The organism is Bacillus sp. 01N45 (genome assembly GCF_056399205.1).
In genome coordinates this window covers 229,177-286,847 of sequence record NZ_JBFTQW010000004.1, presented here as the reverse complement: position 1 = coordinate 286,847, position 57,671 = coordinate 229,177, and the positions used below count along the sequence as shown (strand labels likewise).

General features: G+C 33.1%; 51 protein-coding genes and 3 pseudogenes (1 of these 54 running past the window's edge). 37 read left to right on the top strand and 17 right to left on the bottom strand.

Translation table 11 applies throughout. The annotated features are described in order from the left end of the window. The first annotated feature begins 584 nt into the window (after positions 1-584). Positions 585-1,022: a hypothetical protein gene (locus AC1DMU_RS11975; RefSeq protein ID WP_088064139.1), complete on the top strand. Its 438-nt coding sequence runs from the start codon at positions 585-587 to the stop codon at positions 1,020-1,022. 303 nt (positions 1,023-1,325) lie between these two features. Here AC1DMU_RS11975 and AC1DMU_RS11970 read toward each other — a convergent pair whose 3' ends face one another. Continuing rightward, positions 1,326-1,700: a hypothetical protein gene (locus AC1DMU_RS11970; RefSeq protein ID WP_088064138.1), complete on the bottom strand. Its 375-nt coding sequence runs from the start codon at positions 1,698-1,700 to the stop codon at positions 1,326-1,328. Positions 1,701-2,417: 717 nt separating this feature from the next. On the opposite strand from AC1DMU_RS11970, the gene AC1DMU_RS11965 reads away from it, so the two are divergent. The 4 genes from AC1DMU_RS11965 to hlyIIR all read left to right on the top strand — a co-directional run bounded on the left by AC1DMU_RS11965 (position 2,418) and on the right by hlyIIR (position 6,934). Next, positions 2,418-2,711 carry an ArsR/SmtB family transcription factor gene (locus AC1DMU_RS11965; protein WP_046954619.1) on the top strand — a complete coding sequence of 98 codons (294 nt, stop codon included), beginning with the start codon at positions 2,418-2,420 and terminating at the stop codon, positions 2,709-2,711. A gap of 441 nt (positions 2,712-3,152) precedes the next feature. Continuing rightward, the gene (locus AC1DMU_RS11960) at positions 3,153-4,388 is read left to right on the top strand and encodes an N-acetylmuramoyl-L-alanine amidase (RefSeq protein WP_476941506.1); all 1,236 of its coding nucleotides are present in this window, start codon (positions 3,153-3,155) and stop codon (positions 4,386-4,388) included. Between the two features lie 302 nt (positions 4,389-4,690). After that, positions 4,691-5,929 (top strand): hemolysin II HlyII, encoded by a 1,239-nt coding sequence (gene hlyII, locus AC1DMU_RS11955; RefSeq protein ID WP_060487861.1) that lies wholly within the window; start codon positions 4,691-4,693, stop codon positions 5,927-5,929. 399 nt (positions 5,930-6,328) lie between these two features. After that, positions 6,329-6,934, top strand: a complete 606-nt coding sequence (hlyIIR, locus tag AC1DMU_RS11950; protein ID WP_000520491.1) for a hemolysin II regulator HlyIIR — start codon at positions 6,329-6,331, stop codon at positions 6,932-6,934. Between the two features lie 142 nt (positions 6,935-7,076). Here the strand turns inward: hlyIIR and AC1DMU_RS11945 are convergent, their stop codons facing one another. Both AC1DMU_RS11945 and AC1DMU_RS11940 read right to left on the bottom strand, forming a co-directional pair. Continuing rightward, on the bottom strand, positions 7,077-8,555 hold the full coding sequence (locus AC1DMU_RS11945; protein ID WP_046954623.1) for an Lsa family ABC-F type ribosomal protection protein: 1,479 nt from the start codon (positions 8,553-8,555) through the stop codon (positions 7,077-7,079). A 388-nt stretch (positions 8,556-8,943) separates the two neighbouring features. Further along, positions 8,944-9,087 carry a hypothetical protein gene (locus AC1DMU_RS11940; protein WP_179865905.1) on the bottom strand — a complete coding sequence of 48 codons (144 nt, stop codon included), beginning with the start codon at positions 9,085-9,087 and terminating at the stop codon, positions 8,944-8,946. Between the two features lie 495 nt (positions 9,088-9,582). Between AC1DMU_RS11940 and AC1DMU_RS11935 the strand changes: the two genes are divergently transcribed. Further along, positions 9,583-12,303, top strand: coding sequence for a sensor domain-containing protein (locus tag AC1DMU_RS11935; RefSeq protein ID WP_141543191.1), 2,721 nt, complete (start codon positions 9,583-9,585; stop codon positions 12,301-12,303). A gap of 598 nt (positions 12,304-12,901) precedes the next feature. Here the strand turns inward: AC1DMU_RS11935 and AC1DMU_RS11930 are convergent. Continuing rightward, positions 12,902-13,405 carry a GNAT family N-acetyltransferase gene (locus AC1DMU_RS11930; RefSeq protein ID WP_087984039.1) on the bottom strand — a complete coding sequence of 168 codons (504 nt, stop codon included), beginning with the start codon at positions 13,403-13,405 and terminating at the stop codon, positions 12,902-12,904. Between the two features lie 255 nt (positions 13,406-13,660). Between AC1DMU_RS11930 and AC1DMU_RS11925 the strand changes: the two genes are divergently transcribed. The 6 genes and pseudogenes from AC1DMU_RS11925 to AC1DMU_RS11900 all read left to right on the top strand — a co-directional run bounded on the left by AC1DMU_RS11925 (position 13,661) and on the right by AC1DMU_RS11900 (position 18,385). Next, entirely contained in the window at positions 13,661-14,059 is a 399-nt protein-coding gene (locus AC1DMU_RS11925) for a DUF2871 family protein (RefSeq protein ID WP_088064137.1), read from the top strand. A gap of 168 nt (positions 14,060-14,227) precedes the next feature. After that, entirely contained in the window at positions 14,228-15,619 is a 1,392-nt protein-coding gene (locus AC1DMU_RS11920) for an FAD-binding oxidoreductase (RefSeq protein ID WP_088064136.1), read from the top strand. Between the two features lie 4 nt (positions 15,620-15,623). Further along, entirely contained in the window at positions 15,624-16,592 is a 969-nt protein-coding gene (locus tag AC1DMU_RS11915) for a bile acid:sodium symporter family protein (protein ID WP_088064135.1), read from the top strand. 12 nt (positions 16,593-16,604) lie between these two features. Further along, positions 16,605-16,952 (top strand): annotated as a pseudogene (locus tag AC1DMU_RS11910) (DUF4260 domain-containing protein). A gap of 138 nt (positions 16,953-17,090) precedes the next feature. Beyond that, positions 17,091-18,185, top strand: coding sequence for a response regulator aspartate phosphatase (locus tag AC1DMU_RS11905; protein ID WP_001025513.1), 1,095 nt, complete (start codon positions 17,091-17,093; stop codon positions 18,183-18,185). After that, the gene (locus AC1DMU_RS11900; RefSeq protein WP_001226066.1) at positions 18,185-18,385 is read left to right on the top strand and encodes a hypothetical protein; all 201 of its coding nucleotides are present in this window, start codon (positions 18,185-18,187) and stop codon (positions 18,383-18,385) included. Before AC1DMU_RS11905 ends, AC1DMU_RS11900 begins: the two co-directional genes overlap by 1 nt. 159 nt (positions 18,386-18,544) lie before the next feature. Here AC1DMU_RS11900 and AC1DMU_RS11895 read toward each other — a convergent pair whose 3' ends face one another. The 3 genes from AC1DMU_RS11895 to AC1DMU_RS11885 form a co-directional block, all read right to left on the bottom strand. Then, positions 18,545-20,011, bottom strand: a complete 1,467-nt coding sequence (locus AC1DMU_RS11895) for a protein adenylyltransferase SelO (protein ID WP_215558942.1) — start codon at positions 20,009-20,011, stop codon at positions 18,545-18,547. A gap of 176 nt (positions 20,012-20,187) precedes the next feature. Continuing rightward, positions 20,188-21,186 carry an NADP-dependent oxidoreductase gene (locus AC1DMU_RS11890; protein WP_088064133.1) on the bottom strand — a complete coding sequence of 333 codons (999 nt, stop codon included), beginning with the start codon at positions 21,184-21,186 and terminating at the stop codon, positions 20,188-20,190. Positions 21,187-21,296: 110 nt separating this feature from the next. After that, the gene (locus AC1DMU_RS11885) at positions 21,297-21,701 is read right to left on the bottom strand and encodes an ArsR/SmtB family transcription factor (RefSeq protein WP_088064132.1); all 405 of its coding nucleotides are present in this window, start codon (positions 21,699-21,701) and stop codon (positions 21,297-21,299) included. A gap of 463 nt (positions 21,702-22,164) precedes the next feature. Between AC1DMU_RS11885 and AC1DMU_RS11880 the strand changes: the two genes are divergently transcribed. From AC1DMU_RS11880 to AC1DMU_RS11850, 7 genes are all read left to right on the top strand, one after another. Further along, entirely contained in the window at positions 22,165-23,787 is a 1,623-nt protein-coding gene (locus tag AC1DMU_RS11880; protein WP_088064131.1) for an FAD-dependent oxidoreductase, read from the top strand. Between the two features lie 240 nt (positions 23,788-24,027). Further along, a complete protein-coding gene (locus AC1DMU_RS11875) occupies positions 24,028-24,831 on the top strand; it encodes a hypothetical protein (RefSeq protein ID WP_088064130.1) in 804 nt (267 codons plus the stop codon). Beyond that, the gene (locus AC1DMU_RS11870) at positions 24,828-25,823 is read left to right on the top strand and encodes a WXG100 family type VII secretion target (RefSeq protein ID WP_088064129.1); all 996 of its coding nucleotides are present in this window, start codon (positions 24,828-24,830) and stop codon (positions 25,821-25,823) included. Before AC1DMU_RS11875 ends, AC1DMU_RS11870 begins: the two co-directional genes overlap by 4 nt. Before the next feature lie 16 nt (positions 25,824-25,839). After that, positions 25,840-26,490, top strand: coding sequence for a hypothetical protein (locus AC1DMU_RS11865; protein WP_215558941.1), 651 nt, complete (start codon positions 25,840-25,842; stop codon positions 26,488-26,490). A 27-nt stretch (positions 26,491-26,517) separates the two neighbouring features. Then, positions 26,518-26,784 (top strand): DUF4176 domain-containing protein, encoded by a 267-nt coding sequence (locus AC1DMU_RS11860; protein ID WP_061686097.1) that lies wholly within the window; start codon positions 26,518-26,520, stop codon positions 26,782-26,784. 229 nt (positions 26,785-27,013) lie between these two features. Further along, entirely contained in the window at positions 27,014-27,793 is a 780-nt protein-coding gene (locus AC1DMU_RS11855; RefSeq protein WP_142291793.1) for a hypothetical protein, read from the top strand. Positions 27,794-28,321: 528 nt separating this feature from the next. Next, positions 28,322-29,266 (top strand): glycerophosphodiester phosphodiesterase, encoded by a 945-nt coding sequence (locus AC1DMU_RS11850; RefSeq protein ID WP_088064127.1) that lies wholly within the window; start codon positions 28,322-28,324, stop codon positions 29,264-29,266. A gap of 48 nt (positions 29,267-29,314) precedes the next feature. Here the strand turns inward: AC1DMU_RS11850 and AC1DMU_RS11845 are convergent, their stop codons facing one another. Continuing rightward, entirely contained in the window at positions 29,315-29,992 is a 678-nt protein-coding gene (locus AC1DMU_RS11845; RefSeq protein WP_088064126.1) for a YdcF family protein, read from the bottom strand. A gap of 142 nt (positions 29,993-30,134) precedes the next feature. Beyond that, on the bottom strand, positions 30,135-30,977 hold the full coding sequence (locus AC1DMU_RS11840) for a LysR family transcriptional regulator (RefSeq protein ID WP_476941505.1): 843 nt from the start codon (positions 30,975-30,977) through the stop codon (positions 30,135-30,137). A 102-nt stretch (positions 30,978-31,079) separates the two neighbouring features. On the opposite strand from AC1DMU_RS11840, the gene AC1DMU_RS11835 reads away from it, so the two are divergent. Then, on the top strand, positions 31,080-32,294 hold the full coding sequence (locus AC1DMU_RS11835; protein WP_142291792.1) for an MFS transporter: 1,215 nt from the start codon (positions 31,080-31,082) through the stop codon (positions 32,292-32,294). 109 nt (positions 32,295-32,403) lie between these two features. Here AC1DMU_RS11835 and AC1DMU_RS11830 read toward each other — a convergent pair. Next, positions 32,404-32,639 (bottom strand): annotated as a pseudogene (locus AC1DMU_RS11830) (hypothetical protein). 262 nt (positions 32,640-32,901) lie between these two features. Between AC1DMU_RS11830 and AC1DMU_RS11825 the strand changes: the two are divergent. The 6 genes from AC1DMU_RS11825 to AC1DMU_RS11800 all read left to right on the top strand — a co-directional run bounded on the left by AC1DMU_RS11825 (position 32,902) and on the right by AC1DMU_RS11800 (position 40,609). Beyond that, the gene (locus AC1DMU_RS11825) at positions 32,902-34,029 is read left to right on the top strand and encodes a serine hydrolase domain-containing protein (protein ID WP_088064124.1); all 1,128 of its coding nucleotides are present in this window, start codon (positions 32,902-32,904) and stop codon (positions 34,027-34,029) included. Between the two features lie 238 nt (positions 34,030-34,267). Next, complete coding sequence (locus AC1DMU_RS11820; RefSeq protein ID WP_142291791.1) at positions 34,268-35,425, top strand: agmatine deiminase family protein; 1,158 nt, start codon at positions 34,268-34,270, stop codon at positions 35,423-35,425. 377 nt (positions 35,426-35,802) lie between these two features. Next, on the top strand, positions 35,803-36,780 hold the full coding sequence (locus tag AC1DMU_RS11815; RefSeq protein ID WP_088064489.1) for an agmatine deiminase family protein: 978 nt from the start codon (positions 35,803-35,805) through the stop codon (positions 36,778-36,780). Positions 36,781-36,818: 38 nt separating this feature from the next. Further along, positions 36,819-37,640, top strand: coding sequence for a MerR family transcriptional regulator (locus AC1DMU_RS11810; RefSeq protein ID WP_088064123.1), 822 nt, complete (start codon positions 36,819-36,821; stop codon positions 37,638-37,640). A gap of 81 nt (positions 37,641-37,721) precedes the next feature. Continuing rightward, positions 37,722-39,464, top strand: coding sequence for an amidohydrolase (locus AC1DMU_RS11805; protein ID WP_088064122.1), 1,743 nt, complete (start codon positions 37,722-37,724; stop codon positions 39,462-39,464). A 107-nt stretch (positions 39,465-39,571) separates the two neighbouring features. Then, a complete protein-coding gene (locus AC1DMU_RS11800) occupies positions 39,572-40,609 on the top strand; it encodes an agmatine deiminase family protein (protein WP_088064121.1) in 1,038 nt (345 codons plus the stop codon). 48 nt (positions 40,610-40,657) lie between these two features. Here the strand turns inward: AC1DMU_RS11800 and pepF are convergent, their stop codons facing one another. Beyond that, positions 40,658-42,445 carry an oligoendopeptidase F gene (gene pepF / locus AC1DMU_RS11795; RefSeq protein WP_088064120.1) on the bottom strand — a complete coding sequence of 596 codons (1,788 nt, stop codon included), beginning with the start codon at positions 42,443-42,445 and terminating at the stop codon, positions 40,658-40,660. 117 nt (positions 42,446-42,562) lie between these two features. Next, the gene (locus AC1DMU_RS11790) at positions 42,563-43,354 is read right to left on the bottom strand and encodes an arylamine N-acetyltransferase family protein (protein ID WP_088064119.1); all 792 of its coding nucleotides are present in this window, start codon (positions 43,352-43,354) and stop codon (positions 42,563-42,565) included. A 216-nt stretch (positions 43,355-43,570) separates the two neighbouring features. Between AC1DMU_RS11790 and amyS the strand changes: the two genes are divergently transcribed. Continuing rightward, positions 43,571-45,112, top strand: coding sequence for an alpha-amylase (amyS, locus tag AC1DMU_RS11785; RefSeq protein ID WP_088064118.1), 1,542 nt, complete (start codon positions 43,571-43,573; stop codon positions 45,110-45,112). A 94-nt stretch (positions 45,113-45,206) separates the two neighbouring features. On the opposite strand, the pseudogene AC1DMU_RS11780 reads toward amyS, so the two are convergent. Next, positions 45,207-45,293, bottom strand: a pseudogene (locus tag AC1DMU_RS11780) (exosporium leader peptide); the annotation flags it as partial. Positions 45,294-45,528: 235 nt separating this feature from the next. Between AC1DMU_RS11780 and AC1DMU_RS11775 the strand changes: the two are divergent. The 5 genes from AC1DMU_RS11775 to AC1DMU_RS11755 all read left to right on the top strand — a co-directional run bounded on the left by AC1DMU_RS11775 (position 45,529) and on the right by AC1DMU_RS11755 (position 50,586). Continuing rightward, complete coding sequence (locus AC1DMU_RS11775; protein ID WP_088064117.1) at positions 45,529-46,248, top strand: hypothetical protein; 720 nt, start codon at positions 45,529-45,531, stop codon at positions 46,246-46,248. 454 nt (positions 46,249-46,702) lie between these two features. Beyond that, the gene (locus AC1DMU_RS11770; RefSeq protein WP_088064116.1) at positions 46,703-48,604 is read left to right on the top strand and encodes an endonuclease MutS2; all 1,902 of its coding nucleotides are present in this window, start codon (positions 46,703-46,705) and stop codon (positions 48,602-48,604) included. A 6-nt stretch (positions 48,605-48,610) separates the two neighbouring features. Continuing rightward, complete coding sequence (locus tag AC1DMU_RS11765) at positions 48,611-49,135, top strand: GNAT family N-acetyltransferase (RefSeq protein WP_088064115.1); 525 nt, start codon at positions 48,611-48,613, stop codon at positions 49,133-49,135. A gap of 160 nt (positions 49,136-49,295) precedes the next feature. Then, a complete protein-coding gene (locus tag AC1DMU_RS11760; protein ID WP_088064114.1) occupies positions 49,296-50,006 on the top strand; it encodes a histidine phosphatase family protein in 711 nt (236 codons plus the stop codon). A 322-nt stretch (positions 50,007-50,328) separates the two neighbouring features. Then, a complete protein-coding gene (locus tag AC1DMU_RS11755) occupies positions 50,329-50,586 on the top strand; it encodes a hypothetical protein (RefSeq protein WP_088064113.1) in 258 nt (85 codons plus the stop codon). Positions 50,587-50,697: 111 nt separating this feature from the next. Here the strand turns inward: AC1DMU_RS11755 and AC1DMU_RS11750 are convergent, their stop codons facing one another. After that, positions 50,698-51,663, bottom strand: a complete 966-nt coding sequence (locus AC1DMU_RS11750; RefSeq protein ID WP_088064112.1) for a quinone oxidoreductase family protein — start codon at positions 51,661-51,663, stop codon at positions 50,698-50,700. Between the two features lie 123 nt (positions 51,664-51,786). Here AC1DMU_RS11750 and AC1DMU_RS11745 point away from each other — a divergent pair, with 123 nt between their 5' ends. From AC1DMU_RS11745 to AC1DMU_RS11735, 3 genes are all read left to right on the top strand, one after another. After that, positions 51,787-52,680 (top strand): LysR family transcriptional regulator, encoded by an 894-nt coding sequence (locus tag AC1DMU_RS11745; protein WP_088064111.1) that lies wholly within the window; start codon positions 51,787-51,789, stop codon positions 52,678-52,680. 300 nt (positions 52,681-52,980) lie between these two features. Beyond that, the gene (locus tag AC1DMU_RS11740; RefSeq protein ID WP_088064110.1) at positions 52,981-53,493 is read left to right on the top strand and encodes a DUF2690 domain-containing protein; all 513 of its coding nucleotides are present in this window, start codon (positions 52,981-52,983) and stop codon (positions 53,491-53,493) included. Positions 53,494-53,509: 16 nt separating this feature from the next. Then, complete coding sequence (locus AC1DMU_RS11735; protein WP_476941504.1) at positions 53,510-53,986, top strand: DUF2690 domain-containing protein; 477 nt, start codon at positions 53,510-53,512, stop codon at positions 53,984-53,986. 108 nt (positions 53,987-54,094) lie between these two features. Here AC1DMU_RS11735 and AC1DMU_RS11730 read toward each other — a convergent pair whose 3' ends face one another. Both AC1DMU_RS11730 and AC1DMU_RS11725 read right to left on the bottom strand, forming a co-directional pair. Then, a complete protein-coding gene (locus AC1DMU_RS11730; protein WP_060487833.1) occupies positions 54,095-54,631 on the bottom strand; it encodes a GNAT family N-acetyltransferase in 537 nt (178 codons plus the stop codon). 204 nt (positions 54,632-54,835) lie between these two features. Then, on the bottom strand, positions 54,836-55,324 hold the full coding sequence (locus AC1DMU_RS11725) for a DinB family protein (RefSeq protein ID WP_060487832.1): 489 nt from the start codon (positions 55,322-55,324) through the stop codon (positions 54,836-54,838). Positions 55,325-55,508: 184 nt separating this feature from the next. On the opposite strand from AC1DMU_RS11725, the gene AC1DMU_RS11720 reads away from it, so the two are divergent. Continuing rightward, positions 55,509-55,985, top strand: a complete 477-nt coding sequence (locus AC1DMU_RS11720) for a DinB family protein (protein ID WP_002009359.1) — start codon at positions 55,509-55,511, stop codon at positions 55,983-55,985. Between the two features lie 218 nt (positions 55,986-56,203). Then, the gene (locus tag AC1DMU_RS11715; RefSeq protein WP_142291790.1) at positions 56,204-57,241 is read left to right on the top strand and encodes a DUF4003 domain-containing protein; all 1,038 of its coding nucleotides are present in this window, start codon (positions 56,204-56,206) and stop codon (positions 57,239-57,241) included. Between the two features lie 84 nt (positions 57,242-57,325). Here the strand turns inward: AC1DMU_RS11715 and AC1DMU_RS11710 are convergent, their stop codons facing one another. Next, positions 57,326-57,671, bottom strand: the final stretch of a protein-coding gene (locus AC1DMU_RS11710) for a DUF817 domain-containing protein (RefSeq protein WP_088064108.1). Its footprint extends 419 nt past the window's final position; the window shows 346 of its 765 coding nt (coding positions 420-765); its start codon lies beyond the right edge, outside the window; it ends in the stop codon at positions 57,326-57,328.

The following is a 57,671-nucleotide window of genomic DNA, read 5'->3' as shown; positions in this document are numbered from 1 at the left end:
CTGCCTGTAAAAGCCCGATTGGTTCAACTAATAATCAGTGGGGGATGAACAAAACCCCACTGATTAAAGTTTCGCTTTATTAGAATTGATAAGGACGTTAGGAAAAATAATAGATAAAAAAATCTACTTAGATATTTATACATATGAAACTAGAAATTGACTTTTGTATAAGGAAAACTAGGATTGAGTTACTAATAAAATAATAGGATTTTAAGTATGAATATTCTATGAAAAAATATATTTTGTGGATTCTATTTGTAGCCTTCGTTATATTAACATGGAATATACCAAATTATAAAGTGTAAATTTCAAAATTTTTCATTAGTATATTTTATCTAAAATGGAAACGCTATTTATTTGAGTGCTTGGTACTTAATTGTATGAATTCTCGTTAAAAAGATTTTGAAATTTACATGTTTTTTATGAATCATAATACTGTAGCTTTATCAATGTGAGTTTTTCAGTAACTATTAAGGTGTAAAGTTAAAATATATAGGTTTAAAGATATGAATTATTACATAAAAACGCACCTGAAAAAGAATGTATGATGGTAATAGATTACAAACATCAAGGGGGAACTTAAAATGAAGTTAAATAAACTAGTGCTTAGTTGTGGAGTAATTTCAGCATTAACACTTGGTGTGTTAGGAAATAATACTTATGCTGAAGAAATACACAAAACGAATGATACAATTCATATAGTCGAACATGTTCCTGTAGACTTATTATTAACTCAAACAATGGATTATAGTGGAGAGGCTGTAACTTCTTTTGTATATAATGGGAGTGGAAATTTAAGCTTCTTTATGAAAAATAATGGCCAAAATACAATGGGATATAGTGTGAAAGGTCCAAATATGGAGCTAATTGTTGGTGGTTATATAAAACCTGGAGAACAAAAAATTAATGTTACAAATGTACGGAATGCTTTATCTCCATTACCAATTGGAACATATAAAATTTACGTTTCAAATGATGGTTCTAAGGGACAATTCCAAGTTGCAGTAAGATCTATGAATTAAATTTAAAACGCTTTGTTTATAAGTTAATTTAGTTTTTACTTACTAGAAAGTAACTATATTAAATCGAGAATTACACATAAAAATAAAAACGAGCACCTTATGTAATTACGAGAGGGTGCTCGCTTTTTACTATTAAACAGAAGAGAATTGTTTTCAACAATTTATAAATACATTTTGATATTTTTATAGCTAAATTACATAGGAAGCTAGAAAAAACCCCTTATATAAGTGGTTTTTTCTAGCTTTAGGCTATACATTTAAAATTAGGCTAAGTTAAAGTAATAAGCATTTTATTTGTTTTGATTATTTTGGTTCTGGATAATGATTGTAGTACGAAATTCTAATAAATTCTTGGTATACATTTGTTAATTTAGCAGCTCTAAGGGCATCATTGAATTTTTGCATACGGACACTACCTTGAGCATAGCCTCCACCAGGAACATAAGGGTTTCTAGCTTCAAAGTCATCCATAAAGTCTTTTAATTTTTTATAGTCCTGAGATTGATAAAAAGCAGCAGCTTCTTCGGGAGTGACATCAAAGTAAGAAGCTGATGTTGAGTTATAAGAAGCTGATGTTGAGTTATAAGAAGCTGCTTGAGCAGTAGGTGTTTCTAGCATAGTTGCAGCCCCACCCAACATAGTAAGCGCCATAGAAGATACAATAATTTTTTTAAACATAATAAAACCTCCACGTAGAGTATTTGGATTAATAGTAATCCTGTAACCATTATAGTTACAACGAAAACGATTATCAAATGCAATATTGCATAATTCATTATTTGAACGAGAAGTCTCCTTTATCTCTACATGGAGAAGTCTAGTAGGAGATTAATAGATTAAAAGAAGTTTACATAGCATTGAGGTTAAACAGAAAATGAAATAAAAAGGATATTTTAATTGAGGAAAGTTAAAAGGATCTGTTATTAAAGACAGTGATTTTTTAAAAAGGTATGACAGTTACCAGCTAGAGAGACCATTATAGGGGAGCTAGCTACGTTTATTGGTGTTGAGAAATACATAATATATGCTGTCTGTATAAGATAAAATGAAGAAACATTTCTTTTGGATTTTACAATATGTGTAAGGGGAATCAAGATTTTGATTTGTACTTAAACAAGGGAGAAAAGTATTACTATTTAAGTAACAAAGAATGTTAAGTCTCATTCAAAATCATGTAATAGACTATAAAATAATCCTTTTAAAACAAAATATAGTTTGGCTAAAAATTAGAGGGCATCAATTCATTGGAACAGTAAAAGCTGTTTATTGGATTGGTGTCTTTTTTTGTTTAAGAACGAGAATACATTTTCTCAACAGGACAAATGGTAAATATCTATAAGTACTACTTATAAGGATAATTGGAAAATAGAAATTAATAATAAAGGGGAATGCGAAATGACAACATTAATATCTAATAGAGATCTAGCTAAAATCCGAGAGGAAGATGTAGATGTATTAAAGGTAATGGCACATCCCGTTCGATTAAAAATTGTAAATGAATTAATGCACCATAAACTGTGTAATGTTACACAGTTGACAGAAATATTAGGACTCCCACAATCCACTGTTTCACAGCATCTATCAAAATTAAGGGGAACTGTGCTCCGTGTAGAAAGACGAGGATTAGAGATGCATTATTATATTGATAATGTTAAGGCTCGCCGGATTGTAGGAATTCTAGGTTTGTAGCTTCATAATTCTTAAAAAGAGCACTTTTCAAAAGTGCTCTTTTTAAGATGGACATTAGGAATTGAAAGAGGCATCAATGATAATTTAGAAGGAGTGTGCTTTTTCTTAAAATAAAAGATAATTATTTACATTGTTTAATAATTACTTGATATATTATTAATTTGGTTACCTTACAAAAATGTAAGATTGTTTTAATTGACACTCATATATATAAGTAACTATACTAGTTACACAATGTTGGTGAATATATGTAATAGTCTCAATCTATAAGTGTATGCCGAAGGGTTCTTTTCGGAATGATAATTCTATACTAGATTCTTTATCTTATAATAGTGATGACGCCAACTTAATCTATACTTTATTCGAATTCATATTATTTAAAGATTAACTATATTTTACATAATTTACCGACTTGTAATAATTTTTTAGAGGTGCTAAATTTTGAAGAACAAATTAATTGCTACAGGAATTCTTGCTGGAAGTTTACTATCTTATTCTACTATTATTTTTGCAGATACTCACAAATTTCCAGATGTTCCTGCATGGGCTGACAAATCCGTTAATTATTTAGTTGATAAACAAGTATTGAGTGGTTATCCAGATGGAACTTTTGGTTCAAGTGATACACTAGATAGAGCTTCTGCAGCAACCATTATGACAAGGGCTCTTGGTATACACATTGATTTAAATGCAAAACCATCTTTTAAAGATTCACAAAACCACTGGGGAACCCCTTATATCGCCGCAGCTGAAAAGGCAGGAATAATTAAAGGTGAAGGAAATGGAATATTTAATCCTTCTGGAAAAGTTACTCGTGCTGCTATGGCTACTATGCTAGTGAATGCATATAAACTACAAAATAAAAACACTAGCAATGGACAAAGTAAATTTGAAGATTTAAAGGGACATTGGGGTGAAAAGTTCGCAAATACTTTAATTGATTTGAAAATTTCAGTTGGTACAGATAATGGTTGGCAACCAAATAGGTTCATAACACGCGCTGAAGCTGCACAACTAACCGCAAAAACAGATATGCTTCAATATAGTCAAAGTAATCCTTTAGAAAATAAGACAATAATTATTGATCCCGGACATGGTGGCGCAGATCCTGGAAAAGACACAAAGGGATTACCTGAAAGTAAGATTGTACTTGACACTTCTTTACGTCTACAACAATTGCTTGAAAAACATACACCATTTACAGTTTTACTAACTCGTGAATCTGATACTAGACCTGGACATGATCAAAAAAGCTCTTTACAGGAACGTGTTAAATTTGCTAAACAAAATCAGGGGGATATCTTTATAAGTGTTCATGCAAATGCTTATAATGGTAATGCAAAAGGGACAGAAACATACTACTATAAATCTTCTAAATCTGAAAAAACAAATCCTCATGTGGAAGAAAGTCGTGTTTTAGCTGAAAAAATTCAAACCCGATTAGTAGACGCTCTTCAAACACGTGATAGAGGCGTTAAACATGGAGATCTTCATGTTATAAGAGAAAATGAAATGCCAGCTGTGTTAACGGAACTTGCTTTTATAGATAATGGTATTGATTACAGTAAGTTATCTACAGAAAACGGAAGGCAGGTTGCAGCAGAAGCCATTTATGAGGGGATTTTAGATTATTATGAATGGAAAGGGAATAATGTATCTGAATATAGGTTGCAATAAGTAAATGAAAATATAGTAATTCTCGAAATAAAGAATTCTATAATTTTTTTACATTTTTTTAAACAACAATTTTAAATGTGTATTTAAAATTGTTGTTTAAATCGTTATTATGTGTTTTAATAATATTGATAATGGTTATCAGTAAAAAAAGAGATGGAAATTAGAAAAACAAGTGTTGATAGTTATTGTCATAAAGATTAATAAATTTCTACATTGTAAAGTTATGAACCTATCTCTAGTATTGAGAGCTAAAAGTAATATGTTTATACCTTTTAAATGTTTAAGAAGGAGTGGATGTCTGTATGAAAAAAGCAAAAGGAATAGCTAAAAGTGTTGCGGTAGCGTCCGTTATTATGTCTGGATCACTTGGTGCACAAGCAACATCTGCATTTGCAGATTCTAAAGGAACTGTAGAAAATCTTCAAAATGGTGGAAAAGTCTATAATAGTTTTAAAACTACTTATGACATGAAGCAGAATATCAAAAATTCAATAAAGGTTTCTTTTATTGAGGATCCTTATGCAGATAAAAAAATCGCAATTGTTACAACAGATGGTAGTAATATAGATGCTAAATATACAATTAATGGCGGATTCTATAACGCAGGTTTAAAATGGCCATCGGCTTATCATACTGAAGCAGAAATAACAAGTGGTGATAGCGCTCAATTCCATAAAGCTGCCCCAGTTAATACAATGACTTCAGCAAAGGTTACTTCTGAAGTAGGGTATACACTTGGCGGAAGTGTTAAAGTTGGGGTAAATGATAAAGGCCCAAATGCTGATGCAAGTATTACAGGTAGCTTTGCTTGGAAAGAAAGTGTATCTTATGATCAAGTAGACTATAAAACGGTATTAGAGACTCACACAGATAAAAAATTAAATTGGAAAGTAGGATTCCAATCATTTAATTACCCGGAGTGGGGAATTTATAATCGTGATTCATTTAATACTTTCTACGGTAATCAACTATTTATGAAATCACGTAGTTATAATGAAGGAACGAATAATTTTGTTTCAAAAGATACAGTACCAGCTTTAACAGGATATGGTTTTTCTCCTAATGTAGTAGCAGTTATTACTGCAGATAAAACAGAATCTACATCTGATTTAAAAATAACAAATCGTAGAATATCAGATCAGTACAATATCGAATGGGTAAGTTCGAAATGGTGGGGAACAAATAATAAAGATACATATAATGAGTTCTTTACAAACAACTATAAGTTAGACTGGAAAAACCATCAAGTTACTCTTGATAACCAAAAAGCCCTTGAAGAACAAATGAGTAGTATCAACAATGTGAATAACCAACTTAACAAAGGCAAAGGGAAATTATCTTTTTCAATGAATGGAAATCAGCTCAAAGCGACATCTAGCAATGCTGGTTATGGTATTAGTTACGAGGATAAAAATTGGGGTATCTTTGTGAATGGTGAAAAGATCTATACGTTTAATGAAAAAACAACTGTAGGTAATATTTCGAATGACATTAACAAATTAAACATCAAAGGACCTTATATTGAGATTAAACAAATCTAATCAGTAAATGAATTGCAAATGAAAGGGCCAGAGTTTATCTGTAAAGATAGATAAACTCTGGCCCTTATTATTTTTTTCATTCTTATACGCAATTAGAAAAGAACGTGAGGTATTTGAAAGCTATTCATGCCACGCAGGGAGATATTGTTTTAAGTAGGGTGTTTATTTTTATTTCATTTTTAAATGAATTCTTTGTATGATGACATAGGGTAGGCGATGTTCAGGAGATGTTTCTTTTTAAGGAGTATGTTGTGTGGCGAATAGTTTAAAGTAAGCAAGTCTTCATCGGTTGTTAAGTTATTACTTTAAATATATAATTAAACTTCATTAAAAAGATACTCTATTCAAAGTCCTTAGTGGATTTTTGAAGTGAAATATATATTATTTGAGGTGTGTGAAATGGGGAAATCTCGAGAGCAGACGATGGAAAATATTTTGAAGGCTGCTAAGAAAAAATTTGGAGAGCGTGGTTATGAAGGTACGAGCATACAAGAAATTGCAAAAGAAGCGAAAGTGAATGTTGCTATGGCTTCTTACTATTTTAATGGGAAAGAAAACCTATATTATGAGGTGTTTAAGAAATATGGTCTTGCTAATGAGTTACCTAATTTTCTTGAGAAGAATCAATTTAATCCTATTAATGCTCTAAGAGAATATTTAACAGTCTTTATTACACATATAAAAGAAAATCCTGAAATTGGCACATTGGCATATGAGGAGATTATTAAGGAAAGTGCAAGATTAGAAAAGATTAAACCGTATTTTGTAGGTAGTTTTGAACAGTTAAAAGAAATATTGCAGGAGGGGGAGAAACAAGGAGTATTTCATTTCTTCTCTATAAATCATACGATACATTGGATCACTTCTATTGTTTTATTTCCAAAGTTTAAAAAGTTCATTGATTCTTTAGGACCAAATGAATCGAATGATACAAATTATGAATGGATGCCAGAAGATTTGGTGAGCAGAATTATTTCTGCTTTAACAGATAAGCCTAATATGTAAATTACTCATTGTTTATGAATCCTAATTTTTCTGTTAAAAAGCCTAATTTCTCAATGGATTGTAGAGAAATTAGGCTTTTTTGGACACTTCATTCAAATACTTTATAGACTAATGGCTTGATTTATTAATGATTCGAGTGGAGTTACATAGATATAGTTTTCGTTGCAACGGTTTGTTGAAATGCCTTATCATGCTCAACAATAATCATTGTGGGATTAAATTGTTGAATCAGCTCTTCAATTTGCATACGTGAATAAATATCTATAAAGTTTAATGGTTCATCCCATATATACATATGGGCTTTTTCACATAAACTTTTAGCGATAAGCAGTTTTTTCTTTTGTCCACCAGAATAATGAAATATATCTTTCTCAAATTGAATTCGGTCAAAATCCATCTTTCGTAGGATGGATTTAAATAATGTCTCATCAATCTTGTGCTCTTCAATAAAATTTGAAAGCGATCCTTTCAAATGAGAAGTATCTTGTTGGACATAGGAGATGGTGAGTCCTGTACCTAAAGTAACTGAACCTGTATGCTGTATCGGATACCCTAGAATTAGTTTTAGGATACTGCTTTTCCCGCTCCCATTTTTGCCATCAAGCACAATTCGGTCACCTTGTTCAACTACGAAGTTAATTGGCTCATTCACGACTTGTTCATCGTACGTAACAGACACGTCAGCCAAAGTAACTAATTCATTTGACTTGAACTTTAATGCTTCTAATTTTAATGACTCAGTTTTCTCCACATTTTTTAGTAATTTTGACTTTTCTTCAATAGCTTTTTGTTGCCTTGATTCTAGGTTTTTTGCCCTTTTCATCATCTTGGCTGCTTTATGTCCTACAAATCCCTTATCCAACTTAGAACCTGAATTCCTTGTTCCATTTTTTGAAGCTTCTACATCATGAGACCAACTTGCTGAACGCTTGGAAGACTGTTTTAATCTTCCTATGTCTTTTTGTAGACGATCATTTGTAGCCTCTTCGTGCTCTTGCTGTCTATCGAAATTTAATTTCCAAGAAGAATAGTTCCCGCTTTGAACTTCAATATTTGCTCTATTTATAGATAAGATATGGTCAACGCATCCATCTAAAAAGACTCTGTCATGTGAAATTAAAATAAACCCTTTTTTCTTCCTTAGATAATCAGAGACTATTTTTCGTGCATCCGTGTCTAGGTGGTTTGTTGGTTCGTCAATTAATAGGAATTGGCCCTCATTTAAAAACAGTGCAGCAAGCAACACCTTTGTTTGTTCTCCATTTGATAAAGTTTTAAACGGTCTGTACATGACCTCGGCATCAACATTTAAATAGGATATTTCACGTAGAAATTCCCAATCTTCTGCTTGGGGACAAATTTCTTCAAGGATTTCATGAGTGAATTTGTTCTTATCTGCAACAGTGTAGGGGAAGTAATTGAATTCTACCGAAGCAAGGATTTTTCCACTATACTCGTAATTTCCTAATAATAAATTAAAGAATGTCGTTTTACCTCGTCCGTTTCTACCGATAAATCCTAGTTTCCAATCCGTATCTATTTGAAAGTTTACATCTTCAAAAATATTATCAAAGCTACCTGGGTATGAAAAAGTTAAGTCTTGAACTTTTATCATTGACATAATAATTCCTCCTTTATATATCGAAACGTTTCATATAAAGTCGGAACATCCATCCATTTTTTAATTTCTCTATATAAGTTTGATGGATATTAACGACTTATATAGAGCATTACATGTGTAACAATAGTATCTGAATTAGCCATTTTTTTCGCTCCTTTATTTGTTAGGTAAATTTAGCGATTAATAAATTTTAACTTACATAAAAGGGAATAAAAAAATCCCCCGATTTTTAATCGGAAGGATTAGTCTGTCGCTTAAGTAAGTACTTATTAATCATTTGAATCATGACAAATAAAGTATGAAATGAATTATAAAAATGGATAGACTAACCCTATATTTTGTAGTTTGAAGTTATAAAATTCAACTTAAAATATAAATTAGTTAATCATTATTCATCCATCATTCCTTTCATCATTCTATTTTTAGAGTAACATTCTTTTTTGGGAGATGCAATATCATCTTCACTTAATGCAATATCATCTTCACTTAATGCTAGATCATTTATATTTCTTTGGTTAGGTCGATATAACATTACATCTTTCTTATAAACATCTTATTTTTGTTCAAAATGTCACGTCTTTTGTCCATTAAAAGGGGAGGTATTTGAAATTGACAGCACCCTTCACTGTAACTATAATAGTTACAGTGAGTTAGGTCATTTAATTCGAATTTCTAAATTAATGATAGTATATTACCCTTCTTTCTAAGTGTGACAATAAGCGAATAACTATGTTGCTATGGAAGTTTAGATTCTATCTTATATTCAAAGAACAGCTAAGTTGTATTATTCAAATTTACGATGAGTAAATACCGAAAAATAACATTTTCCATCGTATTCTTTTTGGAATGCTTAGTTAAAAAAGAAGAAATATCTGCAGAAAGTAAATCAGGCTGTGGTATGTAGAAAGAAATCCTATAAAAAGTTCATAATATGGAATAATAAGTAAGTTCATTTTGATGAATACGAGCAGTGCAGCATCAGGTCATTTTTAATAAAAATCTAGAAAAAATTAAGAAGGTGAGTCCGTTGCGTAAACATTCACATGTGCAATTTTATGTATTGATATTAGCTCTACTAGCTTATTTAAGCTTTTGTTTTATATTTTTATTTGTTTTTCCGAATCATTATTTTGTATCAGATTTTAATATACGACTATCATCCTTAGTTGTTGAAACTACTGTATTTATCTCATTACTTTACTCTATGGTATCAAGAAAAATTAAACTAGGAGTCTTTTGGGTTTGTATTACTATTGCAATAGGGTGTTTCTTGATAGGGAATTTTATATCTGCTTTTCAAGTACTTAATGTAGAATTACCAATAGAAAATTTTAATATCTCTGATGTATTTTTGTTGTTTTTCTTATTCTTCTTTCTCCTTGCGTTCTTTTATAAAATCATTATGGAATGTAACAAGTGGGAAAAAGCGTATTTAATTTGTGATTTATGTATTGTTGTTACTGCTATTTTTACCTTAGAATGGTACCTATTTAATAAACCTTCTGCAAATATCTTATTCTTATCAATTGGAGATGTTTTTCTTTCATTTATTTTCCCAATTATAGATCTATTGCTTCTATTACTAGGAGTTAGCCTTATTTTTCGACCAGCAATTTTTAATGCGAAAAGTAAATTATTTATTTTTATCTTAGTATTAACTGGCTTGTCTATTACGGACTATTTATATTTCTATTTACAAGATGATTTATCACATCGTTCACTTATATTATTAAGGTGTTTGTATAGAGTTTTTCTATTATTTATTGCCATTGCTGCTACTATTCCAAGGAGTACATCTTCTAGAAGAGATTACTTTATTATTAATCCGACATTTGGAAAGAAACTTCTTGTCATATTTCCTTATCTTTCAGTTGCAATTTTAATTGGTTTTACTTTCAAAGAGCAAACTTCTTCCTCTACACTGATTACGGGAAATTGTATTGCCTTTGTATTTGTACTGATTCGTCATACAATTGTACGAATGCAAAACAAAGATTTAACCGAAACATTAAAAGTGTTTAATAATCAATTAGAGCAAAAAGTATCTAAAAGAACAGCAGATTTAATAAAAAAATCTAATGATTTGGTGAAAAATCAAGAGAGGTTTAAGTCTTTATATGAGTACCATCCAGATCCTATATTAACAATTGATTCAAATGGTACCGTATTAAATATAAACCAGTCTGGAAGTATGTTATTAGGAAAAGACAGTGCAGCATTAATAGGAAAAGAGTGCTTTTCTATTTTTTTAGATGAAGATAAACCTGAATTGGAAGTAGCTCTAAAGATGGGGAAACGATGTAGTTCGTCTGCGTTACAGTTACGTGTGAAAAATAATAATGAGAAGGATATACATTTTTGGTACGTTACTATTGTTCCTATCATGATAGAAGGACAAACTTTTGGGAGTTATATAATGGTAAAAGACATAACGAGGATGAAGCAACAACAGGATGAGATAAACTATCTAGCATTTCATGATACAGTGACGGGGATTGGAAATCGAATATTCTTCCAACAAGAATTAGACAGATCTATTGAGCGTGTACAAAAAACACAGGATAAGTTTGGACTTCTGTATATAGATTTAAACCGCTTTAAGACCATTAATGATACACTGGGGCATGCAATTGGTGACAGTGTTTTAAAAGAAGTTGCCAAACGTTTTAGGACATGTCTGTCACCAGCTATTCCTTTAGCAAGAATAGGGGGAGATGAGTTTGCAATCATTGTCCATAACAAAACAGAGCAACAGCTATTAGATTTGTGCGAAATATTATTTCGTATAACTGAAGAACCATTTGTAATAAATCAACACAGCTTTTATTTATCCCTTAGTATAGGAATAGCGTTGTATCCATTTGGAGGAACAAATGCCACAACACTTTTACAACATGCTGATATTGCTATGTATAGTGCAAAGGAAGAAGGTAGCAATGCTGTTTGTATATACGACGAGACATTATCTCTAAAAATAACAAGACGATTACAATTAGAGCAAGATTTACCGAATGCAATTGAAAATAATGAGTTGTTTTTATTGTACCAACCACAAGTTGATAGTAAGGCAGGAAAGGTTATTGGTGCAGAGGCATTAATACGTTGGCAACATCCAGAGCTGGGGCTAATTTCACCTTTTGAGTTTATACCTATCGCGGAAGAAACATCACAGATTATTACAATTGGGAAATGGACGCTACAGCAAGCGTGTTCACAACTGAAAGAATGGCATTCTGCAGGTTATACAAATCTAAAAATGGGGATAAATTTATCAGCTATAGAGTTTGAACAGAAAGATTTTGTTCAAACGATTATATCTACCATAGAAGAAATAAGAGTACCAGCTAATTTGATTGATTTGGAATTAACAGAGCGAATTGCCATGGTAGATGAAAAAGAAACTTTATTGAAGTTAAAAGCATTAAAATCATATGGTGTACATTTATCAATTGATGATTTTGGTACAGGATATTCTTCATTAGCATATCTACCTTTATATCCAATTGATACTTTGAAAATTCCAAGAGAATTTGTGAATAGGATTGGAACTTCGAATGATGGAGATGAAATTATACAAACTATTATTTCGCTAGCTCATACTTTAAATATGAAAGTGATTGCGGAAGGAGTAGAAACGAAGAAACAATTAACAGTGTTACAACAAAATGCATGCTATTTAATTCAAGGCTATTATTACAGTAAACCTGTAAATGAAGATGAGTTTCTCAAGTTTTTAAGCAGGGAATAAGTGAGAACTATGTACTTGTGAAGTAAAGGGAAAAGAAGTTCTACCTATATTAAGTAGAACTTCTTTTTTAGTTAACTAGCAGTTAGGTTTCCAAAATATTTTGCATTAAGATGTATCATTACTCAAGCTGTTATCTTGTTCTTAAGTGATTCCTTTTTCATGACTTGTCTTCTCGTCAAGAAATTTGAAGGGATCGTATTAAAGGTGCAGGTCATACTGTCTAAAGTTATTTTATTATTTATCGTTTATTACATTTGAAATGACTTTTAATGTGTATATAAGCATGTGATAAGTAAATTAAATAAACAAAAGGCCCTGTAAAAAATACAGGGCCGGATACAGGGTTAAGGGAACGCATAGTTTCTTATTAATATATTAGCATAAACTTTTCATGTAGCTACATAAGAGTTTTGACAACTTTAAGAACAAAATAGAGTGTTTGTAAGAATAAATACACTAATTTAAATTAGAATTGTGATTTAAATTAGTGTGGTTATAATGTGAAAAAACAGATGAGTATTTTAATCATAATAACTTTTAGGAATGTATATGTAAGAAATATTTTTTGATTAGATTAAAAGTGAACTCTGACTAGTTATTATATGTTATACCCAAATAACTTTAAGTTTTCTCCAGAGTCTGAAATTATCTCTTCGAACTGAAATCCTACTTTTTCTAAAAGATTTCCTGAATTGATGTTATCAATAGTAGTAATTGCTACAATTCGTTTCAGCGCGAGCTTTTGTACACCGTAGTCGATTACAGCAGAAGCTGATTCAAAGCCATACCCCTTCGAACGGAATTTCTCTAAAAAGGCAAAACCGATATCGACATCTTCTAATGAATCTCTTTTAATAAGTCCGCACATACCAAGTGGAGTGAAATCTTCTTTTCGTTCAACTAAGTAAAGACCAAATCCCATTTTATTATACATATCAACTGGTCCGTTTAAGATGTATTTTTTTGCATCTTCTAAGTTTTTAATCCTTTTATCACCAATAAACTGAATCCAGGCAGGATCGTTTACTAATTCAAGAATAAATGGAGCGTCTTTTATATGAAACCAGCGAAGAACGAGTCGTTCAGTTTCAAGAACTATCAAGCTATTGCACCACCTTTAACATTTATAATAATTAGTATGGAGTGTGTAATACGAAATCGCAACATATTTTAAAATAGTCCTGCTTGTTCACATAAAGTTCGTTTGTTTTGTATAAAGGGATATCCTATAATTGAAATTGATTGTAAAGAGTGAGATGCTTATACAATGACTCCTAGGTGACTAGGAGTTTTTACTATATAACTATCATTATTACTAAATATGACACACTACACATTCTACTCAAGGAGGTACATAATGAAGAAATTATATAATGCATCGTTTACGTATTTGATTATCGGTTTATTATCAGGAATTTTCGCCAGGGAGTATGGAAAGTATAAGGGGATTTTAGGTTCTACTTTGTTAAATTTATTGCATACACATACACTTGTACTTGGCTTTTTCTTCTTTTTAATTGCTTTAGGATTAGCAAAAGTATTCGCGTTTCATGAAGCGAGAAGTTTTAATAAGTGGTTTGTTGTACATAATATCGCATTAATTTTAATGTTAGGTTCATTGGCCGCAAGAGGGCTTCTTCAGTTAAATGGAGCGGACTTTAAAGGATTAACTTATATTGTTGGGTTTTCTCATTCGCTGATGGCAGGTACTTTAATTTGGTTTATGTTGTTAATAAAGAAGTCATTTAAAATGTAGTTTTATAGTAAAGAACTTGCGATAGGTATTGCAAGTTCTTTTTGTTTATTCGACAGTATGAAACTTGCATATGTATAAAACTTGAATTATTTAATTTTTCGGATTATTATGTATAAAATAGTTAACATATTTTGTAATTCAAATTTATAGAAAGTAGGAGAGTGTACGATGGAAATAACGGTAGAGCGTTTAGTAAATGAATTAAAGGGTGTACTTCCCGAAGATCGAGTAGTTGTAAATACGACAGTAAGAGAGTTACATAGTAAAGATGAATCTTATCATACTAGTAGTTTACCTGATGTAGTAGTTTTTCCAAAAACGACTGAAGAGGTTAGTAAATTAATGAAAGTAGCGAGTGAGCATAAAAAACCTGTCGTTCCTTTCGGTGTAGGCTCTAGCTTAGAAGGCCACGTTATTCCATATGAAAAAGGAATTACAATGGACTTTTCGCTCATGAATAAAATACTCGAAATAAGAGAGAAAGATTTCCTTGTAAGAGTACAGCCGGGAGTGACTCGCTCTCAGCTTAATAAAGAATTGAAAAAGTATGGATTGTTTTTTAGTGTGGATCCAGGAGCAGATGCAACGTTAGGTGGAATGGCTGCTACAAATGCGAGCGGAACGACAGCAGTTAAGTATGGGGTAATGCGTGATCAAGTTCGTGATTTAGAAGTCGTTCTTGCTGATGGAGAAGTAATACATACTGGAAATTTAGCGGCGAAGTCATCATCAGGTTACCATTTAAATGGTGTTTTCGTAGGATCAGAAGGTACGCTTGGATGCTTTACAGAGTTAACGTTAAAAGTATACGGCATACCAGAACATGTTATGGCTGCGAGAGCATCGTTTCCAACTATAAATAATGCAGTAGAAGCTGTTATTAATATACTACAAGCGGGTATTCCAATTGCAAGAATTGAACTTGTAGATGAATTGTCTATGAAACAAGTAAATCATTATAATGAAACAAGTTACAGAGAAGAACCTACACTGTTTTTAGAGTTTCACGGTAATGAAGCAGGGCTAAAGCAAGATATTGAATTCACGAAGGAAATTGTTTTTGATCATAAATGTAAAGAAGTTGCTTTTGAAACGGAAACTGCGGCGAGAAATAAATTATGGGATGCGCGGCATAATCTAGCATATTCTTACGTTCATAGCTATCCTGGTAAAAAGCTTATGAGTACAGACGTATGTGTACCAATTTCAGAATTAGCTGGTGCAATCCAACATGCGAAAGAGACATTAGATAAAGTAGGTCTTATCGGTGGTATTCTTGGGCATGTGGGAGACGGGAATTTCCACGTGCTCTTAATGGTTGATCCAAACGATAAAGAAGAAGTGGAAAAGGCGGACGAAATAAATGAAAGTATCGTTTTATATGCTCTTAAACGAGGTGGAACGTGTACGGGAGAACATGGCGTTGGAATCGGAAAACGAAAGTATCAAGAAGAAGAACATGGGGCGGCATTACTCGTAATGGAAAAAATAAAGAAAGCTCTTGACCCACAAAACATTTTGAATCCGAATAAAGTTTTTCAGTTGAAGGATAGGGGATGATTGGGTGAAAGTACTAGAAGCGATAAGTAATATAGCTGGAAAGTATTTTGCATTTTGGGTTATTTGTATGGCAGCTATTGCATATTTCATTCCTGGACCATTTCTCGGGTTAACTAGTTATATAACAATTTTACTCGGGATTGTAATGTTTGGGATGGGATTAACATTAAAGGCTGTTGATTTTAAAATCATTGCTACAAAACCATTGCCAGTTATTATCGGTGTATGTGCTCAGTTTATTATTATGCCACTTGTCGCATACGTACTAGCCTACGTTATGAAGTTACCAGCCGAATTAGCAGCTGGATTAGTGTTGCTCGGTTCAGTACCGGGTGGCACTGCATCAAATGTTATGGTTTATTTAGCAAAAGGGAACTTAGCGTTGTCTATTGCAATGACTTCATTATCAACGTTACTAGCACCAATTGCTACACCTCTTATTTTATTATTACTTGCGGGACAATGGATGCCAGTAAATGCTATGTCTATGTTTCTTTCTATCGTACAAGTCATTATCCTACCTATTATTTTAGGATTAGTAGTGAAGAAGTTTTTCCCTACAACTGTTACGAAAGGAATGACTGTTATTCCTTTAATATCAGTTGTAGCAATTATTATTATTGTTTCTGCAGTTGTTTCAGCGAATGTAAGTAGCATTACTTCTTCAGGCCTGCTTATCTTTATTGCAGTAATGCTTCATAATGCATTTGGTTTTTTACTCGGATATATAACAGCGTTCGTACTTGGACTAGACGAAGGAACAAGAAGGGCTATTTCAATAGAAGTAGGAATGCAAAATTCAGGCTTAGGTGTTGCGCTGGCAACAGCACATTTTGGAGCAGCAGCTGCACTTCCAAGTGTATTAGCAGCAGTATGGCATAATATTGCAGGGCCGATATTAGCAACCATCTGGTCAAAAAATGCAAAGAATACTTTTAGTGATGAAAATTTATCGGTAAATATAGAAAAATAGGAATGATAAAGAATGCAAAAACGTATTGTACATTTTGAAGGACTGGTTGTTTTCGTAGCCACGATTTATGCGTATTCAATATATGAATTTAGTTGAATTATATTTTGGGTATTCCTTTTAGCAACGGATTTATCAATGTTAGCGTACGGTATAAATAATCGTGTTGGTGCTAAAATTTATAATATATGTCACACATATATTATATCTATATTAATAGCTATCATAGGTGTCTATTTTAAGATAGATACCGTTATAATGATTGGGCTAATATGGACAGCACATATTGGGATGGATCGAATGTTTGGATATGGATTGAAATATGAGACGGATTTTAAAGATACTCATATTCAGAGGTTATAAAAGGGGGGTGTAATGTGAACAAATAATTAATTGAGGAATTGAATTTCAAACAATTGTTGAGAAATATATATAAATATGGATATAGATAATTGAATTGTGTTACTTTTAGAATACTTAAATAGATGAGGAGGGGTTTCAATGAATATACAAATCACGGGCAATAAATTAATTACTAAGATGCTGAATGATTGGTACCAAAACATCAGAGCACAACGAGTAAGTGAAGCCAATAAATTAAAGGAAGAGATTGATAAAAAGCTACATATTATCGAAGGAGATATAAATGTTTTATTTCACTATTATCTTTTAGATTTTCGATATAAAGTGCTAATTGATGGTATAGGCATTTCAAAAAATTCTTTTGATAAACTAGATTCGCTGCCTAAACCGAATGATGAATTTTTAGAATATTATTATTATTTTTTCAAATCTATACATTCTACAATTCTCTCAAATTATAGTGAAGCGAGTAACTATTTTGATAAAGCGGAAAGTTTACTAAAGAATATTCCAGATGAAGTTGAACAAGCAGAGTTTAACTACAGAGTTTCTACATTAAAATATCAAATGTATCAAGCGTATTCAGCTATTGAATATGCTTCGAAAGCAAGGGATATCTTTGCAAAACATGCAGGGCATGAAATGAATGTAGCACTATGTGAAAATGTTTTGGGGTTATCTTTTTCAAAATTAAAACAGCATGAAAGAGCAGAGGAGTATATTGTTTCAGCGTTAAATACTTTGCAAAAAAATGATGCTGAAACACTAGTTTTAAGAATAAGACATAATTTAGGATTATTGTATGCAAGTCAAAACCTTTCGGTCTTGGCTATTAGACACTTATCAGAGGTTTCTAAAAAAATGCCGAATCATTATAAAGCTATTTTTATAGAGGCAGGAGAATATTATAAAATAGGAGAAATAGAAAAGGCAAAAGAATTAATTGAAATTGGATTGGAAGTTTGCAAAGAATTAAAAAATGATGAATATAAGTATCATTTTTTAATTCTAAATGAATTTTGTCAATGTTTGAAAGCAGAAAACGTAGAAAAAATTATGCTCGAAAGTTTTTCTTACTTTGAAAGAGAAAATTTAACCGAATATATCTGCGAATATGCTGAAAAGCTGGCGATAGAGTTTCATAAAGAAGGCAATATAGAACAGGCTGAAAAGTATTTTTATAAGGCTTATGAAACGAGAAAAAGAATATTTGACAAAGGAGCGTTGAAATAATGAGAAAAATTGGATTAACTATTATGGGGTTAACGGCTGCTGGTGTTGTATTTTTGAGTATTGGTGGCATTTTAGCTGAACCAAAACAAGCGACACAAGAAAATTTTTCGGTATTAAATTTTGATACTAAACAATATGCTGCTCATGGAGATACGCCTGCACCTGCAAAACCAGATTTTTTAGTAGTAGAACGTGGATAAATATAGAATGAAGTACTTTTGATTTGAAGTCGGCATTTTTAGTTGATTTTAAAAATGGACATTAAATAAGTTAACTTAAAAGGTGTTTTCAATATTGAAAACACCTTTTAAGTTTGTTGTTAACAGTTAATATAACTAGAAACATTCTTTAAATTGCAATCAAGTCCCACAAAAAGTACGATAAGGACGATTCGTCGGTGCAGGCGGAACGCAGTATTCTTCTTGATCTGTAGAATACGCATAAGGGTTTGATAAGGCTTCAAGAAGTTTCTCCATTACACTATAGTCGTCATTTGTAACAGCTGCTTCTAGTGCTTCTTCTACACGGTGGTTCCTAGGGATGATTGATGGGTTATTATTTTTCATCATTTCGTAGGCGTTTTCTTTCGATTCTTCTTGTTTTTCTAATCGAGATTGCCATAGTTTGTACCATTCGTTAAATTCAGGACTTTCAAATAGAGCTGTATTTTCGAGCGTATTAAGAGTTAATGAACGGAATGTATTTGTATAATCGGCTTTATGTTTCTCCATCATTTTTAAAAGTTGCTCAATAAGTGATTGATCTTGTTCCTCGTTGCTAAATAGTCCTAATTTCTTTTTCATTCCAAGGAACCAATTGTTTTCATATTGTACGCTAAATTTTGAAATTTCGTCTTGAGCAATCTTTAATGCTTCTTCTTCATCTTCATGTAGGATGGGTATTAAAGATTCTGCTAGTCGCGCGAGGTCCCACGCGGCCATATATGGCTGATTTCCATATGAGTAGCGACCTTGTGTATCAATAGAGCTAAATACGGTTCCTTGATCGTAATTGTCCATAAATGCACAAGGGCCGTAATCAATCGTTTCTCCACTAATCGTTATATTGTCAGTATTCATTACACCATGTATAAATCCAACAAGTTGCCATTTAGCGATGAGACTTGCTTGTTTCTTTATGACTTCTTGTAGTAATGCAGTATATCGGTTTTCATGAGCTTCAATTTCTGGATAATGTCTTTTTATCGTATAGTCAGCTAGTGATTGAAGATCCTCGATAGAACCACGAGCTGCAGCATATTGAAATGTGCCGACACGTATATGACTGCTAGCGACTCTAGTTAAAATTGCTCCAGGTAACTTTGTTTCACGATATGTTGGCTCGCCTGTTGTGACAACTGCTAAACTGCGAGTAGTTGGAATATCAAGTGCATACATTGCTTCACTAATAATATACTCACGTAGCATCGGACCGAGTGCAGCACGACCATCACCACGGCGTGAATACGGAGTAGGGCCAGAACCTTTCAGTTGAATATCAAAACGTTTACCTGAAGGAGTAATTTGTTCACCTATTAAAAGCGCGCGACCGTCGCCTAACATATTAAAATGTCCAAATTGATGACCTGCATACGCTTGTGCTAATGGATGAGCTCCTTCTGGGAGTGCATTACCAGCGAAAATAGCAATTTCAACTTCTTTTTTCAATTCTTCAGGATTAAAGCCAAGAGATATTGCTAGCGAATGATTTAGTTTAACTAGCTCCGGTGAACTTACTGGAGTAGGGGGGATTTCTGTATAAAATGATTGTGGTAAAGTTGTATAACTATTATCTAAATTCCAACCAGCTTCATTATTTTTAGTCATTTTATCTCCTCCTTGTTTATTTTTTATTATGTATTTGTACGTATGTATTCTTTGTAAAATTAGCTAAAAGTATAATATGATATTTCCCCTTAAAATCTATTGTAAGGACTTCAGTGTGCTATGTCTATTTAACAGCAAATATAAAAACTCCATTTAAAAAAATGGAGTTTTTATTACTACTTAATTTTTACGATTATTTTTCCTTTTGCTCTTCCAGCCTCTGAATATTCCATTGCTTTTTGAGTATCTTCAAAAGGGAAAACTCGGTCGATTACCGGTTTGATTTTTCCAGCTTCAATATAGTTTGCGATAGTACGTAATTGATCCCCACTTGGCTTCATAAATAAAAATGAATATTGCGCATTATGCTTTTTTTCAAGTGCAGTAAGTTTTTTGCTTGCTAATGAAAATAAGAGTGTTTTAAAAAATCCGGAACCAAATTCTTTACCGAAACGAGCATTTGGCATTCCTGAAACAGAAACAATGTTGCCGCCGCTTTTTATAATATTGAATGATTTTTCAAGTGTTGTACCGCCGATTGTATCAAATACTGCATCATAATCTTTTAGTATTTCTTCAAATTTTTCTGTTTTGTAATTGATAATCTCATCTGCGCCAAGAGACTTTACTAAATCAGAACCAGCTTCACTAGCAGTTGTTGTAACGGTAGCGCCCATTATTTTTGCTAACTGAATTGCGAAAGTACCAACACCACCAGACCCAGCGTGAATTAAAATCTTTTTTCCTTTTTGTAAGTGCATAATGTCATGTAGTGCTTGATAGGATGTTAAGCCAACGAGTGGAATCGACGCGGCTTCCTCAAAACTTAAATTTTTTGGTTTTAAAGCTATATCATCCTCATGAATGGCTATATATTCCGCGAAAGTACCGATCTTATTTTTTCTTGGGCGTGCATATATTTCATCGCCGACTTTAAAACGAGTTACTTTTGATCCAACTTTTACGATGACACCAGAAAAGTCATTACCAAGGATTAGGGGCATTTCATATTTAAGTAACATCTTTACTTTTCCATCACGTATTTTAAAGTCAATTGGGTTAATACTAGCTGCATGAATTTCTGCGAGCACTTCATGTTCATTTATTTCAGGAGTAGGTACTTCTGCCATACGCATTGGAACTTTCCCGTATTTATCAATTATCATTGCTTTCATTTCTTATACCTCCACATTTTAATAAAGTGAAACTTTAATCAGTGGGGGTTTTCTTCATCCCCCACTGATTATTAGTTGAACCAATCGGACTTTAATGGGCAGTTGATCCCCTACCTAACTTCTTTGCTTTCGCTGAATTTTGAGGCGGGGGTCTTACTGCCCATTAAAGCGGGATAAAAGTTGTGCAATAGCTTTTCAATATCTAATACAAGATTTTTTAATACACCTAATTTTGTACGTATATCAATATAATAAAAGTTTTTTGTACCTTCTTTTCGCATTAAAATAATACCGGCTTCTCGTAAAATTCTAAGGTGATGTGATACCGCTGGTCGAGAAAGGTGTGTTTGTTTCTTAATTTCTCCTACACGTAATCCGGTTTGACATTCCGTTTCCATGAGAACTAACAAAATAGCTTGACGTGTTTCATCGCCAATTGCCAATAATACTTTTTGAGAATCAATAAAATCTTTTTTTATAACATTTAATTGTTCTTGTTTATTCATTTCAATCACTTTACCTCCGGGTAATTAGTCGAAAGGTTTAAGATGATGAACCATTACATCGATACGGTAATGCTACATGATTGTTGTATGAGCTGCAATATTGGGAAAGAAAATCGAGACGAATGAAATTATATGTGTTGAAAATGAGAGGGAATAGAAAAGAATTTCATAATATATTGTTTACAGAAGATAAAGGATGAGGGTTTTATAAAAAAATAAGCGGTCGTAACCCTGTATAACTTATAGGGTACGACCGCTTATCATGTTGGTGTCTACTAAAGTGAGTTGTTTCGTTTTACTCTTTCATACATGCATAATGCAAGCAGATTATAGATGTATGAAAAAATAAAAGTAATTTGGGGCGTAATCTATCTATATGATAATTCAAAATGAAATATAAGTCTATATCTTTGTTGTTTTTTTGATTATATTTATATCACTGAGCTCAGAACAATGATGGGAGGATAAATATATGAAATCGAATTACGTACCAGTTTTAATTATTGGAGGAGGATTATCAGGGTTAGCATCTGCGCTATTCCTTGCAAAACATAACGTTGATTATTTATTGGTTGAAAGGCACCCGTCTACTGCAATTCATCCAAAAGCAGGTGGAATCACTTTTCGTACGATGGAGTTATTTCGAGAATTAGGTTTAGAACAAAGAATTAGATTGGCGGGTAAAGCATTAGAAAATTGCCGAGGAAGAATAGCAGTTCATACGATAGCTGAGGCGAATAAGGAAGAATTGGCAAAAATGCGGGCGACTCAGTATGGAAATGATGAGAAGTTACTTCAAAAAATAGAAGAGATTAGTCCATCAAAACAAACGGCTTGTTATCAAATTATTTTAGAAGAGATGATGTTACAAGAAGCGAGGTCATTAGATGGAGAATTATCTTTTTATCATGAATTGGTTTCTTATGAACAAAATGAGCATGGAGTAATCGCAACGATTCGGAATCGTGAAACGGAAGAAGAAAGTATTATTCATTGTGACTATGTAATTGCAGCAGATGGGGCAAAAAGTAAAATACGTGAGCAACTAGGGATAAGTACTGAGGGACGAGGTACAATCGGTGGCTATTATATGAATATTTATTTTGAAGCGGATTTAAGTGAGTTTATACAAGGAGATGCATTTGGTTTTACTATGGTACTTCATCGCGAAGTACTTGGTGCGCTTATACCAGTTGATAACGAAAGAAGATGGATTTACCATGTATCCTACGATCCATTAAAAGAAGAGGGACCAGAGGATTTCACTATAGAACGCTGTAAACAAATTATGCAAACTGCAATTGGAAGCACAAATGTTGAGCCAGAAATAGTAAGTGTTTTACCGTGGGAAGCGACAGAAAGTACTGCTACAAAATTTCAAGATAATCGCATTTTTTTAGTTGGTGATTCTGCACATATTATGCCACCAACTGGAGGATTCGGTTCAAATACAGGCATACAAGATGCGCATAACTTAGCTTGGAAATTAGCGGCTGTTATAAAAGGGAAAGCAGATCCAAAATTGTTAGAAACATATCATAAAGAGAGATATCCTGTTGCAAAATTAACGACAGAGTATGCGAGTAGTTTATTGTTCCGTGCTGCAAGTAGAGAGGAAGGCAGTTTGAATAATATGGATGGATTAGCTGTAACTGTTGGGTATCACTATTGTTCAGAGGCGATAGTAGATGACTCAGCTACTCCACATAGAATGGATATCGTAGAGTTGAACGGAAGACCTGGAACGCGAGCACCACACTTTTGTGGAACGTATGATGGAAAAGAAATTTCTATACTTGATTTATTAGGAAATGATTTTGTGTTACTTATTGGAGCAGAAAATCACGCTTGGGCCGAGTGTGCACAAGATGTTTCATCTGAATTAGGAATAAATATAAAAGTGTATCGAGTAGGTTTAACCGGAGACTTTATTGCTCAAGAAAATGTTTTTCGTGAATTATATGGGATAGAGAATGAAGGAGTTGTACTAATTAGACCAGATGGATTTATTGGATGGCGTTCGGAAAAAGCGGTGGTAAATCCAGCTGTAATGCTGGAGGAGGTAATGAATAAATTATTATGTGATTTTAAGTAACTGCGGAAGTATTGTCTAATATAGGACAATACTTCTATTTTTTTGGCTTGCAAAATAAAATTGTTTAGTGAAGAGATATTATTATTATAAAAATATATGTAAATTAGTTCCTTTTCTCTTTGTTGTTATTAGAATTTTTTTAGTTTTTAGTTATAAGTGTTGGCAATTACTAGATTGAATCATTTTTTTATTGTATTATATTTCCTAGAGATTATATATCGCGCTAGGGAGTGGGACTATTTGACTATTGAACCTCTTATTTTATCAAATAAAGAAGTATATGTATTAACTGGTATATTTGACCATGAAACAATGATTGGAATTGAGAACCCCTTTGAAAATTGGTCAGATGAGGAAATAGACAAAGAATTAGATGTAATGTACGAGAATTGGACAAACGAAGAGCTACTCATAATAAAAGAAGATGAAACATTATGTGACAAACAACTTTTAGAATATTTTCGTATTTGTTTAACTACAGGATTTGTTATTGAAGTACAGATAAGTAAAGACAGTACTTTAGAAAAAAACATTTTCTATTTTAGTGAGAAAAAGGTTATACAAAATGTAATAACAGATGATAACGGTGAAAAACAATGTACATTTAAAGAATGCGGGACACCGGAGGTAGCTTGGCAATTTATATATCAAGCATTACAGCCTAAAAATACTTTCTCTTGTCCAAATTATACATTTAAAATCCCTTCTTCTGCATATAAGGAAACTATTTTAAATCAATCAAACAAGCAATTAGTAGATTACTTGAAACTTTACTTAGATGATGAAGCTTCCTTAGAGTTAGCAAACATTATACATAATCGTGAAGAATTAAATACTGTTCAAGTTCATTATTATATAAAGGACTCATGGTCTACAGATTGTATTCAGTTTTTATATAGTCAAAACCAATATTGGCTAATCCAAAAAGTTTTAGATAATGAGCAAACACAAACGAATTTTATTTGCCTTGATACCTTTACAATTACTGAAGAGATAAAGAAAATGGTACTTTATCTTAAATCATTAGGGGGTAAAACAAGGTGAGCGGTGAAATTAAGGTTACTCCTGACCATTTAAGGAAACTAGCTTCTAATATAGAACAAACAGCTCATGAGCTATCTGAAACACATCAACGTATCAATCAGCAGTTATTTGATCTTCCTTTCCAAGTATCTGGAAGAGATGCTGTGTTAAATCAATCCCAATACGCAGGCTCAGTGTTAGCTACTATAACGACAGTTTTAAAAGAACATAGTGATGCATTAAGAAAAGCTGCTGACCGTTTTGAGAAGGCTGATCAACAAGAAGTTTCATTTGGGGAAGAAGCAATTGATGTTAATTGGTTTGCACCGTTGGGTGGCGATATTGGTGATTGGAAAGATAACCCTACGGGATCATTATTTACTTTACTTGGTACTGTAACTGAAGGTGCAGCTGCCTACAAGTTGGCAGCTTTACATAATAAAGGTTTGCGTGTAACACCCTACACAAATAAAAAAGGAAAAGAAATGGTAAGGTTTCAAAATCGGACTGTACTAAAGGATAAAAATGGACTTAATGTGATAAGGCGTACAAAATTACCTTTAGCCGAAGTAAAGCAAATAGACGATGTAAAAAGACATGTTTTATCACCAAAAGAATTTCTTAAAGATTCATTGAAATTAAAAACAAATGCTTTGGGCTATGCAGCCATAGGGTGGGATGTAATTAATGATACAAAGGAAAATATTGAAAATAAAGCTTCAAAAACTAAGATAGCTGGTGATATTATGGGTGATGCAGCAATTGGGGTTGGTACAACGGCTGTAAGTGCCTTTGCGGGAGCCAAACTAGGTGCAACTGTTGGAACTGTTTTTGGCGGTCCAATCGGAACTGTTGCTGGGGCTTGTTTTGGCTTTGGTGTTTCTATAGGAGCTAGTATAGTAACAGATGGAATTAAGTTTAACAAAGGTGATTGGAATCATGATGGTAAACAGGATTCGATAAAAGATAGAGTTAAATCTGGAATCGGAGCAGCTCTAGATAAAATTTTTTAGTTTTTGGGAGATTAATATGGAAAAATACCACGGAAAAAGCACAGAACAAATTATTCGGAAATTGATGCCTTACAGTGTTAAATCGAGTGTCATTATGGTGTGGGTAGTTACTAATTTTATGATTTTAACCCCATTTTTATTTCCGCCAACCTTTACTATATACCTATATATAATTTTACCTTTTCTTTTGATTGCTAATATATGGGGAGTATGGGTATTTTTTTATAAACCAAATGAGCTAAGGTTGGTACACATTTTATATAATGGATTTATGGGAATGACTTTTTCTTTTGGAAGCTTTATAGTGATTCAAAAGATTGCATATACTTTTATTAAAATTGAAACACCTCTGTTTTTTATTGTTACTTTTGTGCTTTACATTTTTACAATTTATAAATTGATTTCTATTGGAATGAAAAGTTTTTTAAAGCGATTAAACAATGAAGAAAATGACAATATAAAAATTTCTCCGATTGTTTATTTATCAGGATTGGGATATATTATTGGACAAATATGTGTAGGTACATTATCACAAAACGGTTTAGCGACGGTCTTAATTTTAGTCTTTTCTTTATTGGCTGTTGTGTCTAGTATATATAGTGTGTATATATGTATATATATCGATTTGAAGAGGCGAAAAACCAAGCTAGATTCCTTAAATTCTTAAAAAAACAATTAATGAGGAGGACATACAATGAATTCGCAACTTTTTCCTATAGGATCTATTGTAATTTTAAAAGCAGGTACAAAGAAACTTATGATTTTTGGGCGAAAACAACAAGTAGCAACGGATGAGGTAAGAAAATTCGATTATATGGGATGTCCTTATCCAGAAGGCTATATTAATCCAGATTTCACTTATTTATTTAATCATGATGATATTCAAGAAGTTGTTTCAACTGGATATGAAGATCAGGAAGAGCGTACTTTCCAAGAAAATGTATTATCTAAAATACAATAAGAAATAATGTAAAAAACTGTTTAAACAAGCAGTTTTTTTTACATTATTTCTTATTAGTGATGCAGCAAATGGAACCTTTATTGGAGTGGAATAAGCTTGGATGTTTTTATAGAAATTAATATAGAAACTGATGGAATCATGATGGTAAACAGGATTCGGTAAAAGATAGAGTTAAATCAGGAATTGGAAATGTATTAGATAAAATTTTTAAATTTTTATGAGGTGTATAATGGACAAATATAATGGCAACAGCATAGATGATTGTATGCGGATATTAATACCATTTGATATAAGAAATATTGTAGGGGCCTTTGTGTGGGTTATCATGAATTTTCTTCTACTCATCATTTTATTCATATTTCCACCGTACAATATATACTCTTACGCAGCTTTTCCATTTTATGTGATATGTAATCTATGGGGAATTTGGGTTTCTATTCATAAGCCTCGGCAGCCTCAATTGCAACATTTACTATATTCTGGATTTGTTGCGTTAAGTATTTCATTTTGTAGTTTTATAGCTGTGCAAAAGTTAGCTTATGAATTCGTAAAAATAGATTCACCTTTATTTTTTATTCTATCGCTTATTGCATATAGTTTAATTGTTTATAAATCTGAATTATTCTGGATTAAATATTTTACAGCCCGCTTAAGGGGTACAACTGATCAAGATGTGAAAATTCCTAAAATTGTATTTTTTTCAAGCTTAGGTTATATAATTGGTCAAGTTATTATTGGTGTTTTGAGTCAAAAGGCTATGGCTATTGTATTAATCATTCTCGCTTCATTTCTTTCCGTTGTGTTCATAGCTCTAAGTACACATTTGTATTTTTACTTTGATTTCAAAAAACAATGTATTGCTTCAGGACATTTAAAAAAATTACATTCTCAAAAGAAGCCTAGGCTGTCAAGGAAGGAAAGGAGACAATCCGTGGCTGCTTCGGGACATGTAAATATACCATATTCTCAAAAGAAATCTAAACTTACAAGAAAAGATATACGAAATTAAGAATTTGTAATTAAATAAAACCTAGGTTTACGTAAATATCACGTCAAATGATAATAGAATTTTATCTTGTATGAATGGAAATTAAAGAAGTTAGATAGGAATCAGGCTGTACAGAAAAATTCGATAGGTTCAAATACTAATTAGTATGAGATATATAACTTATACTGGTTAAAGCTTCGTCGTACTGAAAAAATAATATTCACAAATATTAATAGGTTTGGTATGATTAATTTCGACAAGTTAATTGAGGCCGGAGATATTTGAGATAAGCCATAAATTTATTTAGGGATACAATAGTGTCCTCTAAATAATTTATGGCTTTTTTTTATTGGTGAACTGTAATCAATAGGAAGTTCCATGTGAATAGGAGGGATATAGAAAATACATAGTATAGTAATAACATAGGGGAATTATATTTGTAAGATTGGAATTTTCATATAAGCTTATAAAAATGATGAATGTATATCTTCTATTTCGTGTAAATCTCATTAACTTGTTGAAATTTGCAACGTAGGAAGGGTTAGAAGGATGAGAAAAATTATTAGCGCGTTCGTTATTTTCTTTATGATGGGAAGTATCTTTGCTGGGGGAGCTGTTCATGCGAAATCAGAAGGGAAGCATGAATGGAATACGAATAAATTTTTAAATATTGCACATCGTGGAGCAAGTGGACATGCACCTGAGCATACTTTTGCTTCTTATGATCTTGTGAAAAAAATGAAAGCGGATTATTTGGAGTTAGATATTCAGTTAACTAAGGACGGCCAGTTAATTGCAATGCATGATACAGCAGTTGACCGTACTACAAATGGTACAGGGGAAGTACGAGATAAAACGTTAAGTGAAATAAAGAGCTTAGATGCAGGATCTTGGTTCAATAAAGCTTATCCAGAAAAGGCTAAGCAAGAGTATGTTGGTCAAAAAGTTCCGACTCTTGAAGAAATCTTCCAAAAGTACGGAAGAAGTATGAAGTATTACATTGAAACAAAATCACCAGATGTGTATCCAGGAATGGAAGAGAAATTATTAGCTTTATTAAATAAATATAATTTAGTAGGTCAAAATATGTCTTCTAGCCGTGTTATGATTCAATCATTTAGTAAAGATAGTTTAACAAAGATTCATAGTATGAATAAAAATATTCCGTTAGTTCAACTGCTTTGGTATTATCCAAATGAAAATAATGAGATTGTTGAATGGTCTAGTATTACACATGAACCGAAAAGTGTAACGAATGATGATTTTCAAGAAATTAAAAAGTATGCAGTTGGTATTGGACCGAACTTACGTAATGATGACGGAGAACTAATTATTGATGAGTCATATATGAAAATGGCTAGGAAAAATGGACTGCTAATTCATCCTTATACAATTAATGAGAAACCAGATATGAGATTGTTAATGAAATGGGGTGCTACAGGAATGTTTACAAATTATCCTGATCGATTACATAGTGTGTTAAAAGAAAAATAAGTAAGATAGCATAAAAGGTATACCGATGTTTTGGTATACCTTTTTCTATTATGCTAGATTATAGTAGTAGGATACATATTCTTCTAAACCTTCAACCTCTTTTTCAGGTGGCTCAATGCCGCCTTTTCTGCCGTAGCAAATATTTCTCAAGTATTCTCCAAAAATCATAGAGCGACTTTTTTCATTTTCCATCCAATTATATCTATTAATGATAAACTCACCATCGAAACTTGTATCAAATGTATATGGAATACAAGTAACAGTGTTAGGGAGATGTTTTTTCAATACTCTATATTGCCGACCGGCTCCTAAACTTTTGCAAACAAATAGTAGCCGATTAATTTTTGTGAAATCAAAAATCTTTTTCGCTTCCATTACATTAGCGATAGAATGGAGGGAATTTGTCTCGAATAGGATAGAGTCTCTGGGTATGCCATGTTCAATTAATTTATGTACAATTACTTCTGCTTCTGATAAATCCTCGTAATTCCAGCTCGGATGTTTCATGCCATGCAAACTAGTACCGCCTGTAACGATAATTTTGTTTCCTAAACCTTGTCGATAAGCTTCTAGAGGAGTTTGCCAATTGCCAGGATGAGAACCGCCGAAAACGAAAATTGCATCACATTTTTGTGGTGGTATTTCTTTTAGAAAAGTGATTTCTGTAATTTGATCGATTTGTTTTTTCGTAAGAGTAGGGACATCAGGATATTTAGGGATTACCATTTGAAAACCTCCTACATAGTAAAATAATAAATTCATTATATAGCGATTTTGTTAGGTGAAAAAAGGGAAGCTTTTCATTTGAAAGTACCCCTTTTAAGATTTGTTTTACGCTTCACCCCACGTATTTTCTTTTCACGCATTGTTAAATCATCTCCATAAATTTTTGTAGTGCAGCTGAGTGATATATATCTTTTCTAGTAATAAAAGTAGTAGGAACTTTTTTGAATCTATTAGGTAAAGGATTGAATGATAAATTATGTGCATGACCACTTAAAATTGATTTCATCATAATTGCTACGCCCATATTTGATTTTACACAGGCGAGTATTGCTTCGATTGTTCCAAACTCTAATACTCGTTTAGGCGAGAGGTCTTCCTCTTGAAGCCAGTCTTCTAATAAACTTCTATAATAGCAACCTTGACTAAAAGCGAGTAAATTCATATCTTCTATGTCTGTAAGAGAGGGTAAAGGTTTTTTACTAATGAGAACTAATTCTTCTTCACGAAATACACTTGTATGAAGTTCAGCGTGCTGAGTAGAGCCAGCTATAACCGCTCCGTCTAGTTTTCTTTCTAACACTAGCCTAATTAGTTGTTCGGTCGTATTTGTGTCTAAAATCAATTCGACTTTTGGGTGTTTCTCATAGTAGGCCGTTAATATAGAGGGAAGCCTTACCGCAGTTGTAGATTCTGTACATCCGATTTTCAACGTGCCCTTTGGCTCAGTTCCATTACTTTGAACCGCTTTTATAGATTGATCCATTAAGTGGATAATTTGTTTAGCGTATGTTAATAAAATCTCACCGTTAGAAGTTAAAGTTACACCTTTTCCGTTACGGTAAAATAAAGGCACACCTAATTCATTTTCTAGTTGTTTCATACGCATTGTTACGCCTGATTGTACATAGTTCAAATTTTTAGCTGCGTGAGAAATATTATTTTCCTTCGCAACTTCGTAAAATACAGTTAAATCTTTTATGTCCACGTTTCATTCCTCCGAAAAGGTATCAATTTTTTTGATGGATTATATGATGAATATTTATTTTATATGATATCAGAACTTTCATACAATGGAAGGGGGGGAGGGATGATTGTGTTAATCGAAGAAAGGATGAAAAGTACTTATAAGTGGATGATGTTAATTGTTGCGACGATTGCTCAAACAACAGCGACGCTTATAACGTATGGTGTTGGAGTTTTGGCGTTATTTTGGAAAGAAGAATATGCGCTTAAGAATATGGAGAGTGGATTGTTAGTAAGTTTTGTAAATGTTGGACCATTATTTTGTATGCTTTTTGTTGGGCGGCTACTTGATCAATATGATGAAAAGTTGTTAATTTCTATAAGTTCATTTTTGCTAGGAGGTTCCCTTTTACTAACTAATATAGTAAATGGATTTAATGGACTGTTATTTGTACTTTTATTAGTAGGAATGTTTTATAGTGTTTCCCAGCCAGGAGGAAGTAAAGTGATTTTAAAATGGTTTCCAAAAGAAAATCGTGGATTAGCGATGGGAATAAGGCAAGCTGGTATACCGATTGGTGGCGCGTTAGCGGGAGTTTTAATCCCGTTTCTTACAATACAATATAATGTGACTTATGCGATAAATAGTATGGCATGCATTTGTATAATTGGGGGTTTATTATTTTTTATGTTTTATAAAGAGCCATATGTCCAAGAGGATGTAAGGAAAGAATATATTAAAAATTCTTTATGGATGCAGCTAAAAGTAGTGATATGTAAAAAAGAGTTGTATCCAATTTATATAACAGGTATTTGCATGATTTCATTACAAATGGTGTTAGTTGGACACTTTATGAAATTTTTAGTAAGGGAACAATCCATTACATCTATTGTAGCCGGAACAGTATTTTCAGTTATGTTCTTTTCTGGAATGGTTGGCCGTGTTGCATTAGCAGCTATTAGTGATGTGTTTTATAAGGGGAATCGGCGCATACCTTTATTTATAACTGTCTGTGCTTCTATCGGTTTGATTCTATTGTTAGTAATGAGCATACATACAGTAACGAGTGGAGTATTGTATGGTGTCAGCGCATTGTTAGGCTTCTTTTCAATTGGTTGGTTTAGTCTTTTTATCGTCGAAGTTGCTGAATTGGCAAGTGAAGAATCTGTTGGAATAACAGTTAGTTTGGCGCTGACATTCAATCAAATTGCTATTATTGTTGCACCTGTTTTATTTGGTTATATTGTCGATGAGAAAGGGTATACGTGTGCGTGGTTGTGTATAGTTGTATTACTAAGTATTTCGGCAGTGAGTTTATATAGTAAAAGCAAAAAATAAAAGAAAGTTAGTAATGTAAATTTTATATGAAGAAATTCTAAAGAAATGCCGAATGTGCGACATTTCTATTTTATATGTTGTATAATCAAAAAATAAATGAGATTCGTTTTCAATGACGTTCATTGCCTCTTTTGAAATTACCTGTTACTTTAGCCATAATGAGTTGTTTTTCTGTATCGTTATGTTATGTGCATGATTTATTTTGTTTAAAAATTTTTCAGCATCATTTCCTTTTAATATTTTAATTTATTTTCCGTAATATTCAATTAAAAATATGTTATTTTTTGTTACTCTGTAATGGAACATCATATCATTTAAACGATTGTGTTTATCGGTATTTTTCATCGTAACAACTCCATTTCTTATTATGTGTAACAAATGTTACATAAGCTGTTGAAATTATAGTAGGGTGTATCCGATTGTAAGGTGGAAATTTTGCAAGAAAGAAATACAATAGAGAGTAGCCAAAAACTGAATATGAGAAAAAGGAATCTAGTTTAAATAGGTGAATAATAGATAGATAATATTATGAAATATTTGAAAATTAAAAGATATAGAATAGAATGGATGCATGTTAAGTGAAACTAGATAAAAGAGGGTTCCTATTATGCTAAAGAAATGGTTAATTGTTTTCTTTATTTTTGCTATTTTTTGTGGGAGTGTCGTTACACTAATACATGCAAATAAAGGTAAGAAATATGATATAAAGGCATTTTCTAATGTAAATAGTAAGAAAAAGGGCGATATGCAAGAAGTTGATGCGAATGAGAAAAAGCGCTATGAAGTTGCAGCTGGAAAACTAGATCAATATTTAAAAGATAAAGGATTTAATGGGAGTGTTCTTGTAGCTAGTAAAGATCATGTAATTTTACGCAAAGGTTATGGGTATGCGAATGTGAAAGATAAAGTAGTAACAACGCCAAGAACGAAATATCGCATTGGTTCTATTACGAAAACAGTCGTTGCAATATCTATTATGCAGCTAAAAGAAAAAGGGAAATTAAATATTGAAGACAATGTAAATAAGTATATTCCATCATTTCCGGCAGATAAAAACATTACGTTACGAAATTTGTTAACCCATACGTCTGGGTTGCCAGATCAGGGACAAGGTAGGGTTGATGCGGCGTCACGATTAAAGTTAGTAACGTGGATTGGTGCACAAAAATTGCAATTTCCTGCAGGGACTGGTTGGAAATATACAGATTATAATTATATGGTGCTTGCGTATATTGTAGAAAAGATATCGAATAAACCGCTCGCTGAATATGTGAAAGAAAATATTTTTACGCCTGTTGAAATGCATGAATCTGGAATGGGTGCAACTCTCCCTGAAGATATTTTTTTAGCAGAAGGTTATACGAAAAAAGATAACGAGTTAATAGCTGCGCCTCGGTTAAAAATGAATTGGCTGTATGGGTGTGGTGAAATGTATACGACTATTGAAGATATGAAAAGATTAGATGAGGCTATTATGGATGGAAAGTTGATTTCTAAACAAAGTGTATCAGATATGTTTACTGCATCATCTGTAAGAAAATATGGGTTTAGTTTCTATACTAATCCAGATTATTATCATAATCATGGTGTATTAGCTGGTTGGAATACATTTAATAATTTTAACCGGGATAAACGAACGTTTGTAATATTATTCTCTAACGTACAAAATGGTATGAATGATTCGTTTAATCAGGAGTTTAGGAAAATGGCGAATGATTTAATAGAAGGAAAATAATAATTTTAAAAGTCGGTATTGATATGTAATTATCAATACCGATTTTTTTTATTTAGTCATGTTCTATTTGCTGACTAAGTAGGTGAGAAAGGTGGTTGATATTTGAATAAATCTATATAGGTAGTTAAATGATATGAATGTAAAGGATAATTGGTAATTTTTACATTGATGAAAAAGCTTGAGCTTCACACTATGTGAAGCTTTACATTATTGGAGGTAAGAACAGGAGGATGAAAAGGTGAAAAAAGTAGTAAAGTTTTGTTTAATAGCTGCATTATCTACAACGATTATTAGTGGTTGTTCTTTTGAAGGTGGTAAAGAAAATGTAAAAGGGAAAGAGAATGGAAAAGTAGAGGTACAGAAAAAAGTTGGGAAATATACGATGCCAGATGAAAAAGATAAACATGAAGGTACATGGCTGCAATGGCCTCATGAATACACATATGGTCAAGAATATAAGCAGGAAGTTGAACCGATTTGGGTTAAGATGGCAAGCGCTTTAACTGAGGGTGAAAAAGTTCATATTGTTGCATACGATGAGGAAGAGAAAGAGCGCATCAATAATCTTTTAATAGATAAAGGACTGAATATGGATAAAATTGATTTCTTTATCGCTCCTACTGATGATGTATGGGCAAGAGATAGTGGACCGATTTTTGTTTATGACAATAATAAAAATCTCAAAATATTAGATCCGGCATTTAATGGTTGGGGAAAGAAAACACCTTATAAAAATGATGCTCGTATACGTGAAAATGTTAGTAAACAATTAGGGATTGAAAGGATTGATTGGGGGAACTTTGTCCTTGAAGGCGGCGCAATTGAATTAGACAGTAATGGGACTGCTTTATTAACTCGAAGTGCAGTAACAAATAAAAATAGAAATCCAAATTTATCAGAAAAGGAAATTGAAAAGTATATAAGTGACCTAGGAGTATCAAACTTTATTTGGTTAGATGGAGTACCTAATTTAGATATTACTGATTTTCATATCGATGGATTTGCTAAATTCCATGGTAAATCTACCATTGTAACGATGAAAGAAGATGACCTAGCCGAATGGGGTTTGTCAAACAAGGATATGGATACATTGTTAGATGCAAAAAATGCTTCAGGACAGAAGTATAAGTATGAATACTTACTCCTTAGTAAAGATAAAGTTACTTTAGAAAATGGAAAAGCTCTCGATTATAAAGGCTCGTATATCAATTATTATATTGGGAATGCTGTGGTATTGGTTCCTAATTATAATGATCCGAATGATAAAATCGCAAACGATACGATTCAGAAGTTATATCCAGATCGTAAAGTAGTTGGTATTGATGTGAGAGAGCTTTATAAAAATGGCGGCATGATTCATTGTGTTACACAGCAACAACCGATTCAATTGAAATAATCGATTGAAATTCAGCAACCTACCGACAAAATAGGTACATTGTTACCTTTATCTATTTTGTCATGTTTTATTTTTCGCAAAAAGGAGCAAGGGCATTGAAAGGAATAATATTAACTAGTTTCATAATGATAGGGCTTATGATTCTATTATTAAATTTCATACTTTCATATAAATTTTTATTATTGTATTTTAAAACCCTGTCAAGAGTCAATTTTTCGCTCAACCACGGCTATATATTTTTATATAAATATATAATATTTCTCCGTGCTATAATCCATTCATGAAATGTGCACGTTTCGAACATTGTTATGAAAAGAGAAATAGTTGGCATAGTGAAATTAGTTATTCAACCATTATTAAAAAGCGAGGTAAATAATATGGAACAAAAACATAATGGAATTATTTTTACTGCAATACCAGATAAATCAAATGCATATTATCGTCCATTTTATGAAGACCTGATTTATTTTAATGAATACTTAAATGAAAATAAATCATTTACTGATCAACTTGTTTCTTTATCCATTGAAGAGCAAGACTTTCATACAAGCTTTTTTGAGTATGATGATATTTGGCTAAGAGATGTTGCACCAGTTGTTACAAATCATTTAGTTAAATTTAAATATCAACCAAATTACTTACCGAAAGATCAATGGAGATATTTAGATCAACAATTTAATAAATGGTTAAAAAAGAACGATTTTGAATATGGGAAGTCTCCATTGATATTAGACGGTGGAAATCTTATTTGGAATAAAAAAGATACTGTTATAGTAACGGAACGCATATTCGATGATAATGATGATTGGACGGAAGAAGAAATTATAGAGCAACTGGAATGGGATTTGGATGTGAGCCGAGTTATTATTATTCCTGCTGAAGAAGGGGACGTACTTGCACATGCAGACGGAATGGTTAAATTTATTGATGAACATACGATGTTTATTAGTGATTTTTTAGGGGATCATGAATTTAGATATAATGTTCAAGAAATTATTCAAGAGCAAATGCCAGAAGCTAAATTTATAGTTGTTCCATCGTCATATACAGAAAAGGGACAATATGATGAAGAAATAGCATCGGCAAAAGGGTTGTATATAAATATGTTAGAAACATGTGATACGATTTATGTTCCTAAGTTTGGATTAGCTAAAGATAGGGAAGTTTTACAATATATTCAACAGCATACGGAGAAACAAGCTATTCAAATTCATGTAGGAGAAATATCGACAATGGGAGGCGCAATAAATTGTTTAACGTGGTATTGCCCTCGTCATTTGTTACCTTCAAAACTGAAAAGATTGCACAATCAGAATGAAGAATTTTCAGTTAGGGAGATTTTTGATTGGTTTTAAAATAAGCGTATAAGAAAATGTATTCAAGGGGTAAGTATATGTATACAATTACTGAGTTTTCGCGGATTTGTAAAATGAGTACACGGATGCTAAGGCATTATGACAAAGAGGATATATTAAAACCAGCATATGTGAACCCGGAAAATGGGTATAGATATTATGAGCAAGGACAGTTAGAAATAGCGTTGAAAATAAAAAAGTTAAGAGAGTATAAGTTCCCTCTACCAAAAATTAAAATCATTTTGCAGTCATCAGATCAAGACTCGTTTGTGAAACATATGCAAGCACAAATTATAGAGTTGTCTCACGAAGTGAAGCAAAATTTACAGGTTATTTCAGAAATGAATGAAATGGTAAATGTGAATAATGGCCTGCATATTGCTCGCCATAGAAGTTACGATATATTAATTGGAATGAGAAATGAAATAACAGTAATTGCTCAAAGACTGCAAATAAATATAGATGATATGGATGATTATTTTTATGACTTATATGAAAAAGTACAAAAGCATAACTTATCAATAGTTGGTTCGCCCTCTACGGTCTTTTATGATGAAGAGTATATTCCAAATGAAAGTGATGTTGAATTAAGGATTCCGGTCATGCATGGGAACAATAAAGATGTAGTACAAGAATATGAAATAAAAAAATTAAATCCACATCAAGTCGTTACTACTATGCATTATGGAAGTTATGACTATATAGGCTACGCTTATATTGCGTTAGAAAAATGGATTGAAAGAAATAGTTATGTAATAGAGGGGTCACCATATGAGGTTTACATTAAGGGACCTGAATGTGATTGTTTAGTAGAGGAGTATGTGACACAAATTTGTTTTTTAGTTATGAAAATAAGCTGAGAATAAGGATTGACATTAACATTATGTCAATCCTTATTCTATTTATGTAAGTAATTCATCATAATGAAAAGGAGAAAAAATATGAAAAAAACAATCATGATTATTTGTCTGATTCTAAGTATGACATGGGTATCGGCTTGTACTCCTGAAGTAGGAGAAGGTGAGAATGGTAGTTTTGTTTTACCTAAGGAATTGCCCGAAAATGTAGTGTTTAAAAATGGTACCATCTATACTTCAAATGGCAAGCAAGACATTGTAGAGGCTGTAGCCGTTAAAGAAGGGAAAATTACATTTGTTGGTTCAAACAAAGATGTAGAAGAATTTATAAATGAAGATACGAAAGTGGTGGATTTACAAGGACGTTTTATTCTTCCTGGTTTTGTGGACAATCATAATCATATATTTGAGGCGAAATCACCAGCAGCAGGGAATTGTAGTGTTTCACCGGATGCTGCGCTGCAAGAACAACGCTCGTATTTAAAGGCGTGTAAAAAAGATGTGAAAGATGGCGAATGGATAAGTGGAACAGGATTTAGTTTGGAAGAGCTGTTAAAAGATATGGACGAAAAGTCAGAACAACAAACGCCATTACAAGTTCTTGATGAGTTATTTCCTAATAACCCTGTATTAATTATGGAAAGAACTTCTCATTCTGTATGGGTTAACTCAAAAGCATTGGAAGTAGCGGGAATAAATAAAGAGACGAAAGATCCGCAAGGCGGAAGAATCATCCGGGATCCAGAAACAGGAGAACCTTTCGGGCTTCTGTATGATACAGCAGGAGATATCGTGATGGAAAAAGCATGGAATGCTCAGCCTAATCTCTTTGAAAAAAATTATGAAGGTTTGCTGGACGGTTTAGATGAGGTTGCGAAGAATGGGATTACTACAGTCGGCGATGGACGTCTTTATTGGAAACGAGGCTGGTTAGATGTTTGGAATAAAGTTAACGATGAGAAAAAGTTAACGTCGCGAGTAGTACTTCGTCCGTGGGTATATCCGAACTTAAATGAAGCAGAACAAATAGAGTATTTCAAAAAGATTAAGCGTGATGATGTATCATCTCGAATGCTTATTAATCAAGTGAAGATGTATAGTGATGGAATTAGCATTAACAGTACAGCTAAAATACTAGAAAAATATAAATTTGAGTGGTTTCAGGGAACGCCGTACGGTTTGAACTATATTCCAGAAGAGAAAATGAAATGGTGGTTGAAGGAACTTAATAAACTTGGTTACGGTGCGCTCATTCATACGATTGGAGATGGCGGGGTAAGAGAGAGTTTAAATGCAATTGAGGCAGCGAAAAAAGAAGGGGCGAATCAGCCTTATACGCTTACGCATGTTGAGATGGTAGAAGATAGTGATATAAATCGTTTTGCTAAGTTAGGTATTAGCGCTGATTTCCAAGTAGGTCATGATTTTGCAGAAGATCCTAAACAAAGCTGGGCAAGTACGTATTTTACAAATCAACAGATGAAACGAATTATGCCGTTAGGACGCATTTGGAAAACAGGAGCAAACGTGTCACTTAGTAGTGATTGGGATGTAAATGAACTAAATCCACTTGTGACAATTTCAAATGCACTAAGTATTAATGAAAAGGGCTTGTCTAATGTATATGCAGCTATTGATGCATATACAATTAAGCCCGCTAAAGCATTAGGCCTTGATAATATTACTGGTTCAATCGAAGTAGGTAAATCAGCCGATATGATATTACTAAATGAAGATATTACTAAAATGAGTGTCGATAAGATTCCAGATGCGAAAGTTTTAGTGACGGTTTTACAAGGAGAAGTAGTGTATCACAAGGAGAAATAAAGAAACACCTTATAAAGTAGTTACAAGTATATGAATATATTTCTGTTGACCTTAACACGATGTCAAAGTTTAGACTGAACTTACATTGATAGAAGGGGTGAACACGTATGACAAAAAGTTTATTTTATATGCCTGCTGAGTGGGAGAAACATGAGGGGACATGGCTCCAATGGCCTCATGATAAAGCTCATAGAGGTGAAGGTTACAGAGCTAAGCTAGATGATATTTGGATAACGATGGCAAAGGAGCTTCATTACGGAGAAATTGTGCATATTGTTGTATATGATGAAGAAGAAAAAGTACATGTCCAATCGAAGTTAATGGAAGTGAAAGTGGATATGGATAAAATTGATTTCTTAGTTCAAGAGACGGATGATGTGTGGGTAAGAGATAATGGACCGATTTTTGTAAAAGATAAGGAAGGCAATCTCTGCTTAACACACTGGATTTTTAATGGGTGGGGTGAGAAATATCCGTATGAAAATGATGCGGGTATTCCGGCGGGAATAAGTGAAATGTATAGCATTCCAAAAGTTAATTCTAGTGTCTGTCTAGAGGGCGGGGGAATAGAGATAAACGGAAATGGAACCTTAATGGCGGCAAAAACTTCTATTATAAATGAAAATCGAAATGCTACACTAAGTCAGGAAGAGATTGAAATAGAGTTAACGAAGCATTTAGGGGTAACGAATTTTATATGGATAACGGGCATTCGCGGTGAGGATAATTATGATGAAGATACGGATTACCATATTGATGGAGCAGCACGTTTTGTAAATGAAAATACAATTCTTTATGAATATGATCCTTTCGGAGAAAGTGAATCATACCTTTTGGAGGCGTACGAAAAGCATTATCAAGAATTGCGACAAGCAAGAAATATAGATGGAAAGCCATTTCAGCTCATACCAGTACCGGTGACAAGAAAAGTGGTAAAAGAAGCAGACTGTAAGGGCTCATATTTGAATTTCTACATTGGAAATGAAGTTGTATTAGTTCCTATATATGGCGATGAGCATGATAAGTTAGCGCTTCAAATCATGGAAGGGCAGTTTCCTGGAAGAAGAATTGTCGGTATTTATGTAAATGAACTGTTTGCGTATGGTGGCATGATTCACTGTGTGACGCAGCAACAGTTAGCATAAAGTAAGAAAAATGAAAAAAGCATGCAGAGTATATACTCTGCATGCTTTTTATAATGCTGAAAACTCTTCAACAAGTGAGCTAAAACGATTTAGTGCACTTTCAATCGGTTCTGGCGTAGTTAAATCAACTCCAGCTTTTTTCAGTAAGTTTAATGGATAGTCAGAACTTCCGCCTTTAAGGAATTCAATATAATGTTTTTGAGTATTTGGATCGCCGCTCAATAACTTATCAGCAATTTGGATTGCAGAAGCGAAACCAGTTGCATATTTGTATACGTAAAATGGACGATAGAAATGCGGTATTCTAGCCCAGCCGTATTTTACTTCTTCGTCAAATACGAGGGAGTCGCCATTATACGCTCTAAACAAGCTTTCATAAACTTCGCTAAAGACTTGGGCATTTAATGGTTTACCTTGCTGCGCCATTTCATGTGTGATTTTTTCAAACTCAGCGAACATAATTTGTGTAAAGAAAGTGCCTTTAAATTTGTCGATGAAATGATTTACTAAATGGTTACGTACATTAGCATCTTTTGCTTCTTTTAATAAATGATGAATTAATAGCACTTCATTTACTGTAGAAGCGACTTCTGCAACAAAAATAGTATAGTGTGCAGAAATTCTTGGTTGGTATCCGTGTGAGTAGTGCGTATGCATACCGTGTCCACATTCATGAGTGAGAGTGAAAAGGCTATTTAAATCATCGTGATGATTTAAAAGAATGAAAGGATGAACACCGTATACACCAAAATTATAAGCGCCGGAACGTTTTCCTGGCGTTTCTCTCACGTCAATATAACGTTTATCTTTAAAGCTTTTTAATGTTTCAATATATTCTTCACCTAATGGAGCTAGTGATTCGATCATCATGTCAAACGCTTTGTCATATGGAATGTCTTGTTTTACACCCGCTACTAAATCAACGCTCAAGTCGTACTGGCGTAGTTCATCTACATGTAATTTTTCTTTTCGAAGTTCATTATAAGTATGTAGTGATTGAATGTTTTTTTTCGTCGTATCAATTAAATTTTCATATACTTCTTTCGGAACCATGTCGCCAAATAATGATTTTTCTAAAGCAGATGGATAGCTTCTTAGCTTTGAAACAGTAACATTATTTTTAATAGCAGCAGATAAAGTAGAAGCGATAGAATTTTTTAATTGAACGTATGGTTTGTAATAAGCTTTATAGGCTTCTTTACGTTTCTCACGATTCTCATCTTCTATTAACTTTGCATACATTCCGCGCGTTAAAGTAACTTTTTCTCCTTCATCAGTCGTCACTTCACCAAATAGTATATCTGCATTATTTAACATGCCGTATGTATGTTGTGGGGAGGAAAGTGCTTCGCCCATTTGTGATAAAATCTCTTCTTGGTCTTTATTTAATACGTGTTTTTTATAACGGTACAATTCAAATAAGTCTTCTTTATAGTATTGTAAACCTTCTGCTTCTTCTATGTAAGAATGTAATGTGTCTTCATCTACGCTAAGTAAGAATGGAGAAAAGAAAGATTTAGCTGCACTTACTTTCACGTGTAATTGTGACACTTTATCGACAAGCGATTGGGCGTCAGTATCGCGCGTATCAAGATCAGATTGTAATCGTGCATAAGCAAACATTAAAGATATTATGCTAGATATTTCTTCGCTCTTTGTTAAATAAGCTAATAAGCTATTACCGTCGTGAATATTGCCATTAAATTCGTGTAATTCTTTCGTTAACACTTCAAGTTTATGAAAATCGTTTTCCCAATCTTCAATTGTATGATAAATATCCGTTAAATCCCATTTCTCTTTCTCATCTACTTGTAGTCGATCTTTAAGTTCAGTCATAATCATTTCCTTTCTAAATATGTAGTTATATTCCTATATAACTATGAAATACAACAAATTGCAAAAAATCCCTGCTGAAAATTGAAAAGCCTTGCTAAAATGGCAAGGCTTGAAAAATTATAATGTAATTCCGAATTTTGAATGTAAAAGATTTTTATATTGCGCATTTGTAACATTTTCTTTCGTTTTTTTACCGTTTTTCGCTATTGTGAGACTATCCTTTGTTAAAGATGCATGCCCATCTTCAGTTAATTTTACAATAAGAGGTACTTTGTTAAATGGTGAGCCCTCATGTTCAACGATAATTTCTTGTGCTGCATTTGCTTTTTCTTCATCCACTTCTTCTATATAAAATGCATAGCCTAACGTCCAATCATCAGCAGAAGATTGATCCAAAAACTCATTGTTTTTACGCATCTCTAACATGTAATTTCCCTTTTCAGTCATTTCTTTACGAATACGATAATCTCCTGTAATGGAGTGAATGACTTCACCTGAGAAAGGAATAGGTGTAAGAGGTAAGTATGATCCGAATCCTACTTCAATTAAATAAAGTTCATTATGATGTGCTAAAACAGTTGCGATGTGTCCAGAATCAACAGCCCATATAGAATTTGCAGCATTGTACACTGTTCCTGAAACGAGATGAACATCAAATCCAGCGTCTTTAAGGAAGTAGTACATAGTAGGATTGAGTTCATAACAAAGACCGCCACGGTTGTTTACTAAAATTTTTTCTTTTAGATTTTCTTTTGATATTTCTGTAAAGTTGTTTTCGAGTATATTTAAGTTTTCAAAAGGGACAGTTTGTGCCATCGCGTACATAATGTTAGGTAAATCTTCAAATGAAACTTTTTGTTTTTCTTCTATATGTAATCGTGCGAAAAATTGTTTTTGAAAGTCGGTCATAGAAATCCCTCCGTCATGCTTTTATAGATAAATTGTAAACAATCTTGAATAAGATGTGAAATGAAAACTACTTTGAAGTATTTGTTAAATATGTAAAGTTAGATTAAAAAATAATGTGGGAGAGTGAGAGATTGCTACTTTACTAATTGTAGAACGAATATTATAATAATTCCGATAAACTATGCAAACGTTTTCTTGGAAGGGGATGATGTAAATATGTTGAAAAGAATAACAGTAGTCGGCTTGTCGGTTGTTTTGTATTTACCTAGTATATATGGGGGGAGTAAAGTTTATGCAGATACGGTTAACAATGGAACGTTAATGCAGTATTTTGAGTGGTATGCTCCGAATGATGGGAATCATTGGAATCGTTTGCGTTCGGATGCTGGAAATTTAGCTCAGAAAGGAATTACATCTGTCTGGATACCGCCTGCATATAAAGGAACTACGCAAAATGACGTAGGATATGGAGCGTATGATTTATATGATTTGGGAGAATTCAATCAAAAAGGAACGGTGCGGACGAAATATGGGACAAAAGCACAGCTGAAATCTGCAATTGAAGCTTTACATAAGCAAAACATTGATGTATATGGTGATGTAGTTATGAATCACAAAGGTGGAGCAGATTATACTGAAACTGTAACAGTTGTCGAGGTAGACCGTAACAATCGAAATATTGAAGTATCCGGTGATTATGAAATTAATGCATGGACAGGGTTTAACTTTCCAGGGCGTGGCGATGCTTATTCTAATTTCAAATGGAAATGGTATCATTTTGACGGAACGGATTGGGATGAAGGAAGGAAATTAAATCGAATTTATAAATTTAGGGGGATAGGTAAAGCATGGGACTGGGAAGTGTCTAGCGAGAATGGAAATTATGATTATTTGATGTATGCAGATCTTGATTTTGATCATCCAGATGTTGCGAATGAGATGAAAAATTGGGGAAAGTGGTATGCGAATGAATTAAATTTAGATGGCTTTCGTTTAGATGCTGTTAAACATATTGATCATGAATATTTACGCGATTGGGTAAATCATGTCAGACAGCAAACGGGGAAAGAAATGTTTACAGTAGCTGAATATTGGCAAAATGATATTCGAACTTTAAATAATTATTTAGCGAAGGTCAATTATAATCAATCTGTATTTGATGCACCACTGCATTACAATTTTCATTATGCTTCAAAAGGAAATGGGAATTATGATATGAGAAATATTTTAAATGGAACAGTAATGCAAAATCACCCTGCACTTGCAGTTACTCTCGTTGAGAATCATGATTCTCAGCCTGGACAGTCATTAGAATCTGTAGTAAGTCCGTGGTTTAAACCGTTGGCATATGCATTTATTTTAACTCGTGCAGAGGGCTATCCTTCAGTTTTCTATGGTGATTACTATGGGACAAACGGAAATAGTAGTTATGAAATTCCAGCATTAAAAGATAAAATTGATCCGATTTTGACGGCACGAAAAAACTTTGCATATGGTACGCAGCGTGATTATTTAGACCATCCAGATGTGATTGGATGGACAAGAGAAGGTGATAGTGTACATGCTAATTCTGGTTTAGCGACATTAATCTCTGATGGAACGGGAGGATCAAAGTGGATGGATGTTGGAAAGAATAATGCAGGGGAAGTATGGCACGATATGACGGGTAATCAAACAAATACTGTAACAATTAATAAGGATGGATGGGGGCAGTTCCATGTAAGTGGAGGATCAGTTTCCATATATGTTCAGCAGTGAATTGTTAATAGAAAAGAAGAGGTAGACTGAAATATAAGTTTTCCTCTTCTTTTTATATTATTATCATTCCTAAATCTTTATTTTAATAAATGAACTAGTCGACTTTTGAGACAACAAGAGATGCGTTGGAATAAATAATGTCACCTGTGGCTCCTCTTATTCGTACTCGAAGAATATCTCCTTACTGTGATTGCTATAGAACTAAATATTAGTATGTTTTTAACGTGATTTTAATAGATATTATATTTGCTTTACGGTAAAATGAACATAGTGTAAAATTACACAATAAGTGTAAAGTGATAATAAATGGGTGTTTTTACATTTGTGACTATTGAAAGAAGTTCTTTATATAAATCGTAATTTAAAATCGATAAGGACATTTCTATATAGGTAGTAGTAGCAAAAGGAGAGGCAATATGAAAAGAACAATAATGAAATATAGCATAATGTTTAGTTTATTCCTATTAACATCATGTGATATATCGGATAAAGAAATTGAACAAAAAGCACAAAGTTATACAAAATTGGAGCATGGTATTTCTGTGAAACTAGATCGAATTGAAATACCCGAACAAGGTAAGGATTTTTTAGGCCCAAACAAACGGACAGCTTATGTACAGCAAGTAGATGAACCATATTTACAATTTCAAATAGGGTTCGATGGACGAACCTCTCCAAAGGTAAATAATGATAACTATAAAATAAAAAAAGAAGCGAATGATTTACGAGAAAGATTCAATACATATTATGAAGAAAAAGGGACTAATACTATACTTACTTTCGAGAAAATGCAAACAGGGGACGCTGTTTTCGGTAAGAATGAAGAGAAAAAAGTAGCGAAGCAACATCCGAAGCATTATGTTACTGCGGTTTTCAAAAGTAATATCTTTTTAGATGTAAACAACCGTGCGCATATGGAGACATTAGCGGAGGTTGCGAGAAGTATTCAGGAATTTAATAAAACGATTGAAGATAGTAAGAGTAGTGTGGATGATATAACAATTCAGTTGCCAAATGATAATAAGGATGTATTACTACATATTCCGGTAGATTATATAGTAACGGCTGAAGATGCGAAAAAGACCCTTGAGAAAAAGGTTGATTATATGAAAGCTTTACAATCTGCAAGGGAATAGTCTGACACCTTTACTTCTCACAAAACATATAGTATGATGATTTCAGTAAATTAGATTTCAATGACTATAATATAAATTAATGAGAGGTGCTTTTTTGTGAGTGCGGTAGGTACTAAATAGGAAAAATTTAATGAAATAAATCGGATAAGACCAGGGGATTTTTATGTATATCATACCCCTAATTTTGTCATGGATTTATTTCGATACCTATGAAGATACCTACAATACTTTATAAAGCGTGTAATAAGGGGAGTGCCATCCGTTTTTTATGGCTTATTTCCTCATATGTTATTACACATGCCTTGTAAATGTAAAAGCTGCGGTATCCCCGCAGCTTTTTTGTATATTTTTTTAATGTATAAAAATGGTAAATGAATCATGTAGAACTCATTGGAATCTAATGAGTAGGTATCTTCATTTATGATAAAAATCAATCATAGTGAGGAGAAACAAAATGAATACGATGACTTTTGAAAAGTTACAATATAATGAATTGAAGGATATAGTGAAATCTTATTGTGTAAGTGGGTTAGGTAAAGAATTATTAAATAAATTAGAGCCGAGTACGAGTATAAAAGTAGTGAGGAATCGTTTGAATGAAACGACAGAAGCACGAGCTATAGTAGATGCAGAGGGGCATGTTCCTTTCTTTGGCATTTCAAATATTGCTAGTACAATTCAAAAATTAGAAAAAGGGATGATTTTAGATCCTGAAGAGTTAGTAAGTGTTTCTGACTTTTTACGCGGCTGTAGAAAGATTAAAAAATTTATGTTAGATAAAGAATTTTTTGCGCCAGTATTAGCTTCTTATGCGAATTCAATGACTGAATATAAAAGTATTGAAGAGGAAATCAACTTTTCCATTAAAGGTAATAGTATTGATGCAGCTGCGAGTAAGGAATTAAAACGAATTCGCAATAACATTGATTCGGTAGACGGAAAAATAAAAGAGCGCTTAACGAAGTTTTTAAATAGTAGTGCAAATAAGAAGTATATTCAAGAGTTCTTTATTAGTAAGAAGGATGATAGGTATACGATTCCAATTAAATCTTCTTATAAAAATCAAGTTGCGGGAAGTATAGTTGAAGCGTCCGCTAAAGGTTCTACTGTATTTATAGAACCGCATACGGTTACAAAGTTAAACGTGGAACTCGCAAGTTTGAAAGCAGAAGAAGCGATGGAAGAGTATCAAATTTTAGCGACTTTATCAGGCATGGTAGTAGAAAATATTTATCATATAAAAATTAACATGGAATTGATTAGTCAATATGATATGGTATTTGCGAAAGCGAAGTTTAGTAAATCGATCGATGGAATAGAGCCGAAGTTAAATGATCATGGCTACATTCATTTAGTGAATTGTAAGCATCCGCTTTTAAGTGGAAAAGTAGTACCGTTACACTTTGAAATCGGTCAAAGTTATCGTAGTTTAATTATTACAGGACCGAATGCGGGCGGGAAGACAATTGTATTAAAAACAATTGGACTACTAACATTAGCGACAATGTCAGGCCTGCACATCGCTGGAGATAAAGAAACAGAAATTGCTATTTTCGAAAATGTATTTGTAGATATTGGTGATAATCAAAGTATTGAAAATGCACTAAGTACATTTTCATCTCATATGAAAAATCTATCTGAAATTATGAGGATGTCAAATAATAATACGCTACTATTATTTGATGAGATAGGAAGCGGGACTGAACCGAATGAAGGGGCAGCACTTGCAATTTCTATTTTAGAGGAGTTTTATCTTGCGGGATGTATTACAGTTGCGAGTACTCATTATGGTGAAATTAAACGATTCTCAGAAATGCATGATGATTTTATGAATGCAGCGATGCAATTTAATAGTGAGACACTAGAACCACTTTATAAATTAGTAATCGGAAAATCAGGTGAAAGTAATGCACTTTGGATTGCAAATAAAATGAACGTAAGAGAACATGTACTGAAAAGAGCGAAACAGTACATGGAAAATAAAGAATATCGTTTTGAAAAACTGAATGAAAGCAAAATTAGAAAATCGAAATTTGTGCAAGAAAAAAGAGAAAATCATTACGAGTACAAAATCGGCGATCGTGTAAATGTATTAGATTATGATGATTTTGGTATCATCTATAAGGAAATAGATAATTTCTATAACGTCGTTGTATATTATAACGGTGAATTCGTTGAAGTGAATGTAAAACGTATTACGTTAGAGGTAGCAGCAAAAGAATTATACCCAGAGGGATACGATTTAAATACACTATTTGTCGATTATAAAGAAAGAAAAATGCAACATGATATTGAGCGTGGATCGAAAAAAGCGCTTCGTAAAATCCAAAAAGAAATAAGAAAGAATAGAGAATAAGTTAAAATGGTAACGATTAGACAAGAACAACAAAGTGATTATAAAAAAACAGAAGGAGTTGTACAACAAGCATTTTTAAAAGAAGAATTCAGTGATAAAACAGAACATGAACTTGTGAGTCGTATTAGAAAATGTGACGCGTTTATTCCTGAATTATCAATCGTTGCGGTAAATGAAGAAATTGTTGGGCACATTCTGTTATCAAAAATAAAGATAGAACAAGGTGCAACTTCTGTAGAATCATTAGCACTTGCACCGGTTTCAATTGCTAGGGGCTATCAGAAAAAAGGAATTGGTGGAAAACTTATTGGAGCTGCGTTAGAAAAAGCGAAAGAACTTGGATACGGGTCAGTTGTAGTATTAGGACACCCAGAATACTATCCGAAATTTGGCTTTAAGAAAGCAAGTGAGTGGAATATAAAAGCACCATTTGAAGTGCCAGATGAAGTATTTATGGTGATGGAGTTAAGTGAGAACGCTCTGCAAGGTGTAGAAGGAATTGTACAGTATTCGAGTGCTTTTGCTGAGTAGGAATATCAGTTAAGAAATGTAATCATAAAAGATGCTATCTTTTTGTAGAGATATACAGAAAGATAGCTTTTTTTATTGAGCAAATTCACTTACGTATATTTTGCTCAATGAATAATTAAGATGGTAAAATTGATATAGAAATGTAAAGGGAGAGAAAAGAATGAAGAATCGAGATACAGATAGCAATGAGAATGTAGTTACGTTATATGCTACAAGACACGGTAAAACAATATTAAATACGAATCATCGCGCGCAAGGTTGGGCAGACTCTCCGTTAGTAGAAAAAGGTGTGGAAGTTGCCTCTAATTTAGGAACGGGATTAAAAGATGTTCATTTTATGAGTGCATATAGTAGTGATAGTGGCCGAGCGATTGAAACTGCTAATTTAGTATTAAAATATAGTGAGCAATCAAAGTTAAAACTTGAGAAAAGAAAAAAATTACGAGAATTAAATTTTGGTATTTTTGAAGGTGAAAAACTTGAAAATATGTGGGATGTAGTTGGAAAAGCTGCAGGTGTTGCATCACCAGAAGAACTTATGAAGTTTTCTATTCAAGAAGTGATTAATCTTATTAGAGCAGCAGACCCTACGAAACAGGCGGAAGATTGGGAATTATTTTCTACTCGTATAAAAGAAGAGATTGATAAAATTAGTGAAGAATCTGCTGCAAATGGTGGCGGTAACGTTTTAGTTGTTGTTCATGGGCTTTTGATTACTACATTAATCGAAATGTTAGACAGTAGTAAAACAAAACTTGGGGTGGAAAATGCTAGTGTGACGAAGATTGTATATCAAGACGGAACATACACAGTCGAGTCGGTTGGAGATATGAGCTATGTTGCAAAAGGGAAAGAAAGTGTGGAAATATAAAAATAAGAAAAGGAAGATAGAGAAATCTAGCTTCCTTTTTATTTTTCAGTATATCATTCATTAATTTTTAAACGGAATATTCTGTTTAAAACAAACTATGAAAATTATTGTAATGGTATAATTAGAGAGTAGGAACAACAAATTAGTTTGCAGTGTATTGGAGGGACATTAGTCTAGCCTTACATTTCATCTCGGAATGTAAAGTAAGTATACGAGAAATAAAACAAAGTAAGGAATGTGTGAATATGGGTGGTACATGGTATGTGATGTATGTTCAGTTATAAGAAGAAAAGAATATTAACAATTATATGGAGAAGTGATTATGTTGATTAAATTCGTTCATTTGTTATTTGGAAAACCGTGTGAAAAAGGTGATTCGTTCCAAACTAAGTTTCCACGTTTTATTTATTGGAGTGCAGTTGTATTTTATTTTTTTGGAATGCTATTATTTGGGATTTTTTCTTTTATTGATACTGTATTTATTGGATCGTTGATATCAGGAGGTTTGTTCTTTCCTTTAATATTTAGATTCGTTTATTATATAAACTTAAAAATGAGGGGCCTAGAAAGAGAAGCCTAGACAGAAAAAATATAAATAACAGGGTTATTGAAAAGAAGCGAAATTGAACATAAATGACATTTAAAAAGGAAGCAAAGAAATACATTCTAGCTTCCTTTTTTATTGGAACGATTATGGGATTAATAAAATCTTCCCTGTACTTTTTCTGCTCTCTAATAATTCATGAGCACGGGCACCATCTTGTAAGGGGAATGTAGTAGGGCTCGTAATGTTTAATTTGCCAGTAGCGATCCAATCAAATAATTGAGTAGATCGCTTTTTACGTTCTTCATACGTAGTAAGTACATTCCAAAGATCTCCGCCAGTTAAAGTTTTTGAAGTATCCATAAGCATACGCGGATCAACGGGCGCAGGATTACCACCGGCCATTCCGTAAAATACGACAGTACCACCAGTTTTAGTTGCGCTAAAACTTTCTTCTAATGTAGAACCTACTGATTCATATACAACATTTACTCCATCACCGTTTGTTGTTTCAAGTACTTTCGCAGGCCATGCTTCAGTATATAAAAATACGTGATCAGCACCAGCTAATGTAGCTATCTGTGCTTTTCCTTTTGATGACGTTAGGCCGATCACTTTTCCGCCTAGTAGTTTAATGATTTGAATAAGTAGTTGCCCAACACCACCAGCTGCAGCGTGTACTAAAGCTATATCACCTTGTTTTATTTGATAGCTATCTTTCGTTAAATAATGTGCCGTTAGACCTTGCAATATGACAGAAGCGGCTGTTTCAAAAGAGATAGAATCTGGAAGGTTAATTGCTTTCTCCGATGGAACGGCAACTAGTTCTGCATTTGCAAATGGAACGTCAGCAAATGAAATACGATCTCCAGGATTAATATTAGTAACGTCAGCTCCTACTTTTTCAACAATACCAGCGCCTTCATAACCTAATATATAAGGCGGATTGCCAGCGAGATGATAATCACCGCGGCGTCTATAAATATCGGCGAAATTTAATCCGATTGCTTTCGTACGGACAAGAATTTCATTTGGATTTATGATTGGATCATGTATTTCTTTATATTGTAGTACATCCGGACTTCCAAATTGTTCGAAACAAAGTACTTTCATATGGAATACCTCCATTTTTATTGTTTGTCGATGCTCTTTATCATACAATACAAATATCGATAGACAAAGAGGATTATTTCGATGAAATCAATCGGAAATATCGATTTAAAAGAGGGACGATAAATGGAGATAAAACAATTAATTACATTTAAAGTGGCGGCAGATAGTTTGAACTTTACACAAACTGCGAAGAAATTAAACTTTGCTCAATCGAGCGTAACGGCGCAAATTAAAACGTTAGAAGCTGAGCTAGGTACGCCGTTATTTGAAAGATTAGGAAAACGTCTTTTTTTAACTGAAGCAGGTAGGAAGTTTCAACTATATGCGGACAAGATGATTGCACTCAGCAACGAAGCGAAAATGGCTGTGAAAGATGATGAGGAAATAGCAGGTACGTTAATAATCGGAGCGCAAGAGAGTCAATGTACATATAGGCTCCCATCTATATTAAAGAGGTTTAAAGCACAATTTCCTCAAATAAAGCTTATATTTAAACCTGCGCATTCCAATAAAGATGCGAAGGAACAATTGATGGAAGGGAAAGTCGATCTTGCATTTATTTTGGACGAATGTAAAACAGAAGATGCTTTACATGTGGAGCCGCTTATGAAAGAAGAATTAAAAATAGTAGCTGCTTCAGGGCATCGTTTACTTGAACAACGTTTCATTACTACAAAAGATTTAGAAAGTGAGACACTTTTACTAACGGAGCTTGGTTGCTCGTATCGAACTTTATTTGAAGAGCTATTTCGTACAGAAGAGGTGTATCCAGCAAATAAGATTGAGTTCGTTAGTGTAGAGGCAATTAAACAATGTGTTATTGCAGATTTAGGAATAGCCGTTTTACCAGCGATAGTAGTAGAAAAAGATATAAGAGAAGGGACGATAAAAGAGTTACATGTAGAAAATGCAATCTCAGCGATTTATACACAAATTGCTTGGCATAAAGATAAATGGATGACAGCGCCGCTGCAGCAATTTATTGATGTGACGAGGGAGTTTTTTACGACGGATTAAGTGGAGAAATATTTGATTTATATAAAAGAAAAAATGACAATTTTGTATAAAGAACCGATGCTTGAGTGAAATAAGTATCGGTTCTTTTATGTTTTAAATAGGGATGCAATAAAATGTGTATTTCTCAACTTTTTTTCTTAGACGGATAAGTAAATTTCTTCGTATATTCCAATAACTATAAGGGAATTTACAACGTTTATTCGTTTCTGTAAGATGCCTCTAGGAAGCATGAAAGGAGGGCTTACATAGGGGATAGATTGTCTTTATGATACGTACTTATTTTGAAGGAGGAGATTTACAATGTTTAAAAAGTTAATGAAAGTATGTGTATTAAGTGTGGCAAGTATAGGTGTATTATTTAGTTTTCAAGGAAGTACATTTGCAGCTACTGATTTAAGTAGTTACTATGACGGAAAAAATCCGGCTACAACAAAAGTATACGGAGGCAGTACAACATGTGATGCAGATGGATTTAATGCAAAGTCTACAGCGGTGTATGAGGGTAGTAAAAAAGTAGGGACAGTGTATTTACGTTACAGTAATAAATGTCACGCAGCATGGTCTAAGCTTGTTTTAGATCAACCAGCACCTTCCGTTTCTGGAGGGATATATGCTTACGCTGTTATTAATAAATATAAAAACGGTGTATTCCAAAAATCAGTAGATTCTAATAATGGTAATGGAGCAATTAAAACAGGTCAAACGAGTACGTATACAGGAATGGTATTTGATTTAACTGCGGATTTTGGTTATACAGCTGATGCTGAAGCCGTTACAATTAATAACGGTTACGGGAAAACTGGACGCTATTAAAAAGGAGTGGAGTGCTATGAAACTTTTAAAAAAGCTGAGCGCATGTTTTTGTCTATCTTTTCTCGTTTTAACTAGTGTGTTTAGTACGACGAATAATGATAAAGCATATGCAGAAGATCATTCGTATGATGGGAAAAGTCCGTATTACAATAGTTGTGATCAATCAGCAGTAACGAAAGAAAAGAAGTGGATTGATTCCAATTCTTATGTGGAATTAAAATTTAGCACAACGTGTAAGACAGCATGGGCAAAAGTTACAGTAACTCGTGCAGCAGTATATAATAACGAAGCTGATGCAAGGATTGTTAGAAAAACAGATGGAAAGGCATACACTTGCGGGAGTGCTGGAGGAAATGGTGTTGTGAATAAAGGGCAAACATCATGCTATACGYCAATGGTATATGATTTAGATCCAAGGAAGGCACAAGCGCAAGGGAAACATGCCATTCCGAATAGTGATGCATATAATTATGCGGAGACAATTTGGTATTAATATAACACATGAGTTAAGAGTTGTTATTTGATATAAAAATGAAAGAGCCTTACTGCATTTTATTGTGGTAAGGTTCTTTCAAGTTGTTAATAGTTTAAGAACAGTTATTTACAATGACATATCTTTATAATCACTTTCAAGTATTGCCATAATAATTTCATCCGAGTATGTATCGTTATAAAATAAAGATTGACGTAGGGTTCCTTCTTTTACAAAACCAACCTTTGCATAAGCTCTAATCCCGCGTAAATTATGACTAAATACTTCTAACTGTAAACGATTTAATATGAGTTGTTCAAAAACAAATCTTAAAACGATTTTAATAGCTTCAGTTCCATATCCTTGTCCTGTTAACGCTATTGAAAGCAATGATATTCGGAACCCTGCTCTTTTGTTCTCCTCATCGATATCTAAAATCGACAACTCTCCAATCATTTCGTCAGTGCTTTTTAAACAAATAGCGAAATCATAGCGACTTGAATCATTATTTATATGATCTATGTGTGTCTTAATTTGCTCCAATGAAAAAGTAGACTTGGTTCCAGTCATATATCTTATTTCATCATCCATTGTACTTTCTAATATAATAGGCGCATCTAGCTGACAAAGAGGCCTTAAATAAATTCTTTCACTCTCTAATCTCATTATAAATTTCTCCTTAAGGTTGATGATAGAGTATATAAATATTTTCGATCTACATGGAAGAAGAGTTTTGTTTTTTGTATTGTTTGAAAAGTATGAGTCTTAATTTTATGTTACATGAATTTTATAATGATATGGTATACCTAAAACAAATGATAAAAGTTTTATACACAACAAAATATATCAACAAGTTTTTTTATAATCGAATTAACTAAGGTCTGTATCAGGAGGATTGTATCCAAGGTGACGAGCCATTGATACAATTTGTCCTTTATGATGAAACTCATGTGTCTCTGTATGAGTTAAAAGCCATAGCGGAGTTGTACTCCAAGGTTCTTTTTGCCATTTTACTTCATTTGCTATATTTTCGAGCCAGCGGTCATTGTATTCATCTAAAAAACGTTGTACAGTCTCGTCTACTAACTTAAATCTAGCACGGACTTTTGCGATATCTGCATGCTCAATTTCATAATCACTAGCAAATGAAAAATCTGCTCGCTTTTGCTTGAATGCGAATGATCCAAGCCAGTATCGATAGCAATCGGCTACATGAATATGCGTCTTTATAATGCTACCGCTCCCGAAATTTGGAACAGTACTATGTAATTTTTCTAGTGGGATTTCTTCCAAAAACGAAAATAGAGTTTCTCTTGTAGAGCTAATAAGATTATATTGTTGTTTTAAAACATGTAACATGTAATTGACACTCCTCTATTATTTACTAAACTAACTTTGTAGTAAGTAATTCTATATTTATTAGGGATGAACCTTTTAAATATTTTGACTAAGCATATTAGATGTTTTTCTTAATCGTTTCTGATAGATTAAACAAGGTAAAACTTTAATGTGTTGAACATTCTTAGTTCATAATAAATGGTACATGAAGAAGGGGAACGATCAAATGAATAGACTAGTTGGCTTAAAACAATTTGAAATAACGCGTGGGGAATTGCTTAAATTTATGGAGACGCTAGACGATAAAACTGTGGATACGCAGCCAGAAGGTTTTAACAATACAATTCGCTGGCATATCGGTCATGTGTTAACGGCAGCAGAAGTTTTCATGTTTGGAAAAGAATTCAAACAATTACCAACTGAATATCCAGGTATGTTTGGGTATGGATCAAGACCGTCTAAATGGAAAACAGAAGGACCATCGTTAGAAGTGTTAACGGCTCAATTAAAAGAACAAGCAAAACGTATTAACGAAATTCCAGCAGAAGCATTTGAAAATAAACTGCCAGAGCCATTCCTAGGATTGGAAACAGTAGGGGAGCTTTACGGTATGATGCTTTATCATGAAGCTGATCATATTGGACAAATGAAGGCGATGGAACGTATTATTAAGGCTCTTTAGTTGTAATTGCATGTAAAAAACGAAATTACACCTGTATTGTGAAATAATATAACGACAAAAAGGATAGATAATTTATTATCTATCCTTTTTGTCGTTGAGCTTAAAGAATTATGAACGCTTGCCATCGTGATACTGATAAAGTAGGTATAGTTATTATATTTGTTTTACATAATAGAAAAATATTGAAGGAAATACAGAATTAAGGTTGCAAAAGCCGTATGAAATATAAGTATAATAATAGAGAAGAAATAGAAGTAGGGGTGAATACTATGATTACATTAGAACAAAAGTTGGAGCAATACACACATACATATGGACAATTAAAGGGAGAGCTAAAATGGAAAACGAGTGATTCTCGAACAGGAATGATGATTGCTGCTATGTATACAGGTAGTGATAAATTGTTTGACCTTGGACGTTTTTTAGAAATTAGTAGTTATATTAAGAATCAGGTAGGGATGTTTTCATACTTGAAGTCTTATCATCGCTTTGTGGTGGCCGCAACTTTAGATATTCACTTTACAGATTATAAGAAAGCTTTTCGGAAGTTTTTAGATTTATACGAACAATTGGTTGCTGGTGGTTTTAGCCGAAGTATATTTACTTATCTCGCAGCAGGTGTGCTTTTAACAGAAGAAAATGAACAACATGGCACGCACATTCAGCGTTCGATGCAAGTATATAAACGTATGAAAGAGGATCATCTTTTTCTTACAGGTACAAATGATTATCCGCTCGCAGTTTTACTAGCAGGACAATTAGAGAATGTAGAAACACTTATGGACCGAGTGGAACGTCTGTATCAGAAACTAGCGAAAGCTGGTTTGCGTAAAGGGAATGATCTTCAGTTTTTAAGTCACATTCTTTCGCTAAAGAAGGATGTCCGTGAAGAAATGTTAGTTGCAACATGTACAAACATATGGAAGTTGTTAAAACAAGAAAAGGTAAAAGTGAAACAGATGCATTATCCAGCAATCGGGCTACTAGCATTACTTGAGGATGGAGAAAAAGAGATTCATTCTATTAAAGCATTGATTGAAAAATTGCAGGGGGAGAAATTATTCCGTTGGCATACAGATGCGAATATTCTTATTGCTATTCAACTGTTCGTAAGTCAGAAAGGTGAGGAAAGTAAAACTACCAACACAGGTTTACAAACAATGATAGAAGTCCTGATACAGGCACAACAGGCAGCTATGATGGCAACGATTGCTGCTTCATCTGCAGCAACATCTTCTGCTAGTAGTAGCTCATAATGTGTAACTCCTTTAATAAGGAAGGTAAAAAAGCCCATCACTCTCTAATGAGTGATGGGCTAACTATTTTTTACATAATCAGCATTATCTTTTTGACTCCTTCAAATGTTTGAGTTGTGTAACAATTATAATGCTAATAACAACGAGTAAAAACCATGAGCTAATTTTACTTAAGTGAACGAGATTCCATGCTTCCCGTTGATTTGGATATTGCCATGCTCCGAAAAATGTTGCGATGTTTTCCGCAATCCAAATGAAGAACCCGATAAGGAAAAATGAAAGAACGAGTGGCATTTTATATGTAACGCCTCGTAATGAAAATTCCACAAATGTCCGAAAGAAAACGATGAATAATAGTAAAGTTAATACCCATCTAAAGTCATATAGAAAATGATGTGTGAAAAAATTAAAGTAAATCATTGCTCCTAGA

Bases quoted from the DNA above. Each gene is read 5' to 3' on its own strand.
- AC1DMU_RS11975 (WP_088064139.1), top strand. From the start codon at position 585: ATGAAGTTAAATAAACTAGTGCTTAGTTGTGGAGTAATTTCAGCATTA.
- AC1DMU_RS11970 (WP_088064138.1), bottom strand. From the start codon at position 1,700: ATGTTTAAAAAAATTATTGTATCTTCTATGGCGCTTACTATGTTGGGT.
- AC1DMU_RS11965 (WP_046954619.1), top strand. From the start codon at position 2,418: ATGACAACATTAATATCTAATAGAGATCTAGCTAAAATCCGAGAGGAA.
- hlyII (WP_060487861.1), top strand. From the start codon at position 4,691: ATGAAAAAAGCAAAAGGAATAGCTAAAAGTGTTGCGGTAGCGTCCGTT.
- hlyIIR (WP_000520491.1), top strand. From the start codon at position 6,329: ATGGGGAAATCTCGAGAGCAGACGATGGAAAATATTTTGAAGGCTGCT.
- AC1DMU_RS11945 (WP_046954623.1), bottom strand. From the start codon at position 8,555: ATGTCAATGATAAAAGTTCAAGACTTAACTTTTTCATACCCAGGTAGC.
- AC1DMU_RS11940 (WP_179865905.1), bottom strand. From the start codon at position 9,087: ATGTTATATCGACCTAACCAAAGAAATATAAATGATCTAGCATTAAGT.
- AC1DMU_RS11925 (WP_088064137.1), top strand. From the start codon at position 13,661: ATGAAGAAATTATATAATGCATCGTTTACGTATTTGATTATCGGTTTA.
- AC1DMU_RS11920 (WP_088064136.1), top strand. From the start codon at position 14,228: ATGGAAATAACGGTAGAGCGTTTAGTAAATGAATTAAAGGGTGTACTT.
- AC1DMU_RS11905 (WP_001025513.1), top strand. From the start codon at position 17,091: ATGAATATACAAATCACGGGCAATAAATTAATTACTAAGATGCTGAAT.
- AC1DMU_RS11900 (WP_001226066.1), top strand. From the start codon at position 18,185: ATGAGAAAAATTGGATTAACTATTATGGGGTTAACGGCTGCTGGTGTT.
- AC1DMU_RS11895 (WP_215558942.1), bottom strand. From the start codon at position 20,011: ATGACTAAAAATAATGAAGCTGGTTGGAATTTAGATAATAGTTATACA.
- AC1DMU_RS11890 (WP_088064133.1), bottom strand. From the start codon at position 21,186: ATGAAAGCAATGATAATTGATAAATACGGGAAAGTTCCAATGCGTATG.
- AC1DMU_RS11880 (WP_088064131.1), top strand. From the start codon at position 22,165: ATGAAATCGAATTACGTACCAGTTTTAATTATTGGAGGAGGATTATCA.
- AC1DMU_RS11865 (WP_215558941.1), top strand. From the start codon at position 25,840: ATGGAAAAATACCACGGAAAAAGCACAGAACAAATTATTCGGAAATTG.
- AC1DMU_RS11860 (WP_061686097.1), top strand. From the start codon at position 26,518: ATGAATTCGCAACTTTTTCCTATAGGATCTATTGTAATTTTAAAAGCA.
- AC1DMU_RS11855 (WP_142291793.1), top strand. From the start codon at position 27,014: ATGGACAAATATAATGGCAACAGCATAGATGATTGTATGCGGATATTA.
- AC1DMU_RS11850 (WP_088064127.1), top strand. From the start codon at position 28,322: ATGAGAAAAATTATTAGCGCGTTCGTTATTTTCTTTATGATGGGAAGT.
- AC1DMU_RS11845 (WP_088064126.1), bottom strand. From the start codon at position 29,992: ATGGTAATCCCTAAATATCCTGATGTCCCTACTCTTACGAAAAAACAA.
- AC1DMU_RS11835 (WP_142291792.1), top strand. From the start codon at position 31,080: ATGATTGTGTTAATCGAAGAAAGGATGAAAAGTACTTATAAGTGGATG.
- AC1DMU_RS11825 (WP_088064124.1), top strand. From the start codon at position 32,902: ATGCTAAAGAAATGGTTAATTGTTTTCTTTATTTTTGCTATTTTTTGT.
- AC1DMU_RS11815 (WP_088064489.1), top strand. From the start codon at position 35,803: ATGGAACAAAAACATAATGGAATTATTTTTACTGCAATACCAGATAAA.
- AC1DMU_RS11810 (WP_088064123.1), top strand. From the start codon at position 36,819: ATGTATACAATTACTGAGTTTTCGCGGATTTGTAAAATGAGTACACGG.
- AC1DMU_RS11805 (WP_088064122.1), top strand. From the start codon at position 37,722: ATGAAAAAAACAATCATGATTATTTGTCTGATTCTAAGTATGACATGG.
- AC1DMU_RS11800 (WP_088064121.1), top strand. From the start codon at position 39,572: ATGACAAAAAGTTTATTTTATATGCCTGCTGAGTGGGAGAAACATGAG.
- pepF (WP_088064120.1), bottom strand. From the start codon at position 42,445: ATGACTGAACTTAAAGATCGACTACAAGTAGATGAGAAAGAGAAATGG.
- AC1DMU_RS11790 (WP_088064119.1), bottom strand. From the start codon at position 43,354: ATGACCGACTTTCAAAAACAATTTTTCGCACGATTACATATAGAAGAA.
- amyS (WP_088064118.1), top strand. From the start codon at position 43,571: ATGTTGAAAAGAATAACAGTAGTCGGCTTGTCGGTTGTTTTGTATTTA.
- AC1DMU_RS11775 (WP_088064117.1), top strand. From the start codon at position 45,529: ATGAAAAGAACAATAATGAAATATAGCATAATGTTTAGTTTATTCCTA.
- AC1DMU_RS11770 (WP_088064116.1), top strand. From the start codon at position 46,703: ATGAATACGATGACTTTTGAAAAGTTACAATATAATGAATTGAAGGAT.
- AC1DMU_RS11765 (WP_088064115.1), top strand. From the start codon at position 48,611: ATGGTAACGATTAGACAAGAACAACAAAGTGATTATAAAAAAACAGAA.
- AC1DMU_RS11760 (WP_088064114.1), top strand. From the start codon at position 49,296: ATGAAGAATCGAGATACAGATAGCAATGAGAATGTAGTTACGTTATAT.
- AC1DMU_RS11755 (WP_088064113.1), top strand. From the start codon at position 50,329: ATGTTGATTAAATTCGTTCATTTGTTATTTGGAAAACCGTGTGAAAAA.
- AC1DMU_RS11750 (WP_088064112.1), bottom strand. From the start codon at position 51,663: ATGAAAGTACTTTGTTTCGAACAATTTGGAAGTCCGGATGTACTACAA.
- AC1DMU_RS11745 (WP_088064111.1), top strand. From the start codon at position 51,787: ATGGAGATAAAACAATTAATTACATTTAAAGTGGCGGCAGATAGTTTG.
- AC1DMU_RS11740 (WP_088064110.1), top strand. From the start codon at position 52,981: ATGTTTAAAAAGTTAATGAAAGTATGTGTATTAAGTGTGGCAAGTATA.
- AC1DMU_RS11730 (WP_060487833.1), bottom strand. From the start codon at position 54,631: ATGAGATTAGAGAGTGAAAGAATTTATTTAAGGCCTCTTTGTCAGCTA.
- AC1DMU_RS11725 (WP_060487832.1), bottom strand. From the start codon at position 55,324: ATGTTACATGTTTTAAAACAACAATATAATCTTATTAGCTCTACAAGA.
- AC1DMU_RS11720 (WP_002009359.1), top strand. From the start codon at position 55,509: ATGAAGAAGGGGAACGATCAAATGAATAGACTAGTTGGCTTAAAACAA.
- AC1DMU_RS11715 (WP_142291790.1), top strand. From the start codon at position 56,204: ATGAAATATAAGTATAATAATAGAGAAGAAATAGAAGTAGGGGTGAAT.